Source organism: Ignatzschineria sp. LJL83 (assembly GCF_054871845.1).
In genome coordinates, this window is the sequence record NZ_JBTXLY010000001.1 from 173,014 (window position 1) to 230,684 (window position 57,671).

Here is a 57,671-nt window from a genome sequence, read left to right on the forward strand (position 1 = left end):
GTGAAATCGCGGTTTATCCTATTTATGAATGCGCTCATCCTTTTCGAAACGGTCGAGCTGAAGTGGGACTTAAATGTCAGACAATTAGAGATGGCGAATATTCTTATTGGGAAGCTGAAGAATGGTTTCTTCTTGATAGACCTGAACGCTAACAACATACTTGTTGAATAGAGGGATTTAAATATATGGGAAATGTTTTGGTTGCTAGAAGTACACACATTCGTGAGCAGTTATTATCGTTACAGTCATCTGTTTTTATCGGAATCTCTGGTATTTTTCTAACAGATGAAGAGAAAGAATGGTTGAAGCATCCCCTTGTCGGCGGTGTGATTTTGTTTGCACGAAACTATCAAGATATTCCGCAGCTCTTAGCATTAACGGCAAGTATCAAAAAGATTAATTCGGCATTATTAATCTCTGTGGATCATGAAGGTGGAAGGGTTCAACGTTTCAGAGAAGACTTCACAGCAATTCCGGCAATGCGAACGTTCGGCGAGTTATATGATGAAGATCCGGAAAAAGCTTTAGAAAGCGCTTATGGTGCCGGTGCGCTGATTGCAAAAGAGCTTCGAGAAGTCGGTGTGGATTTTAGTTATGCGCCGGTGTGTGATCTTGATTATGGCGTGAATCCCGCCATTGGAGATCGTGCTTTTCATTCAGATGCGGCGGCTGTTTCTAAGCTTGTAGTGCAATTTTATGAAGGCTTGAAAAGTGAAGGATCTATCGGCGTTGCCAAGCATTTTCCAGGACATGGATTTGTGAATATTGATACGCATTTGGCGATCGCAAAAGATGATAGAACCCTTGTGGATCTAGAGCAAACAGATTTATTACCGTTTAAAAAACTCATTCGTGCCGGCATTGAAGGAATGATGCCTGCGCATATTATTTTCTCGGCATTAGATGCTGAAAATACTGCGGTCACTTCTCCGAAATGGATGCAATATCTTCGAGAAACTTTAGGATTCTCCGGCGTTATTATTAGCGATGATCTCGATATGAAAGGCGCAGATCATTTAGGAACCGTTCAAGAGAAAGTATCCGCATGCTTTGATGCCGGCATTAATATCGTTCTACTTTGTAATGATATGAGTGCAATTAGAGCGCTATTATCAGAAGATTGATATAGATCTAAGATAGAGATTGTTTACAAATACTTGCATAACTCTGACTATGATAATTAAGAAATTTTTAAAAGAGTGGATTAATTATCATGACGCAAATTATTAAAAGATATCGTCGCGCACAATTCTGGAGCTTTTCATTTAAGAGTAATGAATATATAGGAAGATTAGAATTTGCTGCATTTAATTTGTTGGCAATTATTTTAATATCTATAATCGCTCTCATATTACATTTCTTATTATTACTCCTAGGAGTGTATACACAGACTAGCCTAGTCCAGCGGTATCTAATTTTATTAATAATTTCTTTGCCTTATCAATGTTGTTTTTTTAGAACGATAGTTTTACGGTTGAGGGATATACTTCCAAAACTAAAGTATTTAAAGATCATTATTATTTCTTTAGTTTTGTTTTTTTTGATCCAAATTTTAGGGATTACGTTATTTGTAATGCGTGGCTTTAGCATATATGTGGAAAATTTAGGAATTTTTGAACTGTTTTCTATGATTTTGGCATTACCTGTGGTTACTGTATTGTTTTTTATTCCAGGTAGAGAAAAGCCGAGACCTGAATAGTGATCAGAAGTTATGGGGAGATATGCACAATTTCTGTGGATAACATTTAGGACAACTTGATCATAGTTGTGGGATAAGCAAGATTCTGTTGTAATCTATTGATTTAACTGGCTGTAAGCTATGAATAACAAGTAATAAAAAACCGCTTAATTATTAAGCGGTTTTTGTTTTGAGGTAAAACTTCAATAATGATCTTGATTCAATTACTCGTCTTTCGCAGCGCGTTGATTTTTACGGCGATCTGCTTCAGAAAGGTAACGCTTACGAATACGGATTGATTTAGGGGTTACTTCCACTAACTCGTCGTCATCAATGAACTCAATTGCACGCTCAAGTGTTAATTTGATTGGCGTTACAAGTGTTAATGCTTCATCAGTACCGGCAGCACGGATGTTTGTCAGTTGTTTTGCACGAAGTGCGTTCACAACTAAGTCATTATCACGGCTATGAATACCGATGATTTGACCTTCATAAATCTCATCACCATGGCTTGAGAAGAGGCGCCCACGATCTTGAAGGTTGAAGAGTGCATAAGCAAGTGCTTTACCTTGACCATTAGAGATCAATACACCGTTTTGGCGTTGACCTACAGAACCTTTCTTAATAGGACCGTAATGATCGAAGTTATGGAACATTAAACCTGTACCGCTCGTTAATGTCATAAATTCTGTTTGGAAGCCGATTAAACCACGTGATGGAATCATATATTCAATACGAATACGGCCTTTACCATCTGGAACCATGTTTACAAGTTCCGCAAAACGATTTCCCATTTGCTCCATGATGACGCCTTGATGCTGTTCATCTAAGTCAAATGTTAACGTTTCATACGGTTCCATTTTTACGCCATTTTCTTCGCGAATAATGACTTGTGGACGACCAACAGCCATCTCAAAGCCTTCACGGCGCATGTTTTCAATGAGTACAGAAAGATGGAGCTCACCACGACCTGATACTTTAAATACATCCGCACTTTCCGTTGGTTCAACACGAAGAGCCACGTTATGAATCAACTCTTCTTCTAAACGCTCTTTGATTTGACGAGAAGTAACGAATTTCCCCTCTTTGCCGGCAAATGGAGAAGTGTTTACTTGAAGCATCATCGATACTGTTGGCTCATCAACGGTTAAAGGCGGAAGCGCTTCAACGTGTTGTGGGTCACAAATAGTATCTGAGATATAAAGAGGATCAAGCCCTGTAAAGCTGATGATGTCTCCCGCTTGCGCTGAATCAAATTCAATTTTATTTAAGCCATGAAAGCCTAAAATTTGTTGAATTTTACCATTACGTTTTTTGCCTTCAGTATCAATCACTGTGACTGACATGCCTTTTGTAACTTTACCGCGTTTGATACGACCAACACCGATAACACCTACATAAGAGTTGTAGTCAAGTGAAGATACTTGAAGTTGGAATGGTGCATCTGCTTCAACATCAGGTGCTGGAACGTGATCTACGATTGCTTGATAAAGTGGCTCAAAGTCGCCGCTACGAACATCGTCTGTTAAACCCGCAAAGCCGTTTAAACCTGAAGCGTATACAACAGGGAAGTCTAATTGCTCATCCGTTGCACCAAGGTTATCGAACAATTCGAAAGTTTGGTCTAAAACCCAATCAGGACGTGCGCCTGGGCGGTCAATTTTGTTGATCACAACAATTGGTTTGAAGCCCATTGCAAACGCTTTTTGTGTTACAAAGCGAGTTTGTGGCATCGGGCCTTCAACTGAGTCAACAAGAAGAAGAACAGAGTCCACCATTGAAAGTACACGTTCAACTTCTCCACCAAAGTCCGCATGTCCTGGAGTATCAACGATGTTAATACGGTAATCTTTCCAGTTGATTGCAGTGTTTTTTGAAAGGATCGTGATTCCACGCTCTTTTTCAAGTTGGTCTGAGTCCATCACACGATCTGCAACTTCTTCTCTCTCATCAAATGTGCCCGAGCTTTTTAAAAGCTGGTCAACGAGTGTTGTTTTACCGTGGTCAACGTGAGCGATGATGGCAATATTTCTTAATTTATCTATCATTTTCTCTTCTTTAAGTCTAAGTCCCCTAATGAAAATTAAGGTTTTCATTAGGCAATCCAATGTGGCTGTCTATTTTCTAGTCGGGTATTATAGCGCATTTTGCGATTATTTATTGAGTTAATTTCTTTTCTGTTTTTATGATAAGAAATGGCTTTAAATGCCGATAAATTAGTAGGTTAGGGAATGATGTGATCTAGACTTTATTTATAAAATAAATAGTCTTCTTCAAGAGATTGACAACATCTTAAAACACTAGTAATTTGCGAAGAGGCGGGTAATTTGTTTTCCTATATCGCTTTTAACAGGCTTTAGGCTGAAGTGAAGGAGAAAAATGACTCGCGATTTTGATGAATTTTTCATAACTACAAAGTAAAAATTCAAATAAAAATAAATAGATAAAATAAATAAATATTTCAAAAATATAGAGCAAATGAGGAACTCCATGTCACAACAACCTTCTACAGATTTCAAACGTCTTGATTTACTGCCACCTTATGTTTTTAGCGTGATTGATCAGCTTAAAGCAGAAGCCGCAGCCGCCGGGCAAGATGTGATTGATTTCGGAATGGGCAATCCCGATCAACCAACGCCGAAACATATTGTCGACGCCATGGTTGAAGCCGCCAGAGAAGGTGCAAATCATCGTTATTCAGCCTCAAAAGGCATTGAGCCAGTACGAAAAGCGATCTGTGATTGGTATAAGCAAAAATATAATGTCGATCTTAATCCTGAAACGGAAGCGATTTATACAATTGGTTCGAAAGAAGGATTAGCAGATTTAACGCTTGCGGTGTTAGATAAGGGCGATGTGATTCTTGCGCCTGATCCTGCATATCCAATTCATCCTTATGGGCCGATTATTGCCGGCGCAACCGTTGTGAATATTCCGGCAGGTCCTGAAGATGATTTTGAAGCGAATCTTAGAGACGCAATTGAAAACACTTCGCCAAAACCGAAAATGCTCTTTTTGAATTATCCATCTAATCCAACATCTGAATGTGTGGATTTAGCATTCTTTGAGCGTATTGTGAAACTTGCAAAAGAACACGGCATTTGGATTGTGCACGATTTAGCATATGCAGATCTCTCATTTGATGGTTATAAAGCGCCATCGATTTTAGAAGTAGAAGGGGCGATTGATATTGCCGTTGAATCTTACACACTTTCAAAAAGCTATAATATGGCAGGTTGGCGCGTAGGTTTTATGGTGGGCAATCCGACATTAATTGGTGCACTTACTAAGATGAAATCTTATTTAGATTATGGTTCATTTGCGCCGATCCAACATGCTGCGGTGACGGCATTAACAGGACCGCAAGATTGTGTGGAAGAGATTCGCCTCCGTTACCAAGATCGCCGTAATCTTCTTTGCGAAGGCTTATCTGCGATTGGTTGGGATGTGAAAAAACCAAAAGCATCCATGTTCCTTTGGGCAAAAATTCCAGAAGCTTACCAGCATTTAGGTTCTATGAAGTTTGCGGAAAAGCTTATTAAAGAAGCTTCTGTTGCCGTAGCACCGGGAATTGGTTTTGGAGAAGGCGGAGAAGGGTATGTACGTTTTGGTTTGATTGTAGAAGATGAACGTACCGAAAAAGCGCTTGAGAATCTTCGTAAGCTCTTTATTAAAGACGGGCTTCTTGCAGAATAAAAAGCATTAGAGATTCATATCCTGATAGATACAAACTCCTTATAGCAATGGCTTAAGGAGTTTTTTATTGTTTGTGTTTCAAAGCTGTAGTTTTATTGGGCTTATTGCGAAGAAATATCTGAAACAGTTGCTAGATTTACGATTTTATACAAGGTAGAATAAGGCTGTTCAAAATTCTTGTAGGAGATATGTAGTATGTCTAAAGTGCTCGATGCCGTAAAACCAGGTGTTCTTTTTGGTGAAGATCTTCAAAAAGTTTTTGCGATTGCAAAAGAAAACAACTTCGCATTACCTGCGATTAATGTCGTAAATACAGAATCAATTAACGGTGTTTTAGAAGCTGCTGCAAAAGCAAATTCACCAGTAATTATTCAGTTCTCAAATGGTGGCGCACAGTTCTATGCTGGTCGTGGACTTAAATTACCAGGAAATGGCGGCCATGAAGCGGCTGTTTTAGGTGCGGTTGCCGGTGCTAAACATGTACATACAATGGCAGAAGCGTACGGTGTTCCTGTAATTTTACATACAGACCACGCTGCTCGTAAACTCCTTCCATGGATTGACGGTCTTTTAGAAGCGGGCGAGAAATTCTTTGCAGAAACAGGCAAACCACTTTTCTCTTCACACATGATCGATCTTTCTGAAGAATCTTTAGAAGATAACGTTGCAACATGTGCTGAATACTTAGCGCGTCTTGATAAGCTTGGAATGACACTTGAAATCGAGCTTGGCATTACCGGCGGTGAAGAAGATGGCGTGGATAACACATCAGTAGATAACGCACTTCTCTACACACAACCAGAGCACGTTGCATACGCTTACGAAGAGCTTATTAAAGTAAGCCCACGTTTCACAATCGCTGCATCTTTTGGTAACGTTCACGGCGTTTATAAGCCAGGAAACGTTGAGTTAATGCCGAAAATTCTGGATAACTCACAAAAATATGTATCCGAGAAATTCAATCTTCCTGAAGAATCATTAGATTTCGTATTCCACGGTGGTTCAGGTTCAAGTTTAGAAGATATCCGTGAAGCGATCAGCTACGGCGTTATCAAAATGAACATTGATACAGATACACAATGGGCAACTTGGGAAGGCGTTCTTAACTATTACAAAGAGAACGAAGGCTACTTACAAAGCCAATTAGGGAATCCAAAAGACCCATTTGGTCCGAACAAATCATACTACGATCCACGTGCATGGTTACGTAAAGGTCAAATCAGTTTAGTAGATCGCGTATTAGTTGCTTATGAAGATTTAAATGCAATGAACCGTAACTAAGATTGACGTTTCATGACTTAAGAAGAAGCTTCCTAATGGGAAGCTTTTTTGTTGGTGTTATTTACTGTTTTATTAAGCTTTATAGTCGTTTTGGTTTAAAGTTTAAAAAGGATTGATATTGCTGGCGCGGGATGTTTGGAAGCATGCAAGCATTCGAACCAGCGATGAATTAGCCTCTGTTTTTCCATTGAGCTTTTAAACTGATTTCATGATAGAGGTAATTATGAAAACAGTATTATGAACGAAAAGAGCTGATTTGTGGCGGGAGGGAAAGCCTGCACTCATTTCACAATCTTGCGCCCGCAGTATAGTTTCCATTAATCGCTACTCGAATCACCTCCGCCGGAATCTCCGCTTCCGCTTGAACTACTGCCATAACTATTAGAATCAGCAGAAGAATCATCTTTTGTTGGTTCATCATCTAATTCTTCCGGCAGATTTTTAAAAGGACTTTTTGATGAATTTCGAATAGAGCTTTCGGAAGATGCAGATGAAGCGCTCGGCAATAATGGATTATCAGGATCTTTAGAAAATACGGATCTCAATTGGCTTCGATCAATGGTGTCGTGGTACGGGATTTCATCATCAAAATCATCAATACCATCAAAGTTATTAACTAAATATCTACCCGCAGGAGAGATGAATGTAGTAAGTGCTGCGCCTTTGTTCCTGCGTTCTTCACGTTCAACTTGAACAATGAGTTCAAGACCTTCTTCCAATTGATCTTTGATCGCAATGGAGTGGTCTGTAGGATTTAGAAAATAATCTCTAGAAATTTCTTTGAAAGGTAAAAACCCGTGACGTTCTGAACCATAATCTACAAAGCAGGCTTCTAGGGATGATTCTATACGGGTAATTTTTCCTTTATAGGTATTTGCTTTTTTCTGTTTTGTAGCGTAACTATCAGAGTTATCAGAAACAACGATTTCTTCGGCAATAGGTAAATATGGTGTTGAGGTGACTTTGTTATCTTCATAACGAGAATCCACATATGCTACTTTCGCATCATGCTGTAAGCCTTGTGCGCGTTTTTGGCGTTGATCTTTTCTTTTTTCCACATCCATTTTGATTTTTTCTTTAATAATGACTTCTTCGTGGGTGCGGTTTTGAAGCGTTTCTTGTCCAACTCGGCTTTCGAGCTCATCTTTATAATTTTGAAACTCTTTTACAGAATGTTTAAAAAGAGTGATCAGGTGTTTTCTCATGAGGGATGTGAGGAAGAAGCTGATGAATAATAGTCTTGGCAACCAACCTAAAGCGCTTTGTATCGTTTCTATAAAAATATCAAAAAACTCCATCGGGAGAAAAATGACCCGAGCGAATTGAATGCAGCTGATAAATATCAGGATGATTGCAGTAGCACGAAGAGAGTAATAGAGAACGATTAAGGTATTTTGTTGATTAGATCTCATCTCCGCATTCATGGCGTTAAAGTATTTAGCGATAGTGCCTTGCGGATCTTTGGCACTTATTTTGATAATGGTGGCCCAAAAATATTTAAGAGATTGATGATATTGACCATAAACGTAGAAAGAGATCGCAAATCCACCAAAAAATGCGAAAAATAAAAATACTACAGATGTCAGTTGAAAGATCACTGAGAGTAGAAAAGAGATCAAAAAGGCGCATGCATAAATTTGAAGTGTTAATAAGACTTTTCGTGGTGAGATATTGAGCGCCCATTGCTCGATCCAAATAAAGGGGATCAATAACGGAACATCTTCTTGTAATGATTTAGAATCCTTCTGAATTTTATCTTTTGTAACCGTTATGAAATCTTCTAGTTCATCGAGATAATCCGTTTCCCTAATTTTATCCATCGTTTCTATTGCACGGCTTTTTAGACTGTTTTTATGACTTTGAGTTTCTTTAGAATTATAGATCTTGTCGGTTTCATTGAGATCAGGATTAGGAATGTTCCAATAAGCATCTTCTTCGATCTCTTCCTCCATTTCTTCTTTATTTTTTTCCTCTAGAGAAGCTTCAGTTTCGGGGCTGTCAATCACTTCAGTTGGTTTGGTGCGAGAGGTTAATGGGAGATAAAACGTAATTTCTTCAGAAGAAAATAGCTCGGTTTTTACAAATAAACGGTAGAAAATAAGATAGCTAAATGTAGAGCCGAATATGAATAGTTTAAATCCTGTTTCAATATCTTCAGGGCGAGGGATTAAGAAACAAAACAGAACAATATTTCCAAAAATAAGAGCAGGATACAACGCATAAATAAGAGGAAAGAGGAATGCTTTCATGATGTGGGTAAATTTGGAATATGATACTTCTTTCTTTTTATGCTCCTTTTCTTCCTCAAAAAAAGGATTGATATAGGTATCATTTTCGGGCTCATCTTCTTTATGGGATGCTTTCATGTTCGTAATTGTATAAAAAGCCACAGAAACGATATCTGTAAGAATCCAAAGACAAATATGCACTATCAGTAGAGGTGTGATAATCACAACAATTGAGATCGAAATCAGCAGTAATATCGGAACGCATTTGTAAGGGATAAAATTAATGAAGTCTTCCCATCCATGAGGAAAGGGAATAAAAGGATGGGAAAAATGAAAGGGTACTGTGACGGATGAGAGAGAATTTTCTAACGCAAAAATGGCAAAAACTGTAAAAATAATCGTAAAAAAAGCGAGAAATATGGATTTCTGAGTGATCTTCACAAAAGACCAAATCCAGAAAATAAATGATCCAATAATCAGATATCCAAAAATATAATTTTCCAAAGCACCAAAACCTCAAATAGATCGATATGAATATATCGGCGTAAATTAACATTTTGAGGGAAAAGGAACTTTAGGGATCTGTTGTTTATTGTAAATATTATAAATTGTCTAGCTTATCAGTGAGATATGATGTCTTGAGAAAATATTAAATCACCATAAATTGATCTTGAACAAGTGTAAAATCTCAGAACAAAAATAAAAAAGCACTTCCGAAGAAGTGCTTTGAATATTTTACGAACTGTTTTCAGATGCGTTTTAAGAATGATCTACAATCTATTTGTGAAATCTTAAAATTGCATAACCTAAGATTCCTGAAACAAGCGATCCTAAGAATACGCCGATTTTACTTAAATCTTGAAGTTCAGGTTTTACAAATGCGAGCATACTAATGAAAAGGCTCATGGTAAAACCGATGCCGCAGAGAAGGGAAATGCCGTAAACTTGTAACCAAGTTGCGCCATTGGGACGTTTGAATAATCCGATTTTTTCGCCAATAAAGACCATTCCAAAAATCCCGATTTGTTTACCAAAGAGGAGCCCTAAAGCAACACCCATCACAACAGGATGGCTCAGCATCGAGAGTTCGATTCCGGCAAAAGAAACGCCGGCATTGGCAAATCCAAAGAGCGGAATGATTAAGAAGCTGACCCAATTACTTAATGAATGCTCCCAAGCAATAAGCGGTGTTTCCCCTTTTTTATTTGTTTTCACGTTATTAAGCGGGATTGTCATTGCAAGTACAACGCCGGCTAACGTTGCGTGAATACCAGATTTCAGTACCAAGAACCAAAGGATTGCACCGACGACTAAATAGACAATCGGCGTTGTGATACCACGTTTATTGCAGAGAATCAGAATTGCTAAACAGACGGCTGCGCCTAAAAGGTAGTTAAGCTGTAAAGAATTACTATAAAATGCCGCAATAATAACGATTGCCGCAAGGTCATCAATAATGGCTAGTGCCGTTAAGAAGATCTTTAAAGAGAGCGGTACACGGCTTCCTAAGAGCGCGACAATTCCTAAAGCAAACGCAATATCTGTTGCCGTAGGAATCGCCCAACCTTGAATTGCTTCTGCATCGCCTTTATTTAATGCAAAGTAGATCACGGCAGGAACTGCTAAACCGGCAAATGCCGCAAGTCCTGGTAAAATTCTTTGGGAATTAGTCGCAAGTTCTCCATTTAAAAATTCACGTTTCAGCTCTAACCCTACATAAAGGAAGAAGATCGCCATCAAGAGATCATTGATCCATAAAAGGGTACTTAATCCGAAAAAGTCGAAATTTAAAAAATCGAAATATTCCTGAGAAATAGGGCTATTTGCGGCAACTAATCCTAAAATTGCCGAAGCCATTAAAACAATTCCTCCGGCAGTCGGAAGCGAGAAAAAATACTTAATTTTCTGATACATCATTCATCCCTTAATGAGTTTTAATTCTATTCTTTTATTTATTAAGTGAAGAATTATATAGAAAAATGAGTTTTCTCCCTAAGCTAATTTACATATTTGAACGTTTTATCATTTTTTCTTTCAAAAAAACGCTGAATAGAGCATAAAAAAGCACTTCTAAAGAAGTGCTTTTTAAAAATATCATTTAGCTACTATTAATTGGTTGAAAATTACACACTTATGGTTAAGTAGGCTTCATATGATGTTTATTTACCTTTTTTAATATCCAGATTGGTCTGAATGAATGATTTTTCCTTTGAAAATTTTATGGACATAGAAGGTATAAATTAAAATCAATGGTAGAACAATGCTAACGCCCCAAAGTGTAAATTCTAAGGTTTTCGGCGCTGAGCTTGCTTCCCAAATAGTGAGTTTATCAATGATGATATCAGGGAAGATACTGTAGCCAAAACCGACGAAAGTACATAACACAATGAGTACTGCTAATAAATAGGGAAGCCAATCACGTTTGTAAGTTGTGTCTTTCTCAATAAATTTCAAATTCATAAAGAGAATGATTGCAAAAATTAAACATAGGAGTGGAATCGGTGCTAAATAGATGATGTTTGGCATTGTAAACCATTTATTAAAAATGATCGGGCTTGTGTAAGGCATGGCCATAGATACTAATACGATCGCTAAAAAGGCAAGAAACACAGAGTGTTTAATTGCTTTGACGGCAAATAAACGTACCTCTCCTTCTGCTTTAAAAATGAGCCATGCAGAGCCTAAAATCACATAACCAAAACAGAGGGCAATGCCGATACAGAGTGCATAGAGCCAATTTGCCGGCGTATGATTTAAACCTGTTGCAAATAGACCAATCATTACCCCTTGAGAAATCGTTGCGATGTAAGAACCAACGCAAAATAGTTTATCCCACATAGGCTGACGAGGCTTTGGCGCCGTATTTCTAAAGTCAAAAGCAGCGCCTCTTAAAATTAAACCGATGAGCATGGTAACGGTTGGAATGTAGAGAGATACTAAAATATCGCCGTAAGCCTTAGGAAAGGCAATGAATATCACGCCAATTCCAAGCACAATCCACGTTTCATTGGCATCCCAAAAAGGACTAATAGTGGCAACCATTTCATCTCGATCTTCCCGTTTTTTCATGAAGGGGAAAAGTAGCCCAATTCCTAAATCATATCCATCGAAGATAATATAGAAGAAGACCGCAGCAGCCATTAGCCCTGCAAAGATAACGGGTAATATAGTAGCAGCATCCATAATTAACCTCCGAGGTTTTGGTTAGCAATGGCAGAGTCAGATTGTTTTGCTTCGATATTGGCTTTAATCGTTTTTTTAATGAGATGAAAAAGCACAGCAAAATAGCTAATAATGACAAATGCGTAAATTAAACAGTAAAGAATCAGTGAAGAAATCATGACAGTCACACCATGAGGGGCAACAACGTCCGCTGTTTTAATGAGATCGTAAACAATCCAAGGCTGACGACCAATTTCAGTGGTATACCAACCAAAGAGTACAGCGACCCAGCCGGAGAGTGTCATAGCCGTAAAGACTTTTAGCATTTTGGAACCGAGCGGTTTTTTACGCATTAGTTGCACTGTGCCAATCCATGAGCTAAAGAGCATGAGTAAGCCAATTCCCACCATGATTCTAAAACTCCAGAAAACAATGGCAACAGGTGGATGCTCTTTAAATTCATTTAAGCCTTGTACTTGGCCATCCCAACTATGCGTCAAAATCAGGCTTCCAAGATGTGGAACTTGTAGTGCAAAATCATTGCTGCGAGTAGTTTCATTCGGAAAAGCGATAATATTAAAGGCAACAGGGCTTTCCGTTTCCCAAATCGCTTCAATGGCTGCGAGTTTATCGGGCTGATGTTTTAACACTAAAAGTCCTGATTGATCGCCGATAAAGATTTGGAGTGGGATTAAAATGGCCCCAACAATCACACTTGCATTGAGAGATCTTCGGCTTGCTGGCGAGGGATCTCCTTTAATGATTTTATAAGCAGAAACTCCGGCAATAAAGAATGCTGCCGTTAAGCCAGAAGCTAAGAGCATATGTGCAAGTCGAGTGAGGAAAGAGGGATTAAAGATTGCATCCCACCAGCTCGTAACATGTGCAACGCCATCAATCATGACAAATCCTGCCGGCGTTTGCATCCAAGAGTTTAGCGCAATAATCCAAAATGCCGAGAAGGTCGTTCCCGCTGCCACAAGAAAAATGGATAAGGTATGAATGAAAGGAGAAACACGCTTTTGCCCAAAGAGCATCACACCGAGGAATGTCGCTTCTAGGAAGAATGCCGTTAATACTTCATAACCTAATAAAGGGCCGGCAATATTCCCCACTTTTTCCATGAACCCCGGCCAGTTTGTTCCAAATTGGAAACTCATTGTCACGCCTGTCACAATGCCGATTGCAAAACTCAGCGCAAAAATTTTCACCCAAAAGTTATAAGCATTGAGCCATTGGATATCTTGAGTTTTTTGATAACGCAATTTAAAAAAGAGTAAAAACCATGCTAAGGCAATGGTAATACTTGGAAAGATAATGTGAACGGAAATATTAATCGCAAATTGTATGCGAGCAAGAACAATGGGATCGAGTTCCATAGAAAATCCTTTTATAGAGAACATTGTGTCATCGACAGACTTAATCTTAAATTATTGTAAATCATTTTAATGATAATATTAATTATATTCACAGTTATATCTATGAATGTTGATTTGAATATTTTTAATGGTGTATTTATTAACAATAAAGTTCAGGAGGAAAGTGCTAATCGGGAGAATGATCTTGATGAATCTTGCTTACTTATCAATAAAATCAAAAGAATATTTAATGGATAAAAGAAGGGGGAAATTCATTTTGAAAAGCGCAGGTGCAAACTTAAAAACGGAAATATTTAGAACATTACCTTATAATATTGCCTCTTATAATGTGACCTTCACAGATTTTCATAAAGGATGCTGAAAACGTCACAGAGAGATAAATTTGGGGCTTTTATCCTCAGGAAGAGAGATAAGTGATAATGCTATTTCAGCGAATAGATCATGACGGCGCAAGCAGGATCATGGATACCTGTTTTATTCCGTAATCGTTTTTTTAACATTTATAGATGATTTTTGTGAAGCATCATCAGGTAATTTTCATCGGGTAACTTTATTATGATTTTATATTTATTAGGTCTTCTGCCGGCACTTTTGATCGTCATTCATGTGATGAAAACAGGGCAAGAGCGTTATTGGATCTATATTGTATTGTTCTTGCCGATGGTCGGCATTATTGCGTATGTGATTGTGGTCATCTTGCCATCATTGATGAATACTCGTCACGGCGTTGAAGCAGAGCAGAAGCTTCGGAAGATGATCAATCCTCAAAAAGAATTAAAGCTGGCACAAAATCTTTATGCCGATGCGCCGACACCGAAAAATCGCCAAGATCTTGCACTCGCATTTTTTAATCTAGGGAAATATGCCGAAGCTTTAAAGCTCTATCAAGAATGTAATAGCGGCATTATGCAAAATGAACCGGATATTCTTTTGAAAATCGCACAGTGTCACTACTTCAACAATGAGCCGCAAGCGTGCATGGATGTGTTAAATGATCTGCGTGCGAAAAATCCCGATTATCATTCTCCCGATGCGCATCTCTTTTATGCGAAATCTTTAGTGGCATTAGGGAGTTCAGAAGCTCTGAAAGAGTATGAAACGCTAATTCGTTATTATCCTGGTTTTGAAGCAAAAGTAAGTTATGCCGAAGCGTTATTAGCTTTTAACCAAGCGGAAGAGGCCAAAACTGTGCTTCAAGAATTACAAGCGGAAGCGAAAAGAGCGCCAAGACATGTTCGGATTATCAATCAAGAAGCGCTCAAGCGTGGAAAGACGATTTTATCGGAGATGAAATAAGTTTCCGGCGATTGAATCGGCATTGAATTGAGATTGTAATGAAATGGAATCGAAATCGGATCGGAAATGAATAGGGAACGAATGCCGGAAAGAAAAGCGGTATTTCGGCATTATGAACCTGTGTTTATCGTGAAAACATGCGATAATTATCCCCTTCGTTTTCAATATGATTAAAAGAGAGATAGTAACAATGGCATTAGAATGGATTCATGGATTTCATGCAGTAGAAGCGGCAATTAGAGAAGATCGTGTGACGCGCGTTATAATTGATCCTTCTCGAAAAGATAAACGTATGCAAGCGCTCTATGATCTGCTTGAAGAGTTTAAAATCCGTTATGAACGTGCTGATGGGCAAACGATTGAGAAAATGGCGCAAGATTCACGTCATCAAGGTGTGATTGCGCAGATCGAAGTGCGTGGTGCCGAAAGTGAAGAATTCCTCTATAAACTCCTTGATCAGCTCGAACATCCGCCATTTTTACTCATCTTAGATGAAGTGCAAGATCCGCATAATGTGGGTGCATGTTTAAGAAGTGCCGAAGCTTTCGGTGTGGATGCCGTGATTGTTCCGAAAGATAATGCTTGCGGCTTAACGGCAATTGCACGCAAGGTTTCAAGCGGCAGTTCTGAGCGAGTCCCTTTTATTGAAGTGACGAATCTTTCAAGAATGCTCGAAAAAATCAAAGAACGTGGCATTTGGGTTTCAGGATTAGCCGGCGGCGGGGAAGCGACGATTTTCAGTTCAGACTTGCGTGGCCCAATTGCAATTGTGATGGGATCAGAAGGTTCCGGCATTCGCCGTTTAACAGAGAAACATTGCGATTTCATCATCAAAATCCCAATGGAAGGCGAAATCGAAAGCTTAAACGTATCTGTTGCTACCGGCGTGACATTAGCAGAAGCATATCGCCAACGTCATCAACTGTAAGGATTGAGTTTTGATTCAATTAGAATTAAAAGATCCTTTTATCTATTAATCTAGAGATTGATATAAAGCTGATAATATTGAATTATCAGCTTTTTTATGCCTGAAAAATTGTTGAAGCGTAAAATAAGAATTCTTCTTTAAAGATTAGTGCTTATAAATAAGCTCAGGAAAACTCACAATGCTTAAAAGATATAAATGGACGTTTTTTATCATCATACTGCTTGGTGTGATGGGGTTGTTGTATCTAGTAATGAATGATGATGACTCAAAAGATGAAAAGCCAGAAGTGGAGATTTTTGGATATACCGTCACAATGGCAGCTCCAAAAGAATATAATCTTTTATTTGGAGGTCGCAGTAGCTATCTTTATTTAACGGAAGATGATCCCGATACCAATGAAAAAAGAGATAGAAGAGTCACGTCTTTTCCAAGTTTAGGGGATTTTCAAAGGGGATTTTGGAGAAATGGGGGGAACTGAAACCTCAAATAGTAATCGAGGAGAATTTCCAACAGGTATTTATCTGCAATGGTACTCATTATTTGAAAAACAAGGCTGGGAAAAGCGATTTGATTTTAATGCAGATTTTATGGAGCAACTAAAATACCACTGTTTTAGAAATGTTAACCAAGGATTTGAGAGCTGTTTAGTAGATCGTCGAACGTTTGGTACCGATTATATGAGCGGTAGGTTTAGTTTTGACATCTATGCAATGCCTAGTGGTTTGGCTTATGTGTATATTTCCGGTGGCGGAGAAACTTATCTATTAGGAGAGTTACAAGCTGAACCTAGAGATATTGATTTTGAAAGTTACAAAAGGACTTTAGGTTCCCGACTGAATGAAACAGGGGAAGAAGTCTTTAATCGCAGGCTCTCTTATCAAACGGAAGAGTTTCAGGAAGCGTATCATAATGGGACACTCTCTTTTAGTACCGAGCAGTGGGAACGCCGGATGAAACGCTATAATTGGGAGTTAATTGGGAATTCACTGTATAAAGTGAAAGGACCTTATAACGGCGTATATACCAATGCGGAGATGTATAACATTTATGAAGATGGTAAAAATACCTTTCATGATCGTCATGCACCACCTAATCATTTAACGGTATATCTAGAAGGAACTGAATTGTCGCCAAATCCAGGTGTTGTGGAGCGTTTTCGTTTTAGATTCGACGATGATGAAATTATGAATGCATTTGAAGAGGTGGAAGCCTTAGATCCAGAAGGAAAAATTCAACTAGAAGTGATAGTTTCTTCTGATCTTAAATCTTATCGTGTTTTATTAACAAATGGAACAAAGGGCGTTCGGTTATATCCTACAATGTTTAATTTGGAAGATATTCCTAAAGAATATAAACCGATTATTGAAGCGCCATTCGTTCCTGAAAACGAATAAAAAAAACCCGCATAAGTCATACATTATGCGGGTTTTTCATATCAGTTCGAAAGATGAATCTCGATTTTTAATTTTGATTTCGATCTTAATCAGGAACACTTCTTTGGAATTTTTGTGCTTCTGCGTGTGCTCTTTCGTCTTCTTCACGGTTGGAATTTGGGCGTAAGAACGTGTAAGCGACAAAACCTGTAAACCAGAGTAAAAATCCGATAGGAACAACGATCGTGACAAGATAAAGACCAATGGTTTTCTCTCCGAAAATCAGAAGAGGAATTCCAACAAGTGTGCCAATCACGCTAACGATCATTCCGGCATAAAAGAGAAATTTATTGAGTGCAAGCATAGTGATAACCTATTTATCTTGAAAGAAGAGGATAATCATCGTGATCCTTGTGATATTTATCTTGAATCTACTATATAGAATTATCTACATAGATATATCGTTAGAAAAATTGATTGAAACGATCTTAAATTCAGGGATAACGATGATTTTATGTTGCCTTAATATATCATAAAATTAATACTCTTTTGCGAGATCGATCAAATTGTGAGGAGGTTCATTTCTCTTTGCGCGTTGAATATTTTGAATCACTTGCTCTGAAGCAGTATTGGGATTTGTAGCTGCGGCAATATGCGGCGTGAGCTCAATTCTTGATTCTGCCCAAAAAGGATGATCTGCCGGCAATGGTTCTTCTGTAAAGACGTCTAAGAGAGCGCCGGAGAGATAACCTTCATTAAGCGCCGTTAAGAGATCTGCTTCTACAAGATGCTCGCCTCTTGCGGGGTTAATGAGATACGCGTTTTGATTGAGCTTCTTAAAAAGCTCTAAATTGAGAATATGTTTTGTTTCTTTTGTCAGAGGAAGTAAGCAGATCAGAACATCCAAACCTTCCGCAAATGCCATTAATGTATCATCGCCGGCAAAGCTTTGAACGCCGGCAATGGATTTCTCACTTTTCGACCAACCACGAAGATTGGTAAAACCGTTCATATGCAAGCGTTGTGCAACGGCACTTCCTAACTCTCCTAAGCCTAAAATCCCCACTTTAAAGTCATCATGGAAATTACGAGATCTTGGAAGCCACTCATTTTTGAGTTGTTGCTGATGATAGAGATTGAACTTCCCAAAAGCTGTCAGCGTGCCGTAAAGGGAATATTCGCTCATTTGTACCGCCATGTCATTGTCGATAATACGAGCAATCGGTATATCTTTCGGGAGATCGGCACATTTAATAATATGATCTACACCCATTCCTAAAGATTGGATGAGTTTGATGTTCGTTAATGCCGGAAAGATTCCCACAGGTGGTTTCCACGCTAAAACGACATCAATGGATTTTGGATCATATTCATCATTTAATCCGATAATATTCAAAGAGGAATCAACCTTTGCGAACTCTTCTCGCCAACGGTCAATTCCTCTTTCAGTTTCTGTCATATAAAGAATATTCATGCTATCTCCCTCATGTTATAAAGCGTGATACCGATATCAGCCGGTTTTATTATTTGCCGGAAAACAGGGGTAAAAGTCTGTTTTCCGGCGTTTTCGAGAGTATAGCATATTGCTCATTGAAACCTTTTATGAGCATGAAAATCAGATCAAGAGCTCGTAAGAACTAGTTTTTGCTCTGATTGTTTTTTAAGATATCGCGAATTTCGCTGAGTAAGATCTCTTCTTTTGTCGGTACTGGATCTGCAATAATCTCTTCCACCGCTTCTGCAACTTGTTCATCTTGTTTCTCACGAAGTTTATTCATCACGCGAATGGCAACGAAGATGGAGAAAGCGACAATGATGAAGTCGAAAATATTTTGAATAAACATCCCGTAATTCAGGATTACCGCCGGTTCATCGCCAACAGCCGCTTTTAAAGTTAATGCAAAATCTTTAAAATCCACACCGCCAAGTAAAACGCCGAGCGGTGGCATGATGATGTCTGAAACTAATGAAGAAACGATTTTGTTAAAAGCGCCACCGATAATCACCCCAACGGCTAAATCGATGACGTTGCCGCGCATGGCGAATTCTTTAAATTCTTGAATAAATTTCATGAAAATCCTTTTAAATTTGATTGATTAAGATTATTTAGAAAAAATGAGGGATAAATTAAAGCTAAAATCTTTGAAACAAGCTGTTCTAGAGAGGAATAATAGCATTTTTTCTTTCTGAAAAAGGAATGAATTACCCGCAAATAGCGTTTTATATAATTTCGTAACACTAGTTTTTTGTTAGAACATTTTATGAGGGTATTCCTGTAGGGATTTCATTCCGATAAACGTCTTGATTAGCGGTGTTTCAAAAATTTAATTTGACGTAAGAAGCCTGATAAGCGAAATTATGGGTCTTAATGAAAAGGAGAGGTTGTTAATGAAGATTGTTGTAGCGTTAGGTGGGAATGCGCTGGGTAATAGCGTGAGTGAACAAGAAGCGATTTTAGAATCAACGGTTGTGCCGATTGTTGATCTACTTGAAGAAGGTCATGATCTTGTTTTAGCTCACGGAAATGGTCCACAAGTAGGAATGATTAAACTTGCGATGGATACAGCGGAAAAGAGCCTTGGCAAAGAAGGTGTTCCGATTACAGAATGTGGCGCAATGAGTCAAGGTTATATTGGTTACCATTTACAACGATTTTTACGAGATGAATTAGCACGTCGCAATATGGATAAAGAAGTTGTGACAATTGTGACGGAAGTATTGGTCGATAGCGAAGATCCGGCATTTAAATCGCCGAAAAAACCGATTGGTTCTTTCTACACAAAAGAAGAAGCAGATCAGCTCGTTGCAGCGGGATATCCTGTAATGGAAGATGCCGGAAGAGGTTACCGTATTGTAGTGGCTTCTCCATTACCACAAGAGATTGTGCAGATTAAAACCATCAAAAATTTAATTAATGCCGGCGAATTAGTCATTACCGTTGGCGGCGGCGGTATTCCTGTTGCGAAAGAAGATGGGAAAACAGTGGGTAAATTAGCGGTAATTGATAAAGACTTTGCGTCTTCAAAGCTTGCAGATCAGATCGATGCTGATCTTTTGATGATCTTAACGGCCGTTGAGAAAGCGGCGATCAATTTCGGTAAACCAAATCAAGCAGATATTTCTGAAATGACGTATGATGAGGCTCAAAATTACATTAATTCTGGCGAATTTGCACCGGGTTCAATGTTGCCAAAAATCAGAGCTGCGATGGATTTTGTGAAAAATAATCCTGATAAAAAAGCATTGATTACCTCATTAGATAAAGCGAAAGAAGGCTTTAGAGGTGAAACTGGTACTTGGCTTCGTTATCAATAAGAGAAAGCATCAATAAGGAGTTTTTATGTCCATTCGTAAACCTGCTAATTATTATCAAGAAACCTATGGTTTAACAGCGCCGCACAGCGATGTGGTAGAAATGGTAGAAAACCATGCTGTGAAGCCTTGTAAAGTTCTCGATTTAGGTTGCGGTCAGGGCAGAAACTCCCTATTTTTGGCAGATCGTGGCTTTGATGTCACTTCTTATGATTTAAGCCCCAATATGATCGAATCTCTTCTCGGCATTATCGCGAAAGAAGGGATTCGTAATATTCATGTGGAACAATATGATATTAATCATGCTGAAATTAAAGGGCAGTATGATCTTATTATGTCCACGGTTGTCTTAATGTTTGTGAACCGAGAAAATATTCCGGCAATCATTACAGATATGCAAAACCACACAAATACGAATGGTTATAACCTGATTGTTTCGGCAATGTCGACAGAAGCGTATCCCTTTACGGATTTCCCATTTACCTTTTCAGAAGGCGAATTACAAAAATATTATCAAGATTGGGAAATTATTCATTACAACGAAAATGTTGGCGAACTACACCGCTTAGATGCCGATGGCAATCGCTTAAAATTACAGTTTGCAACGATGCTTGCGAAGAAAATTTAGTAGGAAAGTTCAGTAGAAAAATTCAGTCGGAAAGTTTAGTAAGAAGATTCCGCAAGAAGTAGCAGAAAGATTTAATCGAAGTATCGGAGTATTTGCAGTTATTTATGTCAATTAGTAAGGATGATAAAGACCTTTTTCGTCAAACGATCGGCTCGGTTCGAAAGCTTAAAAAGCAAGATGATCGTATTCAACATCCACGCCCAAAATTACGATTAAAAATCCGAAAAGCACTCAGGGAAGATCCGAATTTTCAGGATTTAATGAGCGATGATACTTCTTGGATTAATACCGATCCCATGTCAGAAATGCGCTTTGCTCGAAACGGTGTTTCGACAAGATTATTAAGAGCACTGATTCAAGGGAAATTCCAAGCAGATGATGTGATCGATCTTCACGGTTTAACGGCAAGTGAAGCGCGAGATGAATTACAGCATTTTCTCTATCATGCGTTAAAACAAAACTTCTTCTGTGTGAAGATCATTCACGGACAAGGCAACAGCTCCAAAGGCGATCCTGTAATTCGAGGATTAATCGAACGCTGGCTCAAGCTACAAATCGACGTCCTCGCATTCGCCAATCCACCCCAAAAAATGGGCGGAAGAGGCGTGACATTATGCATTTTAAGAGCGCAGAATCCTTTGGGGGATTTTTAGAGATTAAGAAGTAAGTGCTGTTGCAAATCTTCCCAATATTTTTTGTATCTTCCATTTTACAATACGCCTATTCGAATTTTCCCATCTACTTCGGTGAAGTAAAAGTTATAAGACCCTGAACTTTTCTTATTATTTAATTTATAACGAATAGGAGATGCATTAAATCCACCTTTATAATTAAATCGAAACAGTTTTCCATGATTTGCTACTTCTAACTCATAATTATCGCGATTCGCTTTAGGTGGATTAAAACCATGCTGATTTAATGTTCTTTGAATAGCGGTCATCATCTCAGAAACTCTACGAGATCCTGTGCCTGTATATCCTGTGTAAAGGTCTCGCTCTTTTCCTGCCGGAAGTAAAAACTGCTCAATCCTATCTAAGTTTTGTATTGCAAAAGCATCTATCAATTCATCATACACATCCCATAATCTAGCAATATTCTCTGGAGTATTTTCGAATGGTTTAGATTTTGTCCAAGTAAAAATGTCATGTTTGTGATTGATATATAAAAGTCTTTTTACGGTAGTATCATTATTTATCCAATCTAGCTCAACTGTTTTTCTATCTAGCTCTATTAATTCAGGCGTGTTCGTTACTGATGGTTCGGGAAAATCTCGACTTCTTTCAGTTGTGAATTTTCCATCGTCATTAATATCTAATCGTAAATGAGAAACTTCTTTTCCGCCTGTTTCTCCTGTTTTTCGATTTGTTGCTGATGCATAAATACTCATTTCACAATAAGAAACTGTTCCTTCCTTTGGTTTTGTCGGAACCTGAATTCCTTCTATTTCAAGAGTGTTTTTCCCTTGTTGTACTACCGCTCCAATATCATCACTTAAACTGATATTTTCAAGTTTCCATCCTTTTGGACGTATCAGTGTTGACGTTGTATAAAGCAGACCATTAATCTTAAAAATACAGTGCATATTATTGAACTTAAAATTAGCTGTGTATTCAACAAACGTATTTTTATCGTTAGCATTGAGGGTCATGATATCGATCTCTGCTTTTGCAAAAGTAGCTATCGAGCTCATCAGTAATATTTTAATAATCAATCGATACATGAAGAGTCCTTTGTGTTGATAAAACTATTTTGTTAAAAACTAGAGTAATCACTTTATAGAAATTTGATTACGACTGAATACTATCTAATATACAATCTCCTAATTCTATTAGATCAGTTGATTTATTTCTTAGTATTTTGTTTTTATGGTGGGTTTTTGCAGTGAGTATTTTAAAGTTTGTATTTTTGATGAGTTTCTCTATTTTATTAGTCGGCTGTGATAATCCGCCTACTTTTCAAATCATGAAGGGTAATGCTAGCCGTGCTGATAGCTGCTTTATGTCAACAGGTATTAAATACTTCAAAGATGGTATACCCATATCAGGTGTGAATGCAGAGCATATTGCTTGTGTCATAAATTTAGCTAATAACGGTGATACTGAGGCTCAATGGATTCTTGTTCACTTTTATATAAGAGGAACTTATGTAGAGCCATCTCCAGCAAAGTATGCTTTTTGGTTAAGAAAGTTATCAGATAGTGGGGATCTTAAAGCAAAAGAATTATTGGCAGTTGCCTATTATAACGGCTTAGGAGTGCAAAGAAATGCGAATAAATCCGTAGAAATATTGGGGGAACTGTATGAAAAAGGGCATATTAATAATCCCTTAATGTATAGTCTCGCATTATTAACTAGTAATAATCCTGTTCAAAACTGGCCAATCGCTAAAGAGATTTTATTAAAAGAGTTAGAAAACGAAGAGTTATGGGCGTATCAACATTTGCCTTTTATCTATTTAACAGACTTTTATTATCCGCAAGATATTACCCAAGCCATTCATTATTTTGAGGAAGGTATCAATAGAGGACTTAATCATTTTAATACTTGGTTAGGGCTAATTTATTTATCAGGGAATGGTGTTGATCCAGATTATAGTAAGGCTGAAAGCTACTTCAATCAGACTAATTTTGTAGAGGCTTATAAATTGATTGTGGAAGATGTGAAATCGACACGATTTTCAGCAGATAAATATGATGCTTATGCAAATGATCCAATGATTGCACTACGTAGAGGGATGCTATTTGAAGCTGAAGGAGATTATGTAAAAGCTTTTCAAGCTTATAAAGTTGCGGCAAAAAGTAATAATTACTTGGCTTACAAAAAAATTGAAGAGTTTATTAATCAAAAATATGTCGCAAATACGGCAGTAAAGCAATCACGTTTGCAATCTGAAATAGAACGAACTCGTGAAATATTTTTGAATGAAATTATAACGACGCAGTCAATCATCATGTTTTTACAGGCATTTGCCAACAATCAAGATGCTATAGCGCTAGAATTGCTGGAATATTATGAGAATGATATTCGAGTGCGAAATTATCTGTGATTCTAGGTTAGTTACTTTTTAATAATAAGGTGAATTGTATAACATGCATTTTTTTATGGAGTGCCAAAAGCTAACGGATCAAGAATTAATCTCTTATTTAGATAATCGTAAAGCAGTTATTAGGAGAGGTGCCGCAAGTGAGTTACAGATGAAAGGCGGAAAGGAGATTTGTAATATCGCTAAATTGTTATGTGATGATCTTTTTTATCAAAAAAGAGAAATAGGTGCTTTTATTTTAGGGCAAATCAGAGGTATCGAGAAAAAGGATCTTGATGATATTTTTGAACTTTTAAGGGGTTTATCTCTTACAGATAAAAGCGCACTAGTAAGATCATCGGCACTCTGCGCAATGGCACATCGTTATGGATATTGTGAGGATTCAAAATGGGCGGAAAAACTCATTGAATCATGTTCTATCTTGGTTCAAGAGACTTCTGTCTTTGTTCGACAGTCGGTTGCTTTTGCGCTCTCTTTAATCAAAGATATCCGTACCATTTATTTGTTAGAGAACTTGAGTAAAGACAGTAGTAATCTCGTGAAAAACTGGGCGGCATTTGCGATTAATATTCATAAGTATGATACGGCAGAAATTCGTGAAAGCTTTGTTGAGATGCTAAATAGTCAGGATCGAGAGATACAGCTCGAAGCGATAACAGGCTTATCAAGAGTTAAAGATCAAAGAGTTGTTGCGGTATTAAAGCAAGAGTTATTATGCGCTTTAGAAAGCGATACTGTTTTAGATGATATTATTCGAGCTGTTTCGGATTTAGGAGATTCAGGATTTATCCCTCTTTTGGAGCAATTAGTGAAGCAATATTATGATGAAGATGGGTTCATTCAAAACACGATTGATTCTTTAAAAACCCCGTAAAAACCTTATAAAAATCGTTTAAAAATACTTAGGAAAGTAGTGGAAATCAGTTCATCCTTGTGATGAATTCCCTCATTTTTAAGACTTTTATGAAATACGATGACAAAGCACAAGTTAAATACTTAAAACCCTATAAAATCGAACGGATCACGATATACTATTCTTTCTTGTGAATGATTTAGCTTGTGAAGGATGGAAGATGCCACAGAATATGGAAGATCAGCAATCTGTTTACCCGATTTTAGAGCCGAAAACTGTGCCGATTTCCGGCAATATTATGATCGAGGCATCTGCCGGAACGGGAAAAACGTATACGATTACGCTTTTGGTGTTGCGTCTACTTTTGGGATTGAATGTGGATCCTAAGCCAAAAAAGCTTCCGGAAATCTTGATTGTAACCTTCACAAACGCTGCAACTGCCGAGCTCAAAGAGCGAATCTATTCCCGTATTGTCGATCTTAAACAAGCATTTTTTGCCTATTTAATGGGATTTGAAATTGAGGATTCGGCATTATATGAGCTGATTGAACATTATCTGCAAACTTCAGAACTGACGGGAATTGACGAAGAAACGGCACTTGAAACGGCGATTAATCTTTTAAATGAAGCGGAAAGCTCTATCGACCAAGCGTCTATCTTTACGATTCATGCCTTTTCTCAGCGATTGTTGAAAGAGAATGCGCTCGATTTAGGGCAAGCGTTTAACTTTGAATTAGAAACAGATCTTTCCGGTATTTATCGGGAAGCGGTTTATCATTTTTGGCGAGAAGAATGCTATCCGTTAGATTTGGAATTATCGCGCTTTGCCTCGTTTTATTTCAATATTCCCATTAGTGAAAATAGCGGGAATTTTGAGGAGAAAAATCTCTTTTCTAAAATCCGTCCACTTATTATTAATCCAAGCCTGATTAATCGTAAACTATTTACGGAAGATGAGAATCTCAATGTCATTTTTGAAGCGCAATTAGTGCTGATTAATAGCGTAAAACAGCGAGCGAAACAGGAATTCACTTTTGCTGATTTTGAAAATATTATTGAAACTGCGGGATTGAAAAAGACAAGTTACCGAAGCAACCTAATACTTGGTTATCACTCGGATTTCATGAGCTGGGCAGGAAATGATTCGCCGGGATTATTTAAAAATTACGAAAAATTCACGCTCGATTTTATGGAGAGTAAATTAGGAAAAGGCGGCGATCTCAATCGAATTCCTAAAAATTTACAGATTCTATTTGAAGATTTAGCATCTATTGCCGAGTTTCATAAAAAGGTGTTTCACTATTCGGCATTTAAAGTGGTGTCGATCTTAAAAATGCTCAAACAGAATGCCGGCGTTTTAGGATTTGACGATCTTTTACGGGAACTTAATCAAAAAACGGTGCATTTAACTGATGCGTTTATGACATCGTTACATGCGCGTTTTCGTGCGGTAATGATTGATGAATTCCAAGATACGGATGATTTGCAATTATCTACTTTTCGCCGGCTTTTCTTTGATTATAAAGAGATTCCATTTGTCATGATTGGCGACCCGAAACAGGCGATTTACGGCTTTCGGGGCGCAGATATTAATGCGTATTTAAGTATTAAAGAAGATGTTGATAAGATTTATACGCTCAATACGAATTACCGTTCAGGATTGCTGCAAGTTAATGCCGTGAACTCGTTATTTGGCATGGCGGACAATCCATTTTTAGTGCGAGGCATTCCTTTTATTTCCATCAAAACGCCGGAATCTTCGAGCTTTACAGAAGTACAAATGCCGGAGGTTGCACCAAGCGGCATGACGGTGCTTGAATATCTGCCGAGCGATGATGAGATGAAATTTGATAAAAAAGGGAAAGGTTCGATTAGCAATCCCTATTTTAGAGCGCAGATTTCCACAGCTTGTGCGAAAGAGATTTTAACGTTATTGGAGAGCGGGCAATTAGCCACAGAAAAGGGCAATCGCCCCATTATGCCGGAAGATATTACGATTTTGGTGCGAAGCGGCACGCAAGCGGCAAGTATTCAGAAAGGCTTACGAGATGCCGGCTTAAACTCCGTCTATTTGTCGGAACAAAATTCGGTGTTTGATCCTGAAAGTAGCATCGTGACTGATCTCTATATTTTCCTGAAAAGCTTAGTCTTTAAGCATGAAACGGCGATTTTAATGCAATCTTTGGGCTCTGTATTATATGGTTTTTCGGTAACGGAATTTGAGGAAGTAAAACAATCCCCGGCATTATTAGAAGAATTGTTGTTAGAGCGCAATGCTTTAAATGAGATTTGGATGAAGCAAGGGATTTTAGCCATGCTTCGGGCATTTATGGTGCGAAATAACCGCTTGGCGAAGCTGTTGATGTTAGACAATGGCGAGCGTTTAGCGAGTGATCTGTTTCATTTAGGTGAACTTCTGCAACGAGAATCCTTTAGTAATCAAGAAGCGTTACTGTTGTGGCTTCATGAAAAAATGTTTGGCTTTGAAGCCGGCGAAGGCGCTGAAATTCGTTTAGAGAGTGATTTCAAAACGATTCAAATTATGACCATTCATAAATCGAAAGGATTGGAATTTCCGATTGTATTCTTACCCTTTGGGAATTTTAAAACGCAGGCGAAAAAAGAGGGCGTATATATTCATCCGCAAAGTCATAATAAGCATTATGTATTTAGTGGCGATGCCACAGAAGAGGAGGGCGATTTCTTCATAAAAGAAGGGCTTGCAGAGGATATTCGCCTTCTGTACGTGGCGCTGACAAGGGCGAAATATCATACGTATATCGGCTTTTGCCAAAAGCTTTCTCCGAGCAGTTATGAGAATACTCCTTTTGCTTATTTAATGAATTTTAACGCAAAGCTTGAAGATCCTGGCGTGAATTATGAGAAGCGTTTTAGTGATGTTTTCACACGACAAGAAGTATTGCAGAAAGATTTGGTGCTGTTCGAGGAAGATCGGGAAACAGAGAATGAAGTCATTAAAACAGCGGCCATTTTCACAAGAAAGATCGCGCCCCTTTGGCGATTTACGAGCTTTTCGAATCTCTCTTATAATGCGAAAAGTAGCTATTTCACGCCACTCTTAGAAGATGAGTTAGAGTTTGAAGCGCCTTTAATGCCGGAAAACGAGAATCATCATAATGCCGATAGCTTAGAAGAGCTTTATTTACCGGAAATTAGCCTATTTCCAAAAGGCGCAATTACCGGTAACTTTATCCATGAACTTCTGGAAGATTATTCGCCGGAAGCCTTGAAAGATCGAGGGCTATTAACGAAAGAAGTGACAAAAAGTTTCTCGCATTTAATGCGGGAAGAAACATTACCATTATTAGTCGATGAGTTAGAAATTTGGCTTCATAATATTTTAAATGCCAAATTGCCGAATATTTCAAATCAGACGGCGTTATCAAATTCGGAACAAGCTTTGGAACAAGCGGAAACTTTAGCAAAGATTCTACAAGGATCCCGCAATATTAAGGAGCTAGAATTCATCTTCCCCATTGAAACACCGCTCACAAAACATGCATTGAATCTTCTGCTTCGAGAGCATTTTGCAAGAGAGGCCGAGGAAGAGCTTCAATTTGAAACGATTCAAGGATTCCTTCGTGGATTTATCGACCTCTTTTTTGAAGCCAATGGGCAATATTACGTTGCCGATTATAAGTCCAATACCTTAGGCGAGCGCAAACAAGATTACACAGAAAAGCAGATGATGCATTCCATCAAGCATGCGCATTATGATCTGCAATATCTCATTTACACGGTGGCTGCCGTGAAATTTTTGCGAAATATTATTCCTGATTTTGATTACGGCCGAGATTTTGGTGGTGTTTTCTACTTCTATTTACGAGGAATGGAAGCAGGTTCTGAGCAGGCGATTTACTTTGTAAAACCTGATTATGATTTGGTGTTAAAGCTGATTGCACTCTTTGATGAAGATGTTGAGAGCGATTTTGAAAGTAGTGTTGAGGAGGAAGTATGAGCAAGAAACAGCAGTTTGACCTCTTCGATATCGGAGAAATTGAGTTAAATGATGATAGTGATTTTGATGAGATGAATCAAAACGGGAATCAAAATATGGATCAGAAATCGGCTCAGAATTTTGAGGAATCGCCGTTAACGACATCAAAATCCACACAAAGCAAAATGCCGGAAGAAGCCGTAAAAATGAACAATCCTAAGAAAAAATCGCAAGCTAAAAAGTCACTTGAGAATGATCTTTTTATTAATTTAGATGAAGAACTAGATACGGAAGTTGCTGAAGAAAGTAGAATGCCGGTAAATGCGCATTCCTTAGAGGAAAAACAGCGATTAGAAGTGCAAGATTTAGTGGCGATTATGGCGCAGTTTCGAGAATTAAAAACTCGTTCAGAGAAATCTGATGATGTTATTGTGATGAAACAATATGAAGCCAACTTTAAAAAGCTCTTAGAGTTATTGGTAAAAGAGCGTTATATCACGAATATTGATCGCTATTTTGCAGAATTTCTAACAGCGCAAAAAGCCTTTAAAGCGCCGGAAAAATATCTTGGCTATGGATTACTTGTATTGTTAGTTAGCAGATCTTACGGCTTAGGAAATACGGCGCTCCCTTATGAATATATTTATTCGCCGAGTCAATGGTTTATTGAAAATCAGACACCGCACCGCACATTTTTAATAACGCAATTATGTGAGCTGATTTTTGACATCACGCCATTATTAGATCAGCGCAAAAGTGGCATGAAAGATGATTTGAAAGAGGGTTGGAAACCGATTCTAGAAGAAGTTTCAGCACCATTAATCGCTACTGAAAATGGGATTTATTTAGAACGTAATTATAAACAAGAGAGTGCCATTGTTGAGCTCTTTCAAAAAACGCATGATATGAGTTTTTCAGATGCAGAAATGCGTTATCTTTCGGCGCGATTAAATCACTATTTTGGTGATCAACAAACGGTTGATTGGCAGAAATTTGCGGCGGCAAATGCGATTTTAAATCCTATTTCCGTAATTTCCGGCGGTCCTGGAACTGGGAAAACGACAACGGTATTTAAGATTCTACAAACTTTGATCGACTTACATCAATATCGAGAAGATTCTGAAACGCCCATTAAAATCTTGCTCGCAGCGCCGACAGGAAAAGCGGCGGCGAGATTGTCAGAATCTATTTTAGGGCAGATTCAAAAAGTGCAAAAAAACATTGAAGCGCTGTCAGAAAGTGAACAGTTTTTTGTGCGAGCGAATCTTGATCTCATTCCTTTTGTCGGGCAAACCCTTCATCGCTTACTAAAAATTCATCCGCTCACAAGAAAACCACAATTTAATCAATATCAGCCCCTGAACTTTGATGTGTTGGTGGTGGATGAAGCATCGATGATTGATCAGCAGATGTTCGTTGAATTAATTGGCGCATTGCCGGCAAAAGGGCGCGTGATTTTCTTAGGCGATAAAGATCAGCTTGCTTCGGTGGAATCTGGCGCTGTCATGCATGAATTGTGCGTTTCTGAAAATTATTCAGCGGCGCATTTTCAGAAACTGAATCAGCTTTTAGGTGGTATTTTGCCGGAAGCATTGTTGGTAAATCCGCATAAAAAAGCTTTTAATTACTTAAGCTTTTTAAAACAGAGTTACCGATTTAAAACCGATTCCGGTTTAGGGAAACTTGCGAAAATTGTGAATAATGCCGAAGAGAAATCGCTTTCGTGGCAACTTCATGAAGTTCAGGAACTCATCGAAATTGAAGCGAAAACGGAAGCGGAGAGTCAAAATGCTTCCTTGATCTATACAGAGCTTCCGATGGATGAAACGGCTTTAAAAGCGCAGTTTTCAGAAGCGTTTAAACCCTATATTTCTTTTTTAAAAGAAGGGAAAGGCATTGAGTTTGCCGAACAGGCGTTTAAGGTTTTTGCAAAACTTGGCGTATTAAGTGCGAGAAGAACCGGCGTTGATGGCTCGATTGAGCTGAATCAATTGATTCGTAAAACGCTTTTTCCAAGGGAAGCACACCGAGAATTCTTTCATGGTTTGCCCATTATGATTACGCATAATAGTGCGGAGAATCATCTTTTTAACGGTGATATTGGGCTTATTCTCTATAATGAAGAGGGCGAACTTCGGGCATATTTTGAAGGTGTTGATTCTGCAAGGGTATTTTCGATTCATCGATTGCCGAGATTTGAAATGGCGTTTGCCATGACAATTCATAAGTCACAAGGCAGTGAATTTGATAATATTATGTTGTTTTTAGGAATAGAGCCTTCTATCTTTTTAACGAAAGAGCTCTTTTATACCGGCATTACCCGTGCTAAAAATAGAGTGCATATTTTCGCCAATCACGCTTCTATGAAAGCGGCATTGAGCGGAAAAATTGAGCGGTATAGCTTTATTCATAAACGCTTAAATAGTGATCAGTAAATGATCCGAAAAAGAAGTTCATAAAATTGAGATTATTGGTAAAAGCTTCGGGAATGAAGCGTAATCCAAGGATATTTAACCAATGATATTCAACAACACAGGGAAGTTTGCGATCTTGCAGAGAATCTTGCAGTAGCATGAAGGGATTGATGAAAAAAATATGAAAAAAGTAGATCAGCTACAAGAGCTGCGAGAAGCGCCGATAAAAAGACTCCTCTGGAAATATGCATTGCCAGCAATGGTGGGAAGCACGGTGGCGGCGCTCTATAATATTCTCACACGTTATTTTATCGGTAATGCCGAATATTTAGAAGGTGATCATGCACTGAGTGCTATGGGAATTGCGCTTCCGATTATGACGATGATTGCGGCATTTGGAATGCTCGTGGGCGCAGGTGCAGGAAGCCGAATTTCTATCTATTTGGGAAATCAAGATTACGATAAGGCGGAATCCGTCATCGGCGTATCGCTTCTATTAACGCTTCTGATTACGCTTTCTGTTTCCTTTGGAATGTTGATTTTCTTAAAGCCATTGGTATATCTGCTTGGCGCTGATGCAGATACGTATGAATATACCTATCAGTTTTTACAGCTCTATTTGCCGGGCGCGATTTTTTCGAATCTCTGCTTTAGCTTTAATAATATGATGCGCGCTTCGGGATCTCCGAAAAAAGCCATGTATACCATGTTATTAACGTTGGTGGCGAATGGGATTTTGGCGCCATTTTTCATTCTCTATTTAGAATGGGGACTTCGAGGTGCGGCAATTTCTATCGTGCTTTCGATGATTATCGGCACGGTATTTGTGATGGAGCATTTCCTGAATAAAAATACCTTGTTGCGTTTTAGACCTTCTAAAATCCGTTTTAATTTTCCCATCATTGGGGCGATTTTAAGTATCGGTTTATCACCATTTTTAATGAATTTAGTGGCGGCAAGTATTATCTTTATTGCCATTTATCAAGTACGCATTTACGGTGGTTCTATTGGCGTTGCGGCGTATACTTTGGTGAATATCACGTTGATGCTTGTGGTGTTGTTGCTCTTAGGATTAACGCAAGGCATGCAACCGATTGTGGGTTATAGTTTTGGGGCAAAAGCCTATGATCGCCTGCGAGAGACGCTTCTTTATACCATTAAAGTGGGCGTTGTTATCGGCATTGTTGCGACAACGATTGGGCTATTTTTTCCGGCATGGGTGGTTTTACCGTTTAATCCATCTGAAGAATTAGCCGATGCTGCCATGCATTCTATTCGCATTGTCACGCTCTTCTTCCCATTAGTGGGCTTTCAAATTGTTGTCACGATCTTCTTCCAAAGTATCGGCAAAGTCGGGCATTCTATTTTCTTGAGTTTAAGCAGACAAATCATCTTTTTAATTCCGGCACTGTTTTGGTTACCGAAGTTCTTTGAATCTATCGGATTACAAGCCATTGATGGCGTTTGGGCATCCATCCCAACGGCGGACTTTATCTCGGCATTTACGGCATTTCTCTTTTTATGGATGCAGTTAAAAGACTTGAAAAGAATCAGAGAGCAAAATATACCGGCATCAGAGCGAATCAACGAGCCATCCGCAAAGCCTGTTTAGAACAAGGAAGGTAGATTGCAGTTGAAATGGATATCAATGTATAAGCGTTAGTAATCAATGATTACAAATTCGCCATCAATAAACGAAAAAATAGGATTAAATTTATATTCTTCTGTTTTTAAACTTATAACATTTCGGTAATTTAGAGTAATGGGGGAGTTTAATCGTGCATTGCTTACCTTATTACGATCATCCTTGTGTACTAACCTTATTTTTTTATTTTCATTGAAAGTTTCAATATAGTAATCATCAAAATTAATATTATTTAATTCCATATCCCAAGCATTAATTGTGGAGTATAGATAACTGTTTTCAAATGCATCATCAGCTTCATGATTTATTATCTGATGGGTAAGTGCTTGATCTGATTGTGTCATATAGTAAAGAAGAGCATCTTCGGAATGAACGGTGTGAAGCGCTTCTTTAAGTAATACTAAGTTTTTAGATGCTATCATTTTTCTTAAATTCTCATAAGCTTCTATTAATTTTACTCTGTATTCATGTTTATATGGAGCACCTTTATTCCAGAGATATTTAGGTGTATCTTCTATATAAAAAATTCTAGTATAAAGTATATCTTTTGCATTAGGTTGATCTGAGATAATACTTTCATCTAATGTTTCGATAAGTAGTACATCTTCCCGAGCATCTCGATTATCAAGTTCTGAATAGAGTGGATAGATAGCATTAGAGTTTTTAGAAGTTCTTGAAGCTTCCTCCGCATTTAAATAAGCATACTTATGTTTTGCATGAGCTTCATTAGAAAAGAGGCTTAGTTGTGAAATTACCGGTCCCAAAAGTGCATATTCTGGATATATTGAACTCTGTATTTCATACTCACAACTCCTGACTTTATTGTCATCTTCATTAGTATAATCAGGGTTTAAAACACGTATACTGACTTCATTTTTACCATTTTGAATATAAGCATCTATAGAAGTAGCGGTGCTGCTTATAATCTGATCATCTTCTTTAGAGTTATACACTAAAATATTATTTATATAATAGAGGCAATGATTCGAGTTTATACTAAGACCTAGGGCATAATAACGATAAGTCTTGTCATCATTGTTTTTGGCTATTAGAGCTGCTATCTCTTTCTTGTAGGGAGGAAGAGGTGCGTCGTTGAAGGTCGATGTTGATAACCAATAAATAAATCCGTTAACTGCAATAAAAATTAATAAAAGAAATATAGATCGTCTTTTTGTCATATTGTGTCTTTGTTTAATATTTATGAATGCTTTAAGTGATAAATAGGCTAATGAAGTTTAGATTTATAACATTTGTGTGGTCTTAATTATTATTATATTTCAATAGGATGTATATCATGATTATGTTTTGAATTGTACCTAATACATAAACGACCTCAAAATAGATTGGTTATAAGTAAGACTATAAAAGATATTTTTATAGATTTTAGTTTAGATGGAATATTAAGGAAGCAGTATGAAACAGCAAGAAAAAAAACTAGCGAAAAATGCTAAGACTTCTGAATCAACCGGCGAAGCGATGAATAAAGATTTCAAAAAAATGAGCTATTCTCGAATGCTATTTAGCGGATTAGGGAACTTAGTTCTGCTCGTGATCTGCTTCTATATTCACTGGAGTTTGGGTGCATTATTTTTGGTGTTTTGGCTTTTTGTATTGCCATATTTAGATCTGCGTAGATTACGAAAATATGAAGCAGAGAATCCGCCCAATCTTCCTGAAAGCACGGATTTTGATGATTCTGATTTATTTTATGATAAACATGATTCTAAGGAAGAGAAGAAAGATAATTGGAAATCATGGAACGATTGGGATGATTGGAAAGATGATGATTCCAAAGAGAATCCCGATCAGAATCATTCTGAATCTTTGAAAGAACCGAAAGATTCAAAATAGAGAAATTCAACTGCGGGCGAGGGATGATTAAAAGCATGCAAACAATCTCTCCCGCCGTAAATCAGTCTTTGTTGTTTGTTGAAAAATAAGATTGATAAACAAGCTAGAAAACAGTGATTACTCTTCGTATTCCTCATCTTCCATGGCTTCAATTTCATCGAGTTCTGCAATCGCTCGAAGCTGTGCTTCTGACAAAACCACCTCGGATTCATCGAAGTTTTCTTCATTCTCACTATCATCAATATAGCTGTAACATGCTACAAATCCCTCCTCAAAAGCAGGATTGATCAGTTTTTCAGCCACACGATCTGAAAGAATGAGATCTTCCGGTGTTAACTCCTCAAAAGAGAGCTGTCCACTTAAGCCTTGAATGATAAAAGTTTCTTCCTCATCCGTAAACTGCACGTTTTCTAAGTTGGTTTCGTATACATCGGCAACGCAACTACAATAATCATCATTGGCAAAAAATTCCTGCGTACAAAATTCATAATTCGCATCGGCAACTCTTGAAGCTTGGCTTGCAAAAAGTGTGGTCGGAATAAATGCGAAAGAAATAGAAGAGACAAGTGCGATTGTACGAAGTTTGGAAAACATAGGTATCCTTAAATGATGAGAGATGAATAATATATTGCGTAAAGTATTTCCTTGAAAGATCAGTGCTGAATTAGTGTAGAGGGAAAGTTTCCGTTTCGCAATCGTTCCCCGAGGATTATCTTTTATACAGGTTTTACGGCAATGATCGATTTGTTTTATAGAGTTTGAGTTTGTGAATAGTGAATTTCCACATTAAATTTATACATCAAATTTATGTACCAGATTTATACGCCAATTTGATCTATCGCTTTCAGTGAAATATCGCCTTTATTCACGGCAATAAATTCTTGAGAGAGCCGTTTTGCTTCTTGGATATTATGCGTGACGTAGAGAATGGGAATATTAAACTGCTCCGGAATCGCTTCCAAGTAGCTGAGGATTTCCTCTTTGCGATTTTGATCTAATGCCGAGAGTGGTTCATCCATGAGGAGGATATAAGGCGAACTTAAGAGCGCTCTACCAATGGCAATACGCTGTTTTTCACCGCCGGAGAGATAAGCGATGCGTTTTTTTAACAGCGGTTCAATGCCGAGAAGTTTAATAATGTCGTTAAAGAGGGGCGGATTTTTCTCTTTTGCGCCGTAAAGGAGATTTTTCTCCACGGAATAATGAGGGAAAAGGGTCGGATCTTGAAAGACGTAGCCAATGCCACGTTGATGAATCGGTAATGCAATTTTTTGGGAAGTATCAAGGATCGTTTTATCGTTAATGGTAATGAGCCCTTTTTTCGGGGAAAGCTTGCCGGAGATAAAATTTAACAGCGTCGTTTTGCCGGCGCCGGAAGGCCCAAAAATGGAGATCACGCCTTGAGAAGGAATCTCTAATTGTGCGTTAAATGTGTAATCTTGAAATGGATGCTGAACATCAATATGAATCATGATGATAATCCTAAGCGTTTTTTATGAGCGCGCTGCAATACTTCTGATAAAAAGAGCGAAATAAAGGAGATGGCGATGGCAATGATGCATAAGCGCATGGTTGCAGCTTCTTGGTTTGGGATTTGAATCAGCGTGTACATGGCAAGTGGCAGAGTGCGCGTTTCGCCGGGAATATTGGAAACGAACGTAATGGTTGCGCCAAATTCCCCTAAAGAGCGGGCAAAGGCAAGGACAACGCCGGCAATAATGCCGGGAATCGCAAGCGGTAATGTGATTGTGAAGAACATTCGAATTTTAGAAGCGCCTAAACTGCGTGCGGCAAACTCGAGATTATGATCAATAGATTCAAAACTGATGCGAATCGCTCTGACTAACAGCGGAAAGGAAACCACGGCAGAAGCGAGCGCTGCACCTTTCCAATTGAAGCTGAAAGAGAGTCCGAAGACTTGATCGAGCCATTTGCCAACGTAGCCATTTCGTCCCATTGTGATGAGTAGGAGATAGCCAATCACGACCGGCGGTAATACAAGCGGTAAATTAATCACGCTATCGAGAATGGTTTTTCCTCTAAAATTTTTGCGTGCTAAAACCCAAGCAATCCAAATGCCGAAAGGTAAGCTCGCAATCACGGCAACGCTTCCGATTTTAAGGCTTAAGAGAATGATGGACCATTCATATTCGGTTAAAAACATCATTGATATCCTAATATTTCAGGGCTTTTTTATGGAAAAGAGAAACTAATATGGAGATTGATATGAGTAACTATTCATAAATATTTATGAATAATTAATAATTTATAAATAAAGTATAGATGAAAACAGAAATGAGTATGAGGATAAATAGAAACTGTTGCGTGGGTAATGATTTTAGAACATCGTTTTCTGAGATTTTTCAGAAATAGCTTACTCAACTCATCTTGATTGAATGAGCTAAAAAGAATGCGTTAAAAGGAGTGAGCTCCAAGATCTTGGAATCAGATTTTGGCATTAGAATCTTAAAAAGGATCACTCTTAAAACTGAGAGGCTAAATCTTAGAATTCAATGATATTCGGCAGGTTTCCTCAGTCTTAAGAGATATGATCGAGATATCTAGTCTATTGAGTTAGAGGAGTTTTTGCCGGTACTGCAAACCCATATTTTTTAAAGACTTGTGCGGCATCTTCACTTAATAAGTATTCATAAAAACCATTCACAGCTTTTGAATCTTCTTGATTTGTAATCGCAATGGGATATTCAATCGGTTCATGCAGATCATCAGGGAATATTGTGATTGTTTTTACTTTTTGGCTAATGCTGGCATCAGATGAGTAAACCACGCCTAAATCGGCTTCTTTCACTTCTACAAGAAGAAGTGCTGCACGAACGTTTTGTGCCGGTGCTACTTTTGGCTGAACGGTATTCCAAACACCGAGTTTTTCAAAAGATTCCTTCGCATATAATCCTGCCGGCACATGATCAGGATCGCCAAGCGCAATATAGGTGTTTTGAAGCGTATCTTTCCAAAAATCATTAGATGCAAAATCTACTTGGTAATCGTTAGGATTGTCGTTAAATGTTACCAATGCGAGTTCATTTTTAACGATATTGGTTCTGGTATCGTTTTCAATCAGATTTTTCTCTTCGAGATAATTCATCCAACTTTGATTCGCTGAGATAAAGATATCAGCCGGCGCACCTTGTTCGATTTGGCGAGCGAGATTAGAAGAAGAATCATATAGTGCCGTAATATTATCGCTATTGCCGGCAGTAGCGTATTGCGCTTTGATCTCATCTACGGCATTTTGCAAAGACGCTGCGGCAAAAACAGAGATATTTTCTGCATGCGCCAAGATGCCAAGATTGAGTATTAAAAGGGAGAATAGGGAAGCTTTTTTAAGATGATTCATGAATGTCCTTTATCGCTTTTTTGATCATTTTAATGAATGATGTACGAGAATTTTTTAGGAGTTTTTAGGAGTATTTAAGTAGAAATTATTGTGTATCAATAGTGTAAAGGAGCATTTATCAAGATGACATTGGCCAATAGAACTATATGTTTTAGAAAAAGCGCAGAAAACGAGCAAAAAATGACATTTCAATAACGATTAGAAGGATGAATGAGAAAGTCTTTGTGATCAAATACCTCTTTAAAACACTTTTTAGAATATATATCAGATTCGATGACTGCCCGATTTTTATAAAAAACATTGGAAAAATCGAGGCTCACTTATAAGATAGAAGTTATTAGTGATTTAGCAATACATGGAACAGTAAACTTGAAGGAAAGAGAGATTATGATTAAACAGCATGAACCAACATTACTTTGGGAACATTTTGCCAAAATGAGTGAAATCCCGAGAGCTTCTAAGAAAGAGGAAGCGATTCGCAAGTTTTATCGTGATTATGCAACTTCAAAAGGCTTTGAGTTTAAAGAAGATGAGATCGGGAATATCGTGATCAAAAAGCCGGCAACGAAAGGCTATGAAAATTCTCCGAAAATCATTCTTCAAGGGCATATCGATATGGTTTGCCAGAAGCGTGATTCAAGCGATCATGATTTTGATAACGATCCACTAACATTACAGATTAAAGATGAATGGCTTCATGCAACGGATACGACTTTAGGCGCAGATAACGGCATTGGCGTTGCAGCATCTATTGCTATTTTAGAAGATGAAACGGCAGAACATGGTCCGCTTGAAATTCTTTTGACTGTCGATGAAGAGCAAGGAATGGGCGGTGTTCACAATATCCAAGATAACTGGTTGGAAGGAGAATATCTTCTAAACTTGGATAGTGAAAAAGAGGGCGTTTGTACAGTAGGTTGTGCCGGCGGTGCGGATCTATTTATTACGAAAGATCTGCATTTTGATCAAGAAACTCGCGGCATTTTTTATGAAGTTGCCATTGAAGGCTTGAAAGGTGGGCATTCTGGAATTGATGTCCATAAAGAGCAAGGAAATGCGAATCAGCTTCTTGCAGAAGTTTTAGCGAATTATGCGCATAGCTCAGCGCTTCGTTTAGCAAGCTTTAAAGGTGGCACACTACGTAACGCCATTCCTCGTTCAGCAAAAGCCATTGTTGCGATACATGAAACCTATAAAGCTGAATTTGAAGCGCATTTAATCGCTTCCGGCAAAGCATTAAAGGAACGTTTTAAAAATGCGGATGATGATGTCGCGGTATTCTTTAAACTTGCGCATTCTCATGCAACATTAGATGCCGAAAATTCTCAGCAATGTTTGAATTTATTACTGCTTCTTCCTTGTGGTGTGATCCGTAAATCCGTGGATCTTCCGATTGTGGAAACGAGCTGTAACTTAGGTGTTGTAGAAATTAGTGAAAAACACCAATTACGTATTGAATTATTGGCGCGTTCAGTGACAAATAACGGCTTGGATATTATTCGTACAAGAGCAAAAGCGCTTGCCATTATGAGCGGTGCATTTGTGGAGGAGTCGAATGGTTATCCGGCATGGCAACCAAATCTTGAATCAATTCCTTACAAAAAATTACTAGAAGCACATCAAGAGCAAACTGGCGAAGAGATGCATGTTTCTGTGATTCACGCGGGGCTTGAAACAGGGCTTTTAGGAGAAAAATATCCACATTTACAAATGGTCAGTTTTGGTCCCACCATTAAAGGCGCACATTCTCCAGATGAGAGAGTTCACATTCCAAGCGTTGCGAGATTCTATGATTTGTTAAAATCATTGTTAAAAAAATTGAAGTGATATGTAAAGTAGGTTATTAATATAGATCCGCTGAATGGCTCATTGATGGGATATTTAGCGGATATTTCTCTAGCATCATCCTTTAATAGAATGGAAAATGTGAAGCTAGAAAAATATTAGTTGAAACAAAACAATAAAAATATGGAAATGCCGAGATATCAGTATTGAATGACAAGTATCGATCGGTAAATAGATAAAACTTAGCGAAGTGATCCAGTTACAGGTTTATAAAATGTGATTGATAGAATCAATTTATAGAGTCGTAATGATGATTAAAACTTCCTAAATTTTGAATGACTTTAAGCTAAAGCGTTGAGAGGAAATAATGAACCAGCCGAAGAAGATTTATGATTTTGATGAAATAATCAATCGCCGTAATAACAATTCAGATAAATGGACCGCTTACGGCAAAGATGTTTTGCCAATGTGGATTGCGGATATGGATTTTCAGGTTGCTGATGAGATTATTGAAGGTTTAACGGCAATGTCTCAGAAAGGTATTTATGGTTATGGAAAAGCACGACCAGAGCGCCTATTAGAAGCCATTATTTACCGTTTACAACGATTATATGGTTGGACGATTAGCAAAGAGAGCATCGTACCGCTTCCAAGTCTTGTCACCGGATTTAACGTTGCCGCAAACCTTGCATTAAGACGCAATAATAATGCGAACTATCTTTTCCATTCGCCGGCATATCCACCATTTTTCTCCATTGAAGCGCAAGTTGGCGCAAAGGGAATTGCCATTCCTTTGAAAGAGAGCGTGGATGGCAATATTATTCGTTACGATATCGATTTTGATGCGATGGAAGCAATGGTTACGGAAGATTCAGAAATCTTTATGCTCTGTAATCCTCAAAATCCATCAGGCAGAATTTTCACAAAAGAAGAACTATTAGCCATTGAGAAATTTGCTCTAAAGCATAATTTAATTGTGTTATCCGATGAAATTCATGCAGAGCTCAATTGGGATGGGGAACATATTCCTTATGCAATGCTCTCTGAGAAAGCGAAAAATCACACCATTACCCTTATTTCTGCGAGTAAAACCTTTAACTTACCAGGATTGAGTGGCGGTTTTGCCATTATTGAAAATCCAGAGCTTCGCCGGGAATATGAGAAAGCGATGTTAGGCTTTATTCCGCGCATGAATATTTATGCGATTAAAGGCGCTGAGCTTGCTTATGATTACGGCGATGAATGGTTGTCGCAGTTAAAACCTTATTTGATCGCAAATAGAGATTATATTGTGTCAGAGCTTTCAAAAATCGAAGGCTTAAAACTCGTAAATCCGGAAGCGACATTTCTATTATGGCTTGATTTTGGCGATACAGCGCTCGGTAAAAATGCACATAAAGCACTATTAGATGCCGGACTTGCACTCAATGATGGTGCAACTTTCGGGGTTGAAGGCAATTATGTGCGCTTAAACTTTGGTACGCCGAGAGTATATTTAGAAAAAGCTGTGAAGTTAATTAATGCGGCCTTAGAGCAAAAATAGATATTACAGAATATGGATTGTTTGATGCGCCTTTATTAACACTGCTTTAATGCTTTTTTGATAAACAATATAATGTGTAAACTGTTGTTAAAGATAAGTCTTTGCGTTGAATAAATGCAAAGACTTTTATTTTGCTTTATTTTTCTTATCTTATTGTTTTTAAAGGTAAAAATGCTATAAATCAACGCTGTATGCATAAAGGTATCCTATAGTTATTTATTAATTATTTAAGTAATTAAACAAGGAGGTTGTTAACGTTAGGAGATTCTTTATGAGAGATCAAAAATTAGCAATCCCTTCTAAAAAAGAAGGATTACATCAGACGAACAATAGAGTGAGTGAATTTCATGAAATATTGAAAAATAGTAAAAATATTTCTGTTTTTCAGGAAAATATTCTTTATCAGTATTATGCTGAAGTTGGGAAATATCCTCTATTAACAGCTGAAGAAGAATCTCAGTATGGAATTGCAGCGCAAGCAGGGGATGTCAGAGCGCATCAAAAACTATTAAAAGGTAATCTTAGATTAGTGATTATGTTAGCGCAGCGTTATAAAAACCAAGGGGTTGAACTACATGATCTTATATCCGAGGGGAATCTTGGAGTGATGCATGCCATTGGGAAATTTAAACCTGAAAAAGGATATCGATTTTCAACGTATGCTGTTTGGTGGATTCGGCACTATTTTTCTAATGCAATTATGAATAGTGGTCGTACAGTGAGGGTGCCGATTCATATTAATAAAGCTATTGCGAGAATGCTCTCTTGTATGAAAGAGCTGTCACAAAAATTAAATAGAGAAGCGACTATTAGCGAAATCGCTGAGGAAACCAATCAGAGTATCTATGAAGTGATGGATCTATTGGCGCATCATGAGTCTATGCTGTCGCTTGATGCCACCATTTCTGGGAATGATAGTTCGGGGAATGATTTTCATCATATTATTCCTGATGAAAACTCTTTTGATACAGAAAAGGAATTGGTAGAATCAGAAACATTTTCAATCTTAGAAGATGCTTTAGCTGCCCTTGAAGTACAAACTCGAAGAGTCATTGAGTATCGATTTGGAATAAATGGTAGAACAGTAAAAACTTTGGAAAAAACAGGAGAATTATTAGGTCTGACTCGTGATCAAGTTCGTTATGCACAGATGAAAGGCATTGAATCCTTAAGAGTAAGCTTTGATGAGCAGGGCGTTTTGTGGGAGGATATTTTGGATTGGTAATATTTGTGTGAATTTGGTGGGATTTTTGATTGATCATTATTTTAATTCTAATTTGAAAACTATATTCATTGTTTTTGCTTGTTTTTTATAAAAATGACCATACCTTAGAGAAAGTAGTTTATAAGAAGAAAGTATAATTTAATCAAAGTACGTAAATTAGTGCAGAGTCTATTTCTTTATAGATTCTGAGGGTTGTTGCATTTGTTTTTCTAGGTATCGGAAATGTGTATAGCATGTTATAATACCGAGCTTGAAATAAAAGCAACGATAGTCGTGTACTTATTAATTGAGGGTATCATTCTAAGTTATGAGCAATCAGTCAGATCAAAAAAAGCAAGATCAGCTTAAAAAAGAACAAATCAAAAAGCTTATCGCTTATGGTAAAGAGCAGGGATACCTTACCTTTTCTGAGGTAAATGACCATCTCCCAAAAGGAATGGTAGATCCCAGCCAAATTGAAAATATCATCGCAATGATCGAAGATATGGGGATTTCTGTGCATGAAGAAGCCCCAGATGAAGACACATTAATGTTAAGTGAGTCTTTAGATACTGATGATGCTGTGGAAGAAGCTGCTGAAGTACTTGCGAATATCGATGATGAAGAGATTGGACGAACAACGGATCCTGTGCGTATGTATATGCGTGAAATGGGAACGGTTGATCTATTAACTCGTGAAGAAGAGAAGCAAATTGCCATTCGTATTGAAGAAGGACTTCATTCTTCTTTGAATTCTCTTGCGCTCTATATTCCGGCGACATATCACTTAATCGATTCATATCACGCAACGATTAAAGAAGAAGGTCGATTGACGGATATTGCGCTTGGTTTTATCGATCCTAATTTATACTTGGAACCAGAAGCAACTACAGAAGCTGTGGAAGGCGAAGAGGAAGAAGCAGAAGTTGAAGTAGATGATAGCGTAAATGGACCAGATCCTGAGTTATTAGCTGCGAAAATTACAGAATTACAAGCAATTGTGGATAAGCTGAATGCTCTTAAAGAGAAAGAAGGCGCAACGAGTAAGTCTGATAAAGTTAAGGAAGTTCGTGCATTACTTCGTGAAAAATTTATGGAGTTTCAACTTGCACCAAAACTTCAAGCTGAAATGTATGTAAAACTTCGTGAAACAATCGATAGAATTCGCCCATTAGAGCGAAAAATCATGCATGTGTGTGTTGCGAAAGCAAAAATGCCACGTACAGAATTTTTAAAAGTTTTCCCACGTAACGAAGCAAATAGAGCGGTATTTAAAGATGATGTCTTTAATCGTGATGCTAAATATGTTGCGGCTTTAAAAGAATTTGATAAGCATATTTATGAATATCAAGATCGTCTTGCGAAGATCGAAGGGGAAACAGATTTAACGATTTATGAAATTAAAGAGATCAATCGTCAAATCTCTATTGGTGAAGCACAAGCTCGCCGTGCAAAAAGAGAGATGATTGAAGCAAACTTACGTTTAGTAATTTCTATCGCTAAAAAATATACAAACCGTGGACTTCAGTTCTTAGATTTAATCCAAGAAGGAAACATTGGATTAATGAAAGCGGTTGATAAATTTGAATATCGCCGTGGTTACAAGTTCTCAACCTATGCAACTTGGTGGATTCGTCAGGCAATTACCCGTTCGATTGCTGACCAAGCACGTACGATTCGTATTCCTGTACATATGATTGAAACTATCAATAAGCTCAATCGTATTTCTCGTCAGCTTCTTCAAGAATTTGGTCGTGAAGCAACGCCGGAAGAAATTGCAGAAGCAATGGGCGAAACGGAAGAGCGTGTACGTCGAGTATTGAAAATTGCGCGTGAACCAGTATCGATGGAAACGCCGGTGGGTGACGATGAAGATTCAAGCTTAGGAGATTTCATCGAAGACGTTTATGCGGTTTCACCGATGGAATCCGCAACAGATGAAGGCTTGAATGAAGCAACGCGTGATGTCCTTGATACGTTAACAGCAAGAGAAGCGAAAGTGCTTCGTATGCGTTTTGGTATTGATATGAATACAGACCATACACTAGAAGAAGTGGGTAAACAATTTGATGTAACACGTGAGCGTATTCGTCAGATTGAAGCGAAAGCACTTCGTAAGTTGCGTCATCCAAATCGTTCAGAAAGCCTTAAGAGCTTCCTAGATGTGGATTAATAAATAATATGTATTAATAAAGATCCTCGGGCTATTGTGATAGCTCGGGGATTTTTTGTTTTAAATTTGTTTTGAATTCTGATTTTGAATATTTATTTTGTATGTTTATTTTGAATATTCAATAAAATTTAGAAACCTTATATTGAGTACGAGATTGAAGAGATGAGTATTGAGAAATTTTCAGTAGCGCCGATGTTGGATTGGACCGATCGTCATTGTCGATATTTTTATCGAGTGATGAGTAAGCATGCATTGCTATATAGTGAAATGGTAACAACAGGTGCCATTCTGTACGGCGATCAGGATCGTCATCTCTATTTTGAAGAGAAAGGTCCCGTTGCTCTGCAATTAGGCGGATCCAATCCTGAGGATTTAGCAAAATCCGCAAAAATTGGGGAATCTTACGGATATAGTGAGATTAATCTCAATTGCGGATGTCCCTCTGATCGTGTGCAAAAAGGTCGATTTGGCGCATGTTTGATGGAAGAGCCAGAACTTGTGGCGGATTGCTATCAAGCCATGAGCGAAGCCACTTCTTTGCCGGTAACGATTAAGACAAGAATCGGTATTGATGAAGAAGAGAGTTATGAGTTTTTAGCAAAATTTATCGATGCGGTTTCGGCAAGAGGCTGTGAGCATTTTACATTGCATGCTCGTAAAGCCTGGTTGTCAGGTTTGTCGCCGAAAGAAAATAGAGATATACCACCGCTAAATTATGAACGAGTTTTTGAGATTAAAGAAAACTATCCGCATTTACAAATAGGCATTAATGGTGGCGTTCAGAGTATTAGTGAAGCATCTACGCTTTTAGAAAAACTCGATAGCGTGATGATTGGGCGTTCTATCTATCATCAGCCGTATCAAATGGCGGAAGTGGATAATGTACTTTTTGGTGACAATAAAGAACCTCTTTCCCGTTTAGAGGTTTTAATGGCGATGGAGAGTTATATCACGAAGCATATTCATCAAGGTGGGAAGCTCAATCATGTGGCAAGGCATATGTTGGGACTGTTTCATGATATGCCAAAAAGCCGATTATGGCGCCGTTATTTAAGTGAAAATATGCATCAAGAAGGAGCTGATTTTAAAGTGCTTTTAGAGGCCTATCAGCGAATAGCTGCGTAAGTATTTAAAATCTGAAAGACAAAAGATGGATGATTAATTTAAATATTCAGTATATTATCTTTCAGAGTATTATTTTAATAATCAATATCAGGACATCATATGAAAAAGAGAATATTAGCGTGTGCTTTACCATTGTTATTACTGGGAAATAGTAGTTATGCATCATCTTCACTTGAGCTGTTTGAGCAAGATTATAAGACGATTACTGAAACATCTTTGAAATCAATGGGAATTGGTGCATTGAATAATGCTGATATTCAAATTAAAGGTGCAATGCGTACCGATAAGGTTGCGGATTTTGAAGTAAAGAGTTCTATTATTTTTAATGATAAAGAGAATTTACAATGGACTGATACCGGTGAAGTAGTTTTCACAAATTATGCCGAGAATAAAGGGGTTGCAACCATTATCTTGAACAGTCAGTATGATTTGTATTCTAATATTGATGGTCAAGATACCATTTTAATGAGCGGTAGAGAGATTAAAACGCAATCACAATTTGATCGTGAAAATCTACAAGTAAAATTTTCTAGCCAATATCCTCGTCTTGAAATGAGCAATCCTAATGCTGATAAGAAAGGATTGATTGTTGCAGAGGGATTAGTTGCTGATGGCATTTATGGTTTTAAAGATGACTTTAAAGAGATTGAGCGATTTAAGGTTATTTATAAATCAGATAAGGTGTCCATCGAAGTTGAAGATGATACAACGAATGCGATAGTGAATATCGGCAGTACATTTGCCGATATGGAGCAGAACAATGCAGAAAAAATTCAAAAAACAATTTTTGAGTTAAAAGATATTCAAGTTTTGAGTACAAATTATCAGATGGCAAATGCTGAGTTTTTATTAGATAAGATAGCCTATCAAGCTGCGGTAGAAGTGAGAAATGATCAAGTCATTACCTATGGTAATTTTGATGTGAACAATATCAAAATTAAGCCTGCAAATAATGATGTGACTGCAAAATTTGGAGATGTTTCGATTAATGTAGAGCTTGCGCCATTAGCGGATGATCTTTTTGAAAACTTGGTGGTTCTTCAACAGTTAGATTTGAATAGTCTTGGAGAAAATTATTCCACTGAAATTTGGAAAATTTTAAAAGGGTATTTTACAGATGAATCTTCTTTAACATTTGATATTGATGGAAAATTAGATGGGCATACCGCAAAGAAAACCTTAATGATTACGCCTAAGCCGGCATTGATTGAGAAGTTATCTGAGATTGATTTTAGTGATACCGCGGATATGGATGCAGCTTTTGCGGGATTATCATTTTTTCAGTTTGTTGAGCAATATATTGAAGCAATTGACTTAAAAGTGAATATTTCAAAACCGTACTTTATTGAATTAGGAAGTAATGTATTGTTGGCGGGCGGTGAAGAAGCATCTATTGAATCTGCACGAAAAACAATGAATGATAATTACATGCAATTTCAATTAATGGCAGTCATGTTAACAGCCGGTGCTCCATTGATAGAGTTTGTTGATGATAGTATTAAGGTTAATGTACAATATAACGATAACGCTTGGATGGTCAATGGTCAGCCATTTGACCTAGAAGCGATTGCGAATCTGTTTTAATTTTGATGAATAAGCGCCATAAATACGCGTTATTCTAGAATTGAAAAAGATCGTGAACATGACAATTTTTCTCTGATCAATTGAAGAAATAGACATTTTGATGATTTACTAAAGAGTTGTAGTGAGCTTTGGTAAACATGGGAATCAATCTATCGATGAATATAGGAGGGAGACTTATGGTCTCCCTTCTTTTATGAAGTCGTTAAAGAAATAGATAGAAACACACAGAAATGCATAAATATGCAAAAAGGAATGAAAATATGAAAGCAACGATTCAAAATGATGTAAAAGATGCAATGCGTGCAAAAGAACGTGAAAAAGTAACGACTTTACGTGCAATCTTAGCGGAAGTGCAAGAAGCAGAATTACAGAAAAGAGGCGAAGCTTTAGCGGAAGATGATTACCTCAATATCTTAAATAGAATGGTGAATCAACGCCGTGAATCTATCGATCAATTCAAAAAAGCAGATCGTACAGATTTAGTAGAGAAAGAAGAAGAGCAGTTGCAATACATCATGCCGTATCTTCCAGCGCAACTTTCAGAAGAAGAGATTGTGGCGATTATTGATGGTGCGATTGCTGAATTAGAAATTTCTAATATGAGCGGCATGGGCAAATTGATGACAGCAATTCGTCCGGCATTATTAGGAAAAGCAGATATGTCAGCAGTAAGCGCGATTGTAAAAAGCCGTTTAGGTTAATGGTTAAAAGGAAAGCATAATTAAATGAGTAGGGGAAAGGGATTTATTCCACGAGAATTTATCGATACGTTAATTGCGCGAGCGGATATTGTAAGCGTCATTAACCAGCGAGTACCTTTGAAAAGAGCCGGCAGTAACTATAAAGCTTGCTGTCCTTTTCATGATGAGAAAAGCCCTTCTTTTACCGTTAGCGAGCCAAAACAGTTCTATTACTGTTTTGGCTGTAATGCGAGCGGAAGTGTTATTGATTTCTTAATGAATTATGAGCGTCTTGAATTTGTGGAAGCGGTAGAAGCGCTGGCGCAAATGGAAGGTTTAGAAATCCCTTATGAGCGCCGAAATCAAAAATCTGCCGAAACCATTAAAAGACAGAAAAATCTGCTAGAAGTCATGAATATGGCGGAAGCATTTTATCGTAAACAACTTCGAGTTGCGGAAGACAGAGAACGAGCAATTGCCTATCTGCAAAAGCGAGGAATTACCGGCGATGATGCGCAAAAATTTGGCATTGGGTTTGCGCCGGAAAGTTGGAATTTATTGCTTACAGAACTTACAAAGCATCAAATTCCGGAAAATGAATTGCTCGAAGCTGGGTTACTGAGTGAATCAGAAAACAGTCGCCGTTATGATCGTTTTCGAGATCGAATTATGTTCCCGATTCGTAACCGAAAAGGCGAAACTATCGGCTTTGGTGGGCGGATTTTAGATCAAGGCGAACCGAAATATCTGAACTCGCCGGAAACGCCTATCTTTAAGAAAGGCGAAGAAGTTTACGGATTATATGAGCTTCGAAAATATTGCCGAGATTATAATGAAATTATTGTAGTAGAAGGCTATATGGATGTTGTGATGTTATCGCATTACGGCATTGAAAATAGCGTTGCAACGTTAGGTACGGCAATTGGTCGCCGGCAAATTGAGTTATTACTTCGCTATACTTCTCGCATTGTGTTCTGTTTTGATGGCGATAGAGCCGGAAAAGCCGCAGCGCATAAAGCAATGGATGAATCATTCTCCGTATTAAGTGCCGGCAAAGAGGTCTCTTTTCTCTTTCTGCCTGATGGGGAAGACCCTGATAGTTTTGTGAAAGCAGAAGGGAAAGAAGCATTTGAAGCGCTTGTAAAAGATGCCGAACCTTTGTCGAAATTTCTATTTGAAGCTTCGGAAAGCGATGTCAATATGAACTCTTTTGAAGGCAAATCGCAGTTTTTAGAGATTGCCGGTGAAAAGATTAATAGCATGCGAGATATTCCGCTTCGAGATTTTTTAAGAGCAGAGTTAGGGCGAAGAGCAAATTTAGCAGAGAGCCTTTTAAATCGTTACGTGAAAGTCGGCAATGAGCAGAATCAGCCTGCAAAAACGAATTTTAGTAGCGGACAATCATTAGTAGAACGCATTGTGATTTTACTGCTGAATAATCCATCATTGGGAAAAAATCTACAAGGATTGCATTTCTTATTAGAGAGCGATGATCGTCAGCAAAACGTGCTCTATGAGATTATCTCGGCAATTAAAGATTATCAAACTCTAGAAACTGCAGCGCAACTGATTCGTCATTTTGAAGAGGAATCTTGGGGAAGATGGCTTCGAGGTTTGGCAATGCAAGAGCTATTGATTGATGATGAGTTACAAGAAGGGGAATTGCAAGATTTTATGATGCAACTTGCAAGAGGGGAATCCCCTTTGAAGAAAGTACTCGCAAAGCTTCAAAATAATGAACCTTTAACGGCTGAAGAACTCATGGTATTGAAAAAGCCTTCGTAATTATCCGATTGTGAAATAGGATGAAAGGGCGATTTGAAAAGAGCAATAATAAAAAAGCATTGATATTTTTTTCAAGGAATTTTCCAAAGAAATGATATCAATGCTTTTTTAATGACTTTTTGATGCTTTCAGATTTAATACGTTATTGGCGACTGTTTACGCCAAGAATACCTTTAAAATGACGCCTTTAAATTTTGTTAAAGAGTTGGTTGAAGATACGATAACCAACGTTTTTCACAATATCTAAAGAGCGCAACGAGCGCGAATGTCAGAATGAGATAGACGAGCGCTGCGATAAGGAACGGGATGAACGGTGAATAGGTAATGCTATACACTTTTTTCGCCCAACCTAAGAGATCCATTAACGTGAGAACAGATGCTTGCGCAGTGCCGTGAAGCATGAAGATCACTTCATTACTATATGCCGGTAATGCACGTCTAAATCCTGATGGGAAAATAATGCGTCTAAAGAGCGTGAATTTACTCATACCAAAGGCAATTCCTGCTTCGATTTCCCCTTTTGGCGTATGCTTTAAAGCGCCTTTAAAGATTTCGATGGTGTATGCACAAGTATTGAGTGTAAATGCAATGAGTGCACATTTATACGCATCTGTGAGGATATGATCCCACAGCCAACCGCTATTTCGTACTGCTTCAAATTGCCCAAGGCCAAAATAGATAAGGTAAATTTGTACTAAAAGTGGCGTTCCTCGAAAGAAATAGCTGAACATTTCGATCGGAAAACTAATCCATTTTTTCTTAGATAACGCAAATACTGAAAGCGGAATGGCTAAGAGTAAACCTGCTAATGATGCGATGACCGTTAGCTTGATTGTGAGCCAAATTGCCGGAAGAAAATCATCAGGGAGATAATCACTCGGAAAGAGATCTACGATTGAGTAATACAGATCCATCATAATGACACCTCGTTTTTAAAGCCGGTATTATAATGACGTTCTAAATACTTAATCAGCAAAATAGAAACGCTCGTTAAGAGCAAGAATCCAAGTGCCGTCACAAGATAGAAATCGAATGATAAGCGTGTTGCTTTCCCGGCATTATTGGCAATAAACACTAAGTCGTGTAAGCCAATTAAGGAGACAAGCGCCGTTGTTTTGAGCATCACAAGCCAGTTATTACTAAGGCCAGGAAGCGCAAAGCGCATTGCTTGCGGGAAAATAACTCGGCGATAATAATGCGCTTTTGACATCCCTAACGCTGTACAAGACTCAAACTGTCCTTTTGGAACTGCTATCAGCGCACCTCTAAATGTTTCAGAGATAAAAGCGCCAAAGATTAAACCAATGGTAATCACTCCCGATACAAAAGGATTGAGGAATATGGGATTTAATCCGATCAGTTCCGTTAAAGAGTTGAGAATCGTCTGTAAGCCGTAAAAAATCAAAAATATCAGCACAATATCAGGAACACCACGAATAATCGTGGTGTAGAGTTTTGATATATAACGAAGCAGTCGCACAGGGCTAAAGGAGAGTAGCGCTGAGCCGAGTCCTAGAGCCACGGCAATAAAGAAGGAGAAAACGCCTAATGCAATGGTAATGAAAAACCCCTCTAAAAGTGAGGGGCCATATTTTATAATCTCACTCAAACTTACTCTCCGAAGCTATCTTTTAGCTCAACAACACGGTTGAATACGAGTTTGTCTGATTTTGAATCTCTTGCATAGTAACCAATTCTTTCAAATTGATACGCTTCTTCAATCGGAGAATCTGCTAATGCTGGTTCGCCTTTTCCTTGAATCACATGCAGTGAATCTCTATTCACGTGATCAATTAATTCACCTGGAAGAGATTGTGGATTTTTCTCTGAGAAGAGTACATCGTAGTTATGAATCGTGATATCAATCGCATCTTTTGCAGAAACCCATTGGATAACGCCACGAGCTTTTACGCCTTCTACATTTTTACCGAGTGAACCTGGCACGATTTCAGCAATCACTTCGCTGATTTCGCCATTTTCATCTTTTACAAAATCCGTTGCTTTGATGATGTAAGCACCACGAAGACGCACGTAACCATCTAACACAAGACGTTTATATTTCTTGTTCGCTTCCTCTTTGAAGTCCGCACGATCAATATAGAGTGTATTGCTGAAATTCACAGAACGGGTGCCACGAGATTCATCTTGTGGATGGTTCGCAATCTCTAAAACTTCATCTTCAGGAAAGTTCGTTAAAGTCACTTTAAGGGGATCTAACACCGCCATTCTACGATCTGCTTTCTCATTTAAGATATCGCGCATCGCTTGGCTGAGCTGTTGTAACTCAATCATGTTTTCAGATTTTGTCACGCCGATTCTTTCACAGAAAAGACGAAGGGCTTCCGGAGGACAACCACGGCGACGTAAACCTGAAATGGTTGGCATACGTGGATCATTCCAGCCATCTACTAAACCTGATGTTACCAATTGCGTTAGGAGGCGTTTTGACATCACGTTATGCTCAATATTCAGTCTTGAAAACTCATATTGATGTGGTTTATGTGGCATATTTGCTTGTTCAACACACCAATCATAAAGTGGGCGATGATCTTCAAATTCTAACGTACAGATAGAATGCGAGATTCCTTCAATGGCATCACTTAATGCATGTGCAAAGTCATACATTGGATAGATGCACCATTTGTCACCTGTTTGATGGTGAGTTTCGTGACGAATACGGTAAAGTGCCGGATCACGAAGGTTCATGTTTGGAGAAGCCATATCGATTTTTGCACGAAGGACTTTTTCACCATCTTTAAATTCGCCATTTCTCATGCGAGTGAAAAGATCGAGGTTTTCTTCAATAGAACGTTCACGATAAGGAGAGTTAACGCCGGGAGTTGTTAATGTACCACGCATTTCACGAATCTCTTCAGCACTACTATCATCGACATAAGCAATGCCTTTTTTGATGAAATCTACGGCTGCTTCATAAAATTGCTCAAAGTAATCTGATGCGTAGAAAAGATCATCCCATTTGAAGCCAAGCCATTCAACGTCATTTTTGATCGCTTCTACATATTCGATCTCTTCTTTCGTTGGGTTTGTATCATCAAAACGAAGATTACAACGACCGCCATAATCCTTTGCAATTCCAAAGTTCAGGCAGATAGATTTCGCATGACCAATATGCAGATAGCCGTTAGGTTCTGGTGGAAAGCGAGTATGAATATCAGAGGAGCTCTGGTATTTTCCGTTCTCTAAATCTTTATCGATAATTTGGCGAATAAAGTTGGTACGAACAATATTTTCAGACATAATCCTAATTGCCTTTATTTGGTATAAGAGTGAATTAAATGGCATCAATAATAGCATGTTTTAGCATGCATTTCGATTTTAAAAGGCCTAATCCTTAGTCGTGTTTTTGAGGGTTTTGGCAATGGTATCCACATTTGTTTTAAAGAGTTGTAGATAGCTCTCTGCCGGCGGTTCAATCGTTAATGCATCTGAATATAAAATGCCACCATCTTGGAGTTTTAAATCTTTGACTAATGTGGAGATAAAACGGCTCGGCGCAATATTTTCACTAAAAATGGCGTGAATGTTTTCCGTTTTTACAAGATTGTAGAGTTCCGCCATCTTTTTTGCAGAAGGCTCGGCAAGGGGATTCACATCTGCAATTGCCACAAAGTGAAGATGATAACGCTCTGCTAAATAGCCAAAACTGTTATGTAATACCATGAGAGATTCGTTGTCGTTATGACCTAATTTCTCTTTTGCGTATTGATCTATTTGCGTGAGTTTTTCGTGATAGCTTTCATAATTATTTTGAAAATAGGGTGAATCTTCCGGCAGAGCAAGGGATAAACCTTCTTCGATGTTTTTCGTCATGATCATGACATTTTGAGGATTTTGCCAAATATGCGGATCAGAATCGCCGTGATCGTGATCAGTGATAGAGATCAGAGGCACATTGCGACTTGTATCAATGATAATTCCTTCATACTTGTTATTTTCTAGAATTTTCGTCATCCAATAATCAAAATTTAAGCCATTAATCACAACCACATCGGCATTTTGGATTTTGAGAATATCCTTCGGCGTTGGCTCAAAGCTATGAGCATCTTGTCCACGTTTAATGATGGATTCAACGCTAATTTTATCTTGCCCAATATTGTGAGTGAGATCTTCTAAGATTGAAAAACTTGTCACAACCTTTAAGGGTTCAGCATGACTAAAAGAGAGTGCGCAGAGAGAGAGCGCCATGAGTAGTATTCGTTTCATAGAAAATCCTCAAATTGATCATCGGTAATGAGTGAAAGTAACGCGTGAAAATCGGAATCAGATATCGATATCTGTACTCTAAATGGAGATTCAGATGAATAGGGTGAATAACGATTGTCATTTTTAGGTGTTTTTTAAGTGTTTGTAAATATTTTTATATCACGTTTGATCATCATAGCGTACTTGTCAATAGAGATGATTTAATTCCGCAGGAATTTGAGCGGTTTTCTCTTATGATTTCAATCTATTTGTTAAATAGGGGTCTATTATTCTGAATAAATATCAACAACCATTTATAAACAATTATTTTACTTTTTATTAAACATATATTATAAGTATGAATAATAAGGGTTGAGAGAAATTTAAGAAAATATTCAGAAAATATTTAGAGGGTGAAACAATGAAACGATGGTTTTTAACGATTTTTGCGGTCGCAAGCTTTACTTTTTTAGCGGCATGTTCCGGAGACAGAGATGAGAAAGTCATTGTTCGTGGCGTTTCTCCCGGCCCTTATGATGAGCTTTTTGCGGTTGCGATTACGCCTATTTTAGAAAAAGAAGGTTTTACTGTTAAAGAGATCAATTTTGCGGCGCTGTTAGAAGCGAATATCGCAATGACAGAAAATGCTGTAGATGTGGTTGTTTCACAGCATGCCGGATTTATGAAAGTCTTTAATGATCAGCGCAGTAGTGATTTAATTGCGATTCAAAAAATCCCCACAGTTCCAGCGGGAATTTTCTCGAATCGTCATCAATCTTTAGAAGATGTTCAGCAAAATATGACAATTTTGATTCCTCAAGATGCTTCTAATGCCGCAAGAGCGTATGGTTTATTGGATAAATCAGGTTTACTCAAGCTGAAATCTGGCGTTAACTTAATGCAGGCTTCTAAAAATGATATTGCGGAAAATCCGTATAATCTTCAAATCAAAGAGATTGATTCAAGCTTAATCCCAAGAGTATTGGATGATGCCGATTTTGCCGTAATTCCGGGAAGTATGGTTTGGCTTGGGAAATTAGATCCAAGTAAAGTATTAGCGCAAGAAACATTGTTGGATGATCTTTATCTGCAAGTTGTGATCCGAGAAAAAGATCAAGATAGCGAATGGGCGAAAGCGATTGTGAAAGCGTATAATTCCCCAGAATTTAAAGCATATATGGAAGAAAATAACAAAAACAACTATTGGATTTTGCCGGAATCATTGCAGAAGTAGACATCACTTATACATTGATATATCAATACATTGACTTCAGTGATTCATCTAATAGCACAATTTAAAAGTTAAAACTAAAAACAAAAAATCTCGCTTGAGTCATTTCAAACGAGATTTTTTATATCGATTTTACGATAACTTTTTCTTGAGTTTACTTTTTAGGTATTAAAACGGGCATAACGCCTGTATTTTCTAAGTAAGGCTGGAGCTGTTTAGCAAACCCTAAGTGATTCACCCAAAGAATCTCACCGCTTTTGGTGTCTTGCAAATACCAACAATTATCTCGCTCCCATTGCGGTAGATTTTGCTCTTGAAGGAGTTTTTTAAGCGTTTGGCTTTTATCACGATTCATGGGATGAAATCGCTCTCCGCCTTGTCTTGTTTGCAGGCTGAATATTTTACGATCCCAAAATTGTTGGCTTGGAGCATTCTCTGCCGGAATAAACTCAAGATTTGTGAGATCCATTTGTTCTCGTGAATGATTTGCCGGCATTCTGAGATAGAGAAAGTCTTGGAAATAGAAAATGCCGTAATCTTCGAGCATAAAGCAAGATTGATGGGAAGGCGTTTGTTCGATGAATGTTCTGAAAAATTCTTGAATTTGCTTCTGGCTAAACAGCAAGTTTTTAGGGCGAATCCATTGTTGTAAGAGATTCTTTTGTCTATTTTTGGAAAGCGTTCGTAAACTTGGCAAGTGAAGTGCTAAGGTTGGCGTGTTATCAGTATTCGAAGCGTTATCCTTTTGAAGATTGATTGCCGGCATTTGTGTGAAAGGCGTTTCTTGGCCGATAAGTTGTAAATCTTGCTCGGCAATTTCAAGTAACAGATCATCTGCTTCCTGCATGAATTGCGTCACTTGATAAAATGCTGCTTCATATTTTGGAAACTCTTTCTCCATCGTATTGAAGAGATTATTGCGGATGATATTGCGCTCCATATCATCCGCTTCATGATTGGTATAATCTTCTAGCCAAGGAAGCTCGAGTTTTGTGGCAGTTTCATATAACGTCTTTTTAGAGATCGAAAGAAAAGGGCGGAAAAGCTCAATATTATAATCGCCAAATTGGACTTGATTGAAATCTCTCATTGCGCCAAGTCCTCGAATGCCGGAGCTTCTAAGAAGCCTTTGCATTAAGGTTTCTGCTTGGTCTGAACGATGATGCCCAACACAGAGAAGGGAGTTATCTTGCATGGTTTCGCCAAATTTAAGGTAACGTGCATTTCTGCCGGCAGCTTCTAAGCCTTTGGGATCATGATCTTCAAAATAGACTTCATAATGATAATGTTGAAAGCCGTAAAATTCCGCACGTTGTCGAGCAAAATTTGCCCAAAGATGAGAATAATCTCCATGCCAATTATGATTCACATGAATGGTATAGATCGGTGGTAATTGATCTTTAAAAGTTGCTAACCAATGCAGTAACGTATTGGAATCAACGCCGGCACTTAAGGCTAAATAGAGGGCATTTTTAGATTGTAAGGTGTTTTTATACTGATTGAAAATATCAAAATACCATGCAGGCACTTTTGAGAAATCATGATTCATTACAGATCTAATCCAATATTTAAGTGAAGGCGTACGGTATCGCCGAGCTCTTTATCAAAGCCATGGGCAAGGTCTAATCGTACTGAACCAATGGGCGAATACCAACGAATACCAGCGCCGGCACCATATTTTAAATTTGCTTTATGGTTGTAAGCATCACCGGCATCCACAAAACCGGCAATAGCAAAGCTCGGTGCTATTTTGTGTTCATATTCAACACTTGCGACAACCAGTTTTTTACCACCGTAAATCTCGCCGTTATAGCCTTTTTCACCAATACCATCGTATTTATAACCACGAACGGTATTATCTCCCCCAGTGTAAAAACGTAAGCTTGGAGGCAGTTTATTCAGATCTTTATCTTGAATGCTGGTATTACCGATTGAACCGCGAACAATAAATCGATTATCGACGCCGAGTGGGATATAGGCATGAATTCCGATACTTGCTTGTAGAAATGAGAGGTCTGATGCCACTTTATCAACGGCGCCACGAACTTTTCCGGTGATTTTTACGCCAAATTGATCAAAAGGAATCACGGGCGCTGTTTTCCATTCACCATAAAAGGTTGGGATGAGTAATTTAGAATGTTGTTTAGAACCGTTAATATCTCTGAATTTATCGTATTGATAATGTAGAGAATAGCCATATTTATATTGCTCACGTTCTCGATCTTTGGAAATACCCGCTAAATAGGTGGTGTAATCTTTTGTAGAAGTATTTTCAT

The 57,671-nt window shown here is 38.0% G+C and carries 46 protein-coding genes and 1 pseudogene (2 of these 47 only partly in view); 27 read left to right on the forward strand and 20 right to left on the reverse strand.

The genetic code is table 11. From position 1 onward, the window contains the following. From ACYSN2_RS00760 to ACYSN2_RS00770, 3 genes are all read left to right on the forward strand, one after another. On the forward strand, positions 1–152 hold the end of the coding sequence (locus ACYSN2_RS00760; protein ID WP_461748342.1) for a WG repeat-containing protein. It extends 358 nt beyond the left edge of the window; 152 of the gene's 510 nt are visible here — the last part of the coding sequence; its start codon lies off the left edge, out of view; it ends in the stop codon at positions 150–152. A gap of 33 nt (positions 153–185) precedes the next feature. Next, positions 186–1,124: a beta-N-acetylhexosaminidase gene (gene nagZ / locus ACYSN2_RS00765; protein WP_461748343.1), complete on the forward strand. Its 939-nt coding sequence runs from the start codon at positions 186–188 to the stop codon at positions 1,122–1,124. Positions 1,125–1,213: 89 nt separating this feature from the next. Next, on the forward strand, positions 1,214–1,699 hold the full coding sequence (locus ACYSN2_RS00770) for a hypothetical protein (protein ID WP_461748344.1): 486 nt from the start codon (positions 1,214–1,216) through the stop codon (positions 1,697–1,699). 203 nt (positions 1,700–1,902) lie between these two features. Here the strand turns inward: ACYSN2_RS00770 and typA are convergent, their stop codons facing one another. Continuing rightward, positions 1,903–3,726: a translational GTPase TypA gene (gene typA, locus ACYSN2_RS00775; protein ID WP_461748345.1), complete on the reverse strand. Its 1,824-nt coding sequence runs from the start codon at positions 3,724–3,726 to the stop codon at positions 1,903–1,905. 442 nt (positions 3,727–4,168) lie between these two features. On the opposite strand from typA, the gene ACYSN2_RS00780 reads away from it, so the two are divergent. After that, positions 4,169–5,374 (forward strand): aminotransferase class I/II-fold pyridoxal phosphate-dependent enzyme, encoded by a 1,206-nt coding sequence (locus ACYSN2_RS00780; protein WP_461748346.1) that lies wholly within the window; start codon positions 4,169–4,171, stop codon positions 5,372–5,374. A 195-nt stretch (positions 5,375–5,569) separates the two neighbouring features. Continuing rightward, positions 5,570–6,655, forward strand: a complete 1,086-nt coding sequence (gene fbaA, locus ACYSN2_RS00785; RefSeq protein WP_461748347.1) for a class II fructose-bisphosphate aldolase — start codon at positions 5,570–5,572, stop codon at positions 6,653–6,655. Between the two features lie 614 nt (positions 6,656–7,269). Here the strand turns inward: fbaA and ACYSN2_RS00790 are convergent. From ACYSN2_RS00790 to ACYSN2_RS00805, 4 genes and pseudogenes are all read right to left on the reverse strand, one after another. Continuing rightward, positions 7,270–7,560, reverse strand: a pseudogene (locus tag ACYSN2_RS00790) (S1 RNA-binding domain-containing protein); the annotation flags it as partial. A gap of 2,100 nt (positions 7,561–9,660) precedes the next feature. Continuing rightward, entirely contained in the window at positions 9,661–10,797 is a 1,137-nt protein-coding gene (gene nhaA, locus ACYSN2_RS00795) for a Na+/H+ antiporter NhaA (RefSeq protein WP_461748550.1), read from the reverse strand. Between the two features lie 258 nt (positions 10,798–11,055). Then, on the reverse strand, positions 11,056–12,066 hold the full coding sequence (locus ACYSN2_RS00800) for a cytochrome d ubiquinol oxidase subunit II (RefSeq protein ID WP_461748348.1): 1,011 nt from the start codon (positions 12,064–12,066) through the stop codon (positions 11,056–11,058). 2 nt (positions 12,067–12,068) lie between these two features. Further along, positions 12,069–13,424 (reverse strand): cytochrome ubiquinol oxidase subunit I, encoded by a 1,356-nt coding sequence (locus tag ACYSN2_RS00805; protein ID WP_461748349.1) that lies wholly within the window; start codon positions 13,422–13,424, stop codon positions 12,069–12,071. Positions 13,425–13,979: 555 nt separating this feature from the next. Between ACYSN2_RS00805 and ACYSN2_RS00810 the strand changes: the two genes are divergently transcribed. From ACYSN2_RS00810 to ACYSN2_RS00825, 4 genes are all read left to right on the forward strand, one after another. After that, a complete protein-coding gene (locus ACYSN2_RS00810; protein WP_461748350.1) occupies positions 13,980–14,720 on the forward strand; it encodes a tetratricopeptide repeat protein in 741 nt (246 codons plus the stop codon). A 190-nt stretch (positions 14,721–14,910) separates the two neighbouring features. Next, the gene (gene rlmB, locus ACYSN2_RS00815; RefSeq protein ID WP_461748351.1) at positions 14,911–15,648 is read left to right on the forward strand and encodes a 23S rRNA (guanosine(2251)-2'-O)-methyltransferase RlmB; all 738 of its coding nucleotides are present in this window, start codon (positions 14,911–14,913) and stop codon (positions 15,646–15,648) included. A 178-nt stretch (positions 15,649–15,826) separates the two neighbouring features. Further along, on the forward strand, positions 15,827–16,126 hold the full coding sequence (locus ACYSN2_RS00820; protein WP_461748352.1) for a hypothetical protein: 300 nt from the start codon (positions 15,827–15,829) through the stop codon (positions 16,124–16,126). Continuing rightward, positions 16,113–17,042: a hypothetical protein gene (locus tag ACYSN2_RS00825; RefSeq protein ID WP_461748353.1), complete on the forward strand. Its 930-nt coding sequence runs from the start codon at positions 16,113–16,115 to the stop codon at positions 17,040–17,042. Before ACYSN2_RS00820 ends, ACYSN2_RS00825 begins: the two co-directional genes overlap by 14 nt. Positions 17,043–17,127: 85 nt before the next feature. Here the strand turns inward: ACYSN2_RS00825 and ACYSN2_RS00830 are convergent, their stop codons facing one another. The 3 genes from ACYSN2_RS00830 to mscL all read right to left on the reverse strand — a co-directional run bounded on the left by ACYSN2_RS00830 (position 17,128) and on the right by mscL (position 19,093). Further along, on the reverse strand, positions 17,128–17,385 hold the full coding sequence (locus ACYSN2_RS00830; RefSeq protein WP_461748354.1) for a hypothetical protein: 258 nt from the start codon (positions 17,383–17,385) through the stop codon (positions 17,128–17,130). A gap of 174 nt (positions 17,386–17,559) precedes the next feature. Then, positions 17,560–18,495 (reverse strand): 2-hydroxyacid dehydrogenase, encoded by a 936-nt coding sequence (locus ACYSN2_RS00835; protein WP_461748355.1) that lies wholly within the window; start codon positions 18,493–18,495, stop codon positions 17,560–17,562. A gap of 163 nt (positions 18,496–18,658) precedes the next feature. Continuing rightward, complete coding sequence (gene mscL, locus ACYSN2_RS00840; RefSeq protein ID WP_461748356.1) at positions 18,659–19,093, reverse strand: large-conductance mechanosensitive channel protein MscL; 435 nt, start codon at positions 19,091–19,093, stop codon at positions 18,659–18,661. A gap of 316 nt (positions 19,094–19,409) precedes the next feature. On the opposite strand from mscL, the gene arcC reads away from it, so the two are divergent. From arcC to ACYSN2_RS00855, 3 genes are all read left to right on the forward strand, one after another. Beyond that, positions 19,410–20,336, forward strand: coding sequence for a carbamate kinase (gene arcC, locus ACYSN2_RS00845; RefSeq protein ID WP_461748357.1), 927 nt, complete (start codon positions 19,410–19,412; stop codon positions 20,334–20,336). Between the two features lie 25 nt (positions 20,337–20,361). Then, positions 20,362–20,961, forward strand: coding sequence for a tellurite resistance methyltransferase TehB (tehB, locus tag ACYSN2_RS00850; protein WP_461748358.1), 600 nt, complete (start codon positions 20,362–20,364; stop codon positions 20,959–20,961). 104 nt (positions 20,962–21,065) lie between these two features. After that, positions 21,066–21,614 carry a Smr/MutS family protein gene (locus ACYSN2_RS00855; protein ID WP_461748359.1) on the forward strand — a complete coding sequence of 183 codons (549 nt, stop codon included), beginning with the start codon at positions 21,066–21,068 and terminating at the stop codon, positions 21,612–21,614. Between the two features lie 56 nt (positions 21,615–21,670). On the opposite strand, the gene ACYSN2_RS00860 is transcribed toward ACYSN2_RS00855, so the two are convergent. Next, positions 21,671–22,681, reverse strand: coding sequence for a hypothetical protein (locus tag ACYSN2_RS00860; protein ID WP_461748360.1), 1,011 nt, complete (start codon positions 22,679–22,681; stop codon positions 21,671–21,673). A 161-nt stretch (positions 22,682–22,842) separates the two neighbouring features. Here ACYSN2_RS00860 and ACYSN2_RS00865 point away from each other — a divergent pair, with 161 nt between their 5' ends. The 5 genes from ACYSN2_RS00865 to ACYSN2_RS00885 all read left to right on the forward strand — a co-directional run bounded on the left by ACYSN2_RS00865 (position 22,843) and on the right by ACYSN2_RS00885 (position 32,840). Continuing rightward, positions 22,843–24,006 (forward strand): tetratricopeptide repeat protein, encoded by a 1,164-nt coding sequence (locus tag ACYSN2_RS00865; protein WP_461748361.1) that lies wholly within the window; start codon positions 22,843–22,845, stop codon positions 24,004–24,006. 43 nt (positions 24,007–24,049) lie between these two features. After that, a complete protein-coding gene (locus tag ACYSN2_RS00870; protein ID WP_461748362.1) occupies positions 24,050–24,877 on the forward strand; it encodes a HEAT repeat domain-containing protein in 828 nt (275 codons plus the stop codon). 199 nt (positions 24,878–25,076) lie between these two features. Continuing rightward, positions 25,077–28,835, forward strand: a complete 3,759-nt coding sequence (gene recB / locus ACYSN2_RS00875; RefSeq protein ID WP_461748363.1) for an exodeoxyribonuclease V subunit beta — start codon at positions 25,077–25,079, stop codon at positions 28,833–28,835. Next, on the forward strand, positions 28,832–31,249 hold the full coding sequence (gene recD, locus ACYSN2_RS00880) for an exodeoxyribonuclease V subunit alpha (RefSeq protein ID WP_461748364.1): 2,418 nt from the start codon (positions 28,832–28,834) through the stop codon (positions 31,247–31,249). Before recB ends, recD begins: the two co-directional genes overlap by 4 nt. 160 nt (positions 31,250–31,409) lie before the next feature. Then, entirely contained in the window at positions 31,410–32,840 is a 1,431-nt protein-coding gene (locus ACYSN2_RS00885) for an MATE family efflux transporter (RefSeq protein ID WP_461748365.1), read from the forward strand. Positions 32,841–32,887: 47 nt separating this feature from the next. Here ACYSN2_RS00885 and ACYSN2_RS00890 read toward each other — a convergent pair whose 3' ends face one another. Further along, positions 32,888–34,051, reverse strand: coding sequence for a hypothetical protein (locus ACYSN2_RS00890; protein ID WP_461748366.1), 1,164 nt, complete (start codon positions 34,049–34,051; stop codon positions 32,888–32,890). A gap of 235 nt (positions 34,052–34,286) precedes the next feature. Here ACYSN2_RS00890 and ACYSN2_RS00895 point away from each other — a divergent pair, with 235 nt between their 5' ends. Beyond that, entirely contained in the window at positions 34,287–34,724 is a 438-nt protein-coding gene (locus ACYSN2_RS00895; protein WP_461748367.1) for a hypothetical protein, read from the forward strand. Between the two features lie 117 nt (positions 34,725–34,841). Here ACYSN2_RS00895 and ACYSN2_RS00900 read toward each other — a convergent pair whose 3' ends face one another. From ACYSN2_RS00900 to modA, 4 genes are all read right to left on the reverse strand, one after another. Continuing rightward, on the reverse strand, positions 34,842–35,318 hold the full coding sequence (locus ACYSN2_RS00900; protein WP_461748368.1) for a hypothetical protein: 477 nt from the start codon (positions 35,316–35,318) through the stop codon (positions 34,842–34,844). A gap of 224 nt (positions 35,319–35,542) precedes the next feature. Then, complete coding sequence (locus ACYSN2_RS00905) at positions 35,543–36,196, reverse strand: molybdenum ABC transporter ATP-binding protein (RefSeq protein ID WP_461748369.1); 654 nt, start codon at positions 36,194–36,196, stop codon at positions 35,543–35,545. Further along, positions 36,193–36,888: a molybdate ABC transporter permease subunit gene (modB, locus tag ACYSN2_RS00910; protein WP_461748551.1), complete on the reverse strand. Its 696-nt coding sequence runs from the start codon at positions 36,886–36,888 to the stop codon at positions 36,193–36,195. Before modB ends, ACYSN2_RS00905 begins: the two co-directional genes overlap by 4 nt. Before the next feature lie 402 nt (positions 36,889–37,290). Then, on the reverse strand, positions 37,291–38,082 hold the full coding sequence (gene modA / locus ACYSN2_RS00915; protein ID WP_461748370.1) for a molybdate ABC transporter substrate-binding protein: 792 nt from the start codon (positions 38,080–38,082) through the stop codon (positions 37,291–37,293). 387 nt (positions 38,083–38,469) lie between these two features. Between modA and ACYSN2_RS00920 the strand changes: the two genes are divergently transcribed. The 8 genes from ACYSN2_RS00920 to dnaG all read left to right on the forward strand — a co-directional run bounded on the left by ACYSN2_RS00920 (position 38,470) and on the right by dnaG (position 49,961). Continuing rightward, on the forward strand, positions 38,470–39,909 hold the full coding sequence (locus tag ACYSN2_RS00920; protein WP_461748371.1) for an aminoacyl-histidine dipeptidase: 1,440 nt from the start codon (positions 38,470–38,472) through the stop codon (positions 39,907–39,909). Positions 39,910–40,234: 325 nt separating this feature from the next. Then, positions 40,235–41,410, forward strand: coding sequence for a MalY/PatB family protein (locus ACYSN2_RS00925; RefSeq protein WP_461748372.1), 1,176 nt, complete (start codon positions 40,235–40,237; stop codon positions 41,408–41,410). 271 nt (positions 41,411–41,681) lie between these two features. Next, positions 41,682–42,635: a sigma-70 family RNA polymerase sigma factor gene (locus ACYSN2_RS00930; protein ID WP_461748373.1), complete on the forward strand. Its 954-nt coding sequence runs from the start codon at positions 41,682–41,684 to the stop codon at positions 42,633–42,635. Between the two features lie 307 nt (positions 42,636–42,942). Next, positions 42,943–44,787, forward strand: a complete 1,845-nt coding sequence (gene rpoD / locus ACYSN2_RS00935; RefSeq protein ID WP_461748374.1) for an RNA polymerase sigma factor RpoD — start codon at positions 42,943–42,945, stop codon at positions 44,785–44,787. A 162-nt stretch (positions 44,788–44,949) separates the two neighbouring features. Then, positions 44,950–45,912, forward strand: coding sequence for a tRNA dihydrouridine(20/20a) synthase DusA (gene dusA / locus ACYSN2_RS00940; RefSeq protein ID WP_461748375.1), 963 nt, complete (start codon positions 44,950–44,952; stop codon positions 45,910–45,912). A gap of 99 nt (positions 45,913–46,011) precedes the next feature. Next, positions 46,012–47,496, forward strand: a complete 1,485-nt coding sequence (locus ACYSN2_RS00945) for a YdgA family protein (RefSeq protein WP_461748376.1) — start codon at positions 46,012–46,014, stop codon at positions 47,494–47,496. Between the two features lie 260 nt (positions 47,497–47,756). Further along, positions 47,757–48,197 carry a GatB/YqeY domain-containing protein gene (locus tag ACYSN2_RS00950; protein WP_461748377.1) on the forward strand — a complete coding sequence of 147 codons (441 nt, stop codon included), beginning with the start codon at positions 47,757–47,759 and terminating at the stop codon, positions 48,195–48,197. Between the two features lie 24 nt (positions 48,198–48,221). Further along, positions 48,222–49,961: a DNA primase gene (gene dnaG, locus ACYSN2_RS00955; RefSeq protein ID WP_461748378.1), complete on the forward strand. Its 1,740-nt coding sequence runs from the start codon at positions 48,222–48,224 to the stop codon at positions 49,959–49,961. 197 nt (positions 49,962–50,158) lie between these two features. Here dnaG and ACYSN2_RS00960 read toward each other — a convergent pair whose 3' ends face one another. The 4 genes from ACYSN2_RS00960 to ACYSN2_RS00975 form a co-directional block, all read right to left on the reverse strand. After that, positions 50,159–50,875, reverse strand: a complete 717-nt coding sequence (locus tag ACYSN2_RS00960) for an ABC transporter permease (RefSeq protein ID WP_461748552.1) — start codon at positions 50,873–50,875, stop codon at positions 50,159–50,161. Continuing rightward, positions 50,875–51,570, reverse strand: coding sequence for an ABC transporter permease (locus ACYSN2_RS00965; protein WP_461748379.1), 696 nt, complete (start codon positions 51,568–51,570; stop codon positions 50,875–50,877). The genes ACYSN2_RS00960 and ACYSN2_RS00965 overlap by 1 nt, the downstream gene beginning before the upstream one ends. A gap of 2 nt (positions 51,571–51,572) precedes the next feature. Then, entirely contained in the window at positions 51,573–53,219 is a 1,647-nt protein-coding gene (locus ACYSN2_RS00970) for a glutamine--tRNA ligase/YqeY domain fusion protein (protein WP_461748380.1), read from the reverse strand. 87 nt (positions 53,220–53,306) lie between these two features. Next, on the reverse strand, positions 53,307–54,185 hold the full coding sequence (locus ACYSN2_RS00975) for a metal ABC transporter substrate-binding protein (protein ID WP_461748381.1): 879 nt from the start codon (positions 54,183–54,185) through the stop codon (positions 53,307–53,309). 400 nt (positions 54,186–54,585) lie between these two features. On the opposite strand from ACYSN2_RS00975, the gene ACYSN2_RS00980 reads away from it, so the two are divergent. Next, positions 54,586–55,398 carry a MetQ/NlpA family ABC transporter substrate-binding protein gene (locus ACYSN2_RS00980; RefSeq protein WP_461748382.1) on the forward strand — a complete coding sequence of 271 codons (813 nt, stop codon included), beginning with the start codon at positions 54,586–54,588 and terminating at the stop codon, positions 55,396–55,398. Positions 55,399–55,549: 151 nt separating this feature from the next. Here ACYSN2_RS00980 and tilS read toward each other — a convergent pair whose 3' ends face one another. Together tilS and ACYSN2_RS00990 are read right to left on the reverse strand one after the other, a co-directional pair. Next, positions 55,550–56,944 (reverse strand): tRNA lysidine(34) synthetase TilS, encoded by a 1,395-nt coding sequence (tilS, locus tag ACYSN2_RS00985; protein ID WP_461748383.1) that lies wholly within the window; start codon positions 56,942–56,944, stop codon positions 55,550–55,552. Further along, positions 56,944–57,671, reverse strand: partial view of an autotransporter assembly complex protein TamA gene (locus tag ACYSN2_RS00990; RefSeq protein ID WP_461748384.1) — the end only. The gene runs 1,057 nt beyond the window's last position; the window shows 728 of its 1,785 coding nt (coding positions 1,058–1,785); its start codon lies off the right edge, out of view — the gene reads right to left on this strand; the stop codon is at positions 56,944–56,946. Before ACYSN2_RS00990 ends, tilS begins: the two co-directional genes overlap by 1 nt.

What these genes read in the sequence shown, in the direction of transcription:
- nagZ (WP_461748343.1), top strand. Translation starts at nt 186, where the DNA reads ATGGGAAATGTTTTGGTTGCTAGAAGTACACACATTCGTGAGCAGTTA.
- ACYSN2_RS00770 (WP_461748344.1), top strand. Translation starts at nt 1,214, where the DNA reads ATGACGCAAATTATTAAAAGATATCGTCGCGCACAATTCTGGAGCTTT.
- typA (WP_461748345.1), bottom strand. Translation starts at nt 3,726, where the DNA reads ATGATAGATAAATTAAGAAATATTGCCATCATCGCTCACGTTGACCAC.
- ACYSN2_RS00780 (WP_461748346.1), top strand. Translation starts at nt 4,169, where the DNA reads ATGTCACAACAACCTTCTACAGATTTCAAACGTCTTGATTTACTGCCA.
- fbaA (WP_461748347.1), top strand. Translation starts at nt 5,570, where the DNA reads ATGTCTAAAGTGCTCGATGCCGTAAAACCAGGTGTTCTTTTTGGTGAA.
- nhaA (WP_461748550.1), bottom strand. Translation starts at nt 10,797, where the DNA reads ATGTATCAGAAAATTAAGTATTTTTTCTCGCTTCCGACTGCCGGAGGA.
- ACYSN2_RS00800 (WP_461748348.1), bottom strand. Translation starts at nt 12,066, where the DNA reads ATGGATGCTGCTACTATATTACCCGTTATCTTTGCAGGGCTAATGGCT.
- ACYSN2_RS00805 (WP_461748349.1), bottom strand. Translation starts at nt 13,424, where the DNA reads ATGGAACTCGATCCCATTGTTCTTGCTCGCATACAATTTGCGATTAAT.
- ACYSN2_RS00810 (WP_461748350.1), top strand. Translation starts at nt 13,980, where the DNA reads ATGATTTTATATTTATTAGGTCTTCTGCCGGCACTTTTGATCGTCATT.
- rlmB (WP_461748351.1), top strand. Translation starts at nt 14,911, where the DNA reads ATGGCATTAGAATGGATTCATGGATTTCATGCAGTAGAAGCGGCAATT.
- ACYSN2_RS00820 (WP_461748352.1), top strand. Translation starts at nt 15,827, where the DNA reads ATGCTTAAAAGATATAAATGGACGTTTTTTATCATCATACTGCTTGGT.
- ACYSN2_RS00825 (WP_461748353.1), top strand. Translation starts at nt 16,113, where the DNA reads ATGGGGGGAACTGAAACCTCAAATAGTAATCGAGGAGAATTTCCAACA.
- ACYSN2_RS00830 (WP_461748354.1), bottom strand. Translation starts at nt 17,385, where the DNA reads ATGCTTGCACTCAATAAATTTCTCTTTTATGCCGGAATGATCGTTAGC.
- ACYSN2_RS00835 (WP_461748355.1), bottom strand. Translation starts at nt 18,495, where the DNA reads ATGAATATTCTTTATATGACAGAAACTGAAAGAGGAATTGACCGTTGG.
- mscL (WP_461748356.1), bottom strand. Translation starts at nt 19,093, where the DNA reads ATGAAATTTATTCAAGAATTTAAAGAATTCGCCATGCGCGGCAACGTC.
- arcC (WP_461748357.1), top strand. Translation starts at nt 19,410, where the DNA reads ATGAAGATTGTTGTAGCGTTAGGTGGGAATGCGCTGGGTAATAGCGTG.
- tehB (WP_461748358.1), top strand. Translation starts at nt 20,362, where the DNA reads ATGTCCATTCGTAAACCTGCTAATTATTATCAAGAAACCTATGGTTTA.
- ACYSN2_RS00855 (WP_461748359.1), top strand. Translation starts at nt 21,066, where the DNA reads ATGTCAATTAGTAAGGATGATAAAGACCTTTTTCGTCAAACGATCGGC.
- ACYSN2_RS00860 (WP_461748360.1), bottom strand. Translation starts at nt 22,681, where the DNA reads ATGTATCGATTGATTATTAAAATATTACTGATGAGCTCGATAGCTACT.
- ACYSN2_RS00870 (WP_461748362.1), top strand. Translation starts at nt 24,050, where the DNA reads ATGCATTTTTTTATGGAGTGCCAAAAGCTAACGGATCAAGAATTAATC.
- recB (WP_461748363.1), top strand. Translation starts at nt 25,077, where the DNA reads ATGCCACAGAATATGGAAGATCAGCAATCTGTTTACCCGATTTTAGAG.
- recD (WP_461748364.1), top strand. Translation starts at nt 28,832, where the DNA reads ATGAGCAAGAAACAGCAGTTTGACCTCTTCGATATCGGAGAAATTGAG.
- ACYSN2_RS00885 (WP_461748365.1), top strand. Translation starts at nt 31,410, where the DNA reads ATGAAAAAAGTAGATCAGCTACAAGAGCTGCGAGAAGCGCCGATAAAA.
- ACYSN2_RS00890 (WP_461748366.1), bottom strand. Translation starts at nt 34,051, where the DNA reads ATGACAAAAAGACGATCTATATTTCTTTTATTAATTTTTATTGCAGTT.
- ACYSN2_RS00895 (WP_461748367.1), top strand. Translation starts at nt 34,287, where the DNA reads ATGAAACAGCAAGAAAAAAAACTAGCGAAAAATGCTAAGACTTCTGAA.
- ACYSN2_RS00900 (WP_461748368.1), bottom strand. Translation starts at nt 35,318, where the DNA reads ATGTTTTCCAAACTTCGTACAATCGCACTTGTCTCTTCTATTTCTTTC.
- ACYSN2_RS00905 (WP_461748369.1), bottom strand. Translation starts at nt 36,196, where the DNA reads ATGATTCATATTGATGTTCAGCATCCATTTCAAGATTACACATTTAAC.
- modB (WP_461748551.1), bottom strand. Translation starts at nt 36,888, where the DNA reads ATGTTTTTAACCGAATATGAATGGTCCATCATTCTCTTAAGCCTTAAA.
- modA (WP_461748370.1), bottom strand. Translation starts at nt 38,082, where the DNA reads ATGAATCATCTTAAAAAAGCTTCCCTATTCTCCCTTTTAATACTCAAT.
- ACYSN2_RS00920 (WP_461748371.1), top strand. Translation starts at nt 38,470, where the DNA reads ATGATTAAACAGCATGAACCAACATTACTTTGGGAACATTTTGCCAAA.
- ACYSN2_RS00925 (WP_461748372.1), top strand. Translation starts at nt 40,235, where the DNA reads ATGAACCAGCCGAAGAAGATTTATGATTTTGATGAAATAATCAATCGC.
- ACYSN2_RS00930 (WP_461748373.1), top strand. Translation starts at nt 41,682, where the DNA reads ATGAGAGATCAAAAATTAGCAATCCCTTCTAAAAAAGAAGGATTACAT.
- rpoD (WP_461748374.1), top strand. Translation starts at nt 42,943, where the DNA reads ATGAGCAATCAGTCAGATCAAAAAAAGCAAGATCAGCTTAAAAAAGAA.
- dusA (WP_461748375.1), top strand. Translation starts at nt 44,950, where the DNA reads ATGAGTATTGAGAAATTTTCAGTAGCGCCGATGTTGGATTGGACCGAT.
- ACYSN2_RS00945 (WP_461748376.1), top strand. Translation starts at nt 46,012, where the DNA reads ATGAAAAAGAGAATATTAGCGTGTGCTTTACCATTGTTATTACTGGGA.
- ACYSN2_RS00950 (WP_461748377.1), top strand. Translation starts at nt 47,757, where the DNA reads ATGAAAGCAACGATTCAAAATGATGTAAAAGATGCAATGCGTGCAAAA.
- dnaG (WP_461748378.1), top strand. Translation starts at nt 48,222, where the DNA reads ATGAGTAGGGGAAAGGGATTTATTCCACGAGAATTTATCGATACGTTA.
- ACYSN2_RS00960 (WP_461748552.1), bottom strand. Translation starts at nt 50,875, where the DNA reads ATGGATCTGTATTACTCAATCGTAGATCTCTTTCCGAGTGATTATCTC.
- ACYSN2_RS00970 (WP_461748380.1), bottom strand. Translation starts at nt 53,219, where the DNA reads ATGTCTGAAAATATTGTTCGTACCAACTTTATTCGCCAAATTATCGAT.
- ACYSN2_RS00975 (WP_461748381.1), bottom strand. Translation starts at nt 54,185, where the DNA reads ATGAAACGAATACTACTCATGGCGCTCTCTCTCTGCGCACTCTCTTTT.
- ACYSN2_RS00980 (WP_461748382.1), top strand. Translation starts at nt 54,586, where the DNA reads ATGAAACGATGGTTTTTAACGATTTTTGCGGTCGCAAGCTTTACTTTT.
- tilS (WP_461748383.1), bottom strand. Translation starts at nt 56,944, where the DNA reads ATGAATCATGATTTCTCAAAAGTGCCTGCATGGTATTTTGATATTTTC.